General features: G+C 59.4%; 50 protein-coding genes, 2 pseudogenes and 1 other annotated feature (2 of these 53 running past the window's edge). Of the genes and pseudogenes, 30 read left to right on the top strand and 22 right to left on the bottom strand.

Annotated elements, in window-relative coordinates; translation table 11 throughout:
* The 7 genes and pseudogenes from ehuC to doeB all read left to right on the top strand — a co-directional run.
* A pseudogene (gene ehuC / locus R6X40_RS19950) lies at positions 1 to 550 on the top strand (ectoine/hydroxyectoine ABC transporter permease subunit EhuC); it begins 110 nt to the left of the window's first position.
* 2 nt (positions 551 to 552) lie between these two features.
* A pseudogene (gene ehuD / locus R6X40_RS19945) lies at positions 553 to 1,209 on the top strand (ectoine/hydroxyectoine ABC transporter permease subunit EhuD); the annotation flags it as partial.
* 30 nt (positions 1,210 to 1,239) lie between these two features.
* Positions 1,240 to 1,995 carry an ectoine utilization protein EutA gene (gene eutA, locus R6X40_RS19940; protein ID WP_318415600.1) on the top strand — a complete coding sequence of 252 codons (756 nt, stop codon included), beginning with the start codon at positions 1,240 to 1,242 and terminating at the stop codon, positions 1,993 to 1,995.
* 4 nt (positions 1,996 to 1,999) lie between these two features.
* Positions 2,000 to 3,004, top strand: a complete 1,005-nt coding sequence (eutB, locus tag R6X40_RS19935) for a hydroxyectoine utilization dehydratase EutB (RefSeq protein ID WP_318415553.1) — start codon at positions 2,000 to 2,002, stop codon at positions 3,002 to 3,004.
* On the top strand, positions 3,001 to 3,993 hold the full coding sequence (gene eutC / locus R6X40_RS19930; protein ID WP_318415552.1) for an ectoine utilization protein EutC: 993 nt from the start codon (positions 3,001 to 3,003) through the stop codon (positions 3,991 to 3,993). The genes eutB and eutC overlap by 4 nt, the downstream gene beginning before the upstream one ends.
* A gap of 31 nt (positions 3,994 to 4,024) precedes the next feature.
* Positions 4,025 to 5,206, top strand: a complete 1,182-nt coding sequence (gene doeA / locus R6X40_RS19925; protein WP_318415551.1) for an ectoine hydrolase DoeA — start codon at positions 4,025 to 4,027, stop codon at positions 5,204 to 5,206.
* 6 nt (positions 5,207 to 5,212) lie between these two features.
* A complete protein-coding gene (gene doeB / locus R6X40_RS19920; protein WP_318415550.1) occupies positions 5,213 to 6,217 on the top strand; it encodes a N(2)-acetyl-L-2,4-diaminobutanoate deacetylase DoeB in 1,005 nt (334 codons plus the stop codon).
* Between the two features lie 46 nt (positions 6,218 to 6,263).
* On the opposite strand, the gene R6X40_RS19915 is transcribed toward doeB, so the two are convergent.
* The 8 genes from R6X40_RS19915 to R6X40_RS19880 form a co-directional block, all read right to left on the bottom strand.
* The gene (locus R6X40_RS19915) at positions 6,264 to 7,142 is read right to left on the bottom strand and encodes a LysR substrate-binding domain-containing protein (RefSeq protein ID WP_318415549.1); all 879 of its coding nucleotides are present in this window, start codon (positions 7,140 to 7,142) and stop codon (positions 6,264 to 6,266) included.
* Positions 7,143 to 7,218: 76 nt separating this feature from the next.
* Positions 7,219 to 8,244, bottom strand: coding sequence for a YeiH family protein (locus R6X40_RS19910; protein WP_318415548.1), 1,026 nt, complete (start codon positions 8,242 to 8,244; stop codon positions 7,219 to 7,221).
* A 269-nt stretch (positions 8,245 to 8,513) separates the two neighbouring features.
* Complete coding sequence (locus tag R6X40_RS19905) at positions 8,514 to 9,653, bottom strand: Gfo/Idh/MocA family oxidoreductase (RefSeq protein WP_318415547.1); 1,140 nt, start codon at positions 9,651 to 9,653, stop codon at positions 8,514 to 8,516.
* Between the two features lie 33 nt (positions 9,654 to 9,686).
* Complete coding sequence (locus tag R6X40_RS19900; protein WP_318415546.1) at positions 9,687 to 10,706, bottom strand: ABC transporter permease; 1,020 nt, start codon at positions 10,704 to 10,706, stop codon at positions 9,687 to 9,689.
* Between the two features lie 38 nt (positions 10,707 to 10,744).
* Positions 10,745 to 12,283, bottom strand: a complete 1,539-nt coding sequence (locus R6X40_RS19895) for a sugar ABC transporter ATP-binding protein (protein ID WP_318415545.1) — start codon at positions 12,281 to 12,283, stop codon at positions 10,745 to 10,747.
* Between the two features lie 148 nt (positions 12,284 to 12,431).
* Positions 12,432 to 13,361 (bottom strand): sugar ABC transporter substrate-binding protein, encoded by a 930-nt coding sequence (locus R6X40_RS19890; protein WP_318415544.1) that lies wholly within the window; start codon positions 13,359 to 13,361, stop codon positions 12,432 to 12,434.
* A gap of 237 nt (positions 13,362 to 13,598) precedes the next feature.
* Positions 13,599 to 14,411, bottom strand: a complete 813-nt coding sequence (locus R6X40_RS19885; RefSeq protein WP_318415543.1) for a TIM barrel protein — start codon at positions 14,409 to 14,411, stop codon at positions 13,599 to 13,601.
* 206 nt (positions 14,412 to 14,617) lie between these two features.
* A complete protein-coding gene (locus R6X40_RS19880) occupies positions 14,618 to 15,649 on the bottom strand; it encodes a LacI family DNA-binding transcriptional regulator (protein WP_318415541.1) in 1,032 nt (343 codons plus the stop codon).
* 142 nt (positions 15,650 to 15,791) lie between these two features.
* On the opposite strand from R6X40_RS19880, the gene R6X40_RS19875 reads away from it, so the two are divergent.
* The 5 genes from R6X40_RS19875 (at position 15,792) to purU (ending at position 20,398) form a co-directional block, all read left to right on the top strand.
* Complete coding sequence (locus R6X40_RS19875; protein WP_318415540.1) at positions 15,792 to 16,877, top strand: fatty acid desaturase family protein; 1,086 nt, start codon at positions 15,792 to 15,794, stop codon at positions 16,875 to 16,877.
* Positions 16,878 to 16,912: 35 nt separating this feature from the next.
* Complete coding sequence (locus tag R6X40_RS19870) at positions 16,913 to 17,227, top strand: MocE family 2Fe-2S type ferredoxin (RefSeq protein WP_318415539.1); 315 nt, start codon at positions 16,913 to 16,915, stop codon at positions 17,225 to 17,227.
* Between the two features lie 11 nt (positions 17,228 to 17,238).
* A complete protein-coding gene (locus tag R6X40_RS19865) occupies positions 17,239 to 18,465 on the top strand; it encodes an NAD(P)/FAD-dependent oxidoreductase (protein ID WP_318415538.1) in 1,227 nt (408 codons plus the stop codon).
* A gap of 71 nt (positions 18,466 to 18,536) precedes the next feature.
* On the top strand, positions 18,537 to 19,328 hold the full coding sequence (locus R6X40_RS19860; protein ID WP_318415537.1) for a 3-methyl-2-oxobutanoate hydroxymethyltransferase: 792 nt from the start codon (positions 18,537 to 18,539) through the stop codon (positions 19,326 to 19,328).
* Positions 19,329 to 19,513: 185 nt separating this feature from the next.
* Positions 19,514 to 20,398: a formyltetrahydrofolate deformylase gene (purU, locus tag R6X40_RS19855; protein ID WP_318415536.1), complete on the top strand. Its 885-nt coding sequence runs from the start codon at positions 19,514 to 19,516 to the stop codon at positions 20,396 to 20,398.
* 54 nt (positions 20,399 to 20,452) lie between these two features.
* On the opposite strand, the gene R6X40_RS19850 is transcribed toward purU, so the two are convergent.
* The 7 genes from R6X40_RS19850 to R6X40_RS19820 form a co-directional block, all read right to left on the bottom strand.
* Positions 20,453 to 22,309, bottom strand: a complete 1,857-nt coding sequence (locus tag R6X40_RS19850; protein WP_318415535.1) for a hypothetical protein — start codon at positions 22,307 to 22,309, stop codon at positions 20,453 to 20,455.
* Entirely contained in the window at positions 22,306 to 23,340 is a 1,035-nt protein-coding gene (locus R6X40_RS19845) for a Gfo/Idh/MocA family oxidoreductase (RefSeq protein WP_318415534.1), read from the bottom strand. Before R6X40_RS19845 ends, R6X40_RS19850 begins: the two co-directional genes overlap by 4 nt.
* Before the next feature lie 74 nt (positions 23,341 to 23,414).
* A complete protein-coding gene (locus R6X40_RS19840; RefSeq protein WP_318415533.1) occupies positions 23,415 to 24,479 on the bottom strand; it encodes an ABC transporter permease in 1,065 nt (354 codons plus the stop codon).
* Positions 24,479 to 26,035 carry a sugar ABC transporter ATP-binding protein gene (locus tag R6X40_RS19835; protein ID WP_318415532.1) on the bottom strand — a complete coding sequence of 519 codons (1,557 nt, stop codon included), beginning with the start codon at positions 26,033 to 26,035 and terminating at the stop codon, positions 24,479 to 24,481. The genes R6X40_RS19840 and R6X40_RS19835 overlap by 1 nt, the downstream gene beginning before the upstream one ends.
* A 1-nt stretch (position 26,036) precedes the next feature.
* Positions 26,037 to 26,681, bottom strand: a complete 645-nt coding sequence (locus tag R6X40_RS19830) for a DUF2291 family protein (protein WP_318415531.1) — start codon at positions 26,679 to 26,681, stop codon at positions 26,037 to 26,039.
* A 73-nt stretch (positions 26,682 to 26,754) separates the two neighbouring features.
* The gene (locus tag R6X40_RS19825) at positions 26,755 to 27,696 is read right to left on the bottom strand and encodes a D-ribose ABC transporter substrate-binding protein (protein ID WP_318415530.1); all 942 of its coding nucleotides are present in this window, start codon (positions 27,694 to 27,696) and stop codon (positions 26,755 to 26,757) included.
* Positions 27,697 to 27,777: 81 nt separating this feature from the next.
* A complete protein-coding gene (locus R6X40_RS19820) occupies positions 27,778 to 28,605 on the bottom strand; it encodes a phosphogluconate dehydrogenase C-terminal domain-containing protein (RefSeq protein WP_318415529.1) in 828 nt (275 codons plus the stop codon).
* Positions 28,606 to 29,019: 414 nt separating this feature from the next.
* On the opposite strand from R6X40_RS19820, the gene R6X40_RS19815 reads away from it, so the two are divergent.
* Positions 29,020 to 30,015 carry an HD-GYP domain-containing protein gene (locus tag R6X40_RS19815; RefSeq protein WP_318415528.1) on the top strand — a complete coding sequence of 332 codons (996 nt, stop codon included), beginning with the start codon at positions 29,020 to 29,022 and terminating at the stop codon, positions 30,013 to 30,015.
* Positions 30,016 to 30,029: 14 nt separating this feature from the next.
* On the opposite strand, the gene R6X40_RS19810 is transcribed toward R6X40_RS19815, so the two are convergent.
* Both R6X40_RS19810 and oiaX read right to left on the bottom strand, forming a co-directional pair.
* Positions 30,030 to 31,373 carry a four-carbon acid sugar kinase family protein gene (locus R6X40_RS19810; RefSeq protein WP_318415527.1) on the bottom strand — a complete coding sequence of 448 codons (1,344 nt, stop codon included), beginning with the start codon at positions 31,371 to 31,373 and terminating at the stop codon, positions 30,030 to 30,032.
* Positions 31,374 to 31,378: 5 nt separating this feature from the next.
* The gene (gene oiaX, locus R6X40_RS19805) at positions 31,379 to 32,632 is read right to left on the bottom strand and encodes a 3-oxo-isoapionate-4-phosphate decarboxylase OiaX (RefSeq protein ID WP_318415599.1); all 1,254 of its coding nucleotides are present in this window, start codon (positions 32,630 to 32,632) and stop codon (positions 31,379 to 31,381) included.
* 210 nt (positions 32,633 to 32,842) lie between these two features.
* Here oiaX and R6X40_RS19800 point away from each other — a divergent pair, with 210 nt between their 5' ends.
* The 8 genes from R6X40_RS19800 to R6X40_RS19765 all read left to right on the top strand — a co-directional run bounded on the left by R6X40_RS19800 (position 32,843) and on the right by R6X40_RS19765 (position 41,411).
* On the top strand, positions 32,843 to 33,550 hold the full coding sequence (locus tag R6X40_RS19800; RefSeq protein ID WP_318415526.1) for a transcriptional regulator NanR: 708 nt from the start codon (positions 32,843 to 32,845) through the stop codon (positions 33,548 to 33,550).
* A 164-nt stretch (positions 33,551 to 33,714) separates the two neighbouring features.
* Positions 33,715 to 34,716, top strand: coding sequence for a LacI family DNA-binding transcriptional regulator (locus R6X40_RS19795; protein WP_318415525.1), 1,002 nt, complete (start codon positions 33,715 to 33,717; stop codon positions 34,714 to 34,716).
* Positions 34,717 to 34,885: 169 nt separating this feature from the next.
* The gene (locus R6X40_RS19790; RefSeq protein WP_318415524.1) at positions 34,886 to 35,920 is read left to right on the top strand and encodes a sterol desaturase family protein; all 1,035 of its coding nucleotides are present in this window, start codon (positions 34,886 to 34,888) and stop codon (positions 35,918 to 35,920) included.
* Positions 35,917 to 36,228 carry a MocE family 2Fe-2S type ferredoxin gene (locus tag R6X40_RS19785; protein WP_318415523.1) on the top strand — a complete coding sequence of 104 codons (312 nt, stop codon included), beginning with the start codon at positions 35,917 to 35,919 and terminating at the stop codon, positions 36,226 to 36,228. The genes R6X40_RS19790 and R6X40_RS19785 overlap by 4 nt, the downstream gene beginning before the upstream one ends.
* Before the next feature lie 425 nt (positions 36,229 to 36,653).
* Entirely contained in the window at positions 36,654 to 37,670 is a 1,017-nt protein-coding gene (locus R6X40_RS19780; RefSeq protein ID WP_318415522.1) for an amino acid ABC transporter substrate-binding protein, read from the top strand.
* A gap of 66 nt (positions 37,671 to 37,736) precedes the next feature.
* A complete protein-coding gene (locus tag R6X40_RS19775; protein ID WP_318415521.1) occupies positions 37,737 to 38,885 on the top strand; it encodes an ABC transporter permease subunit in 1,149 nt (382 codons plus the stop codon).
* Positions 38,885 to 39,979, top strand: a complete 1,095-nt coding sequence (locus tag R6X40_RS19770; RefSeq protein WP_318415520.1) for an amino acid ABC transporter permease — start codon at positions 38,885 to 38,887, stop codon at positions 39,977 to 39,979. Before R6X40_RS19775 ends, R6X40_RS19770 begins: the two co-directional genes overlap by 1 nt.
* Positions 39,972 to 41,411 carry an amidohydrolase family protein gene (locus R6X40_RS19765; protein ID WP_318415519.1) on the top strand — a complete coding sequence of 480 codons (1,440 nt, stop codon included), beginning with the start codon at positions 39,972 to 39,974 and terminating at the stop codon, positions 41,409 to 41,411. Before R6X40_RS19770 ends, R6X40_RS19765 begins: the two co-directional genes overlap by 8 nt.
* A 59-nt stretch (positions 41,412 to 41,470) precedes the next feature.
* Here the strand turns inward: R6X40_RS19765 and R6X40_RS19760 are convergent, their stop codons facing one another.
* The 3 genes from R6X40_RS19760 to R6X40_RS19750 all read right to left on the bottom strand — a co-directional run bounded on the left by R6X40_RS19760 (position 41,471) and on the right by R6X40_RS19750 (position 42,190).
* Positions 41,471 to 41,638 (bottom strand): hypothetical protein, encoded by a 168-nt coding sequence (locus R6X40_RS19760; RefSeq protein WP_318415518.1) that lies wholly within the window; start codon positions 41,636 to 41,638, stop codon positions 41,471 to 41,473.
* Between the two features lie 38 nt (positions 41,639 to 41,676).
* Entirely contained in the window at positions 41,677 to 41,856 is a 180-nt protein-coding gene (locus R6X40_RS19755) for a hypothetical protein (protein ID WP_318415517.1), read from the bottom strand.
* A gap of 187 nt (positions 41,857 to 42,043) precedes the next feature.
* Positions 42,044 to 42,190 (bottom strand): hypothetical protein, encoded by a 147-nt coding sequence (locus R6X40_RS19750; RefSeq protein WP_318415516.1) that lies wholly within the window; start codon positions 42,188 to 42,190, stop codon positions 42,044 to 42,046.
* A gap of 314 nt (positions 42,191 to 42,504) precedes the next feature.
* Here R6X40_RS19750 and R6X40_RS19745 point away from each other — a divergent pair, with 314 nt between their 5' ends.
* The 7 genes from R6X40_RS19745 (at position 42,505) to R6X40_RS19715 (ending at position 51,333) form a co-directional block, all read left to right on the top strand.
* Entirely contained in the window at positions 42,505 to 43,551 is a 1,047-nt protein-coding gene (locus tag R6X40_RS19745; protein WP_318415515.1) for a LacI family DNA-binding transcriptional regulator, read from the top strand.
* Positions 43,552 to 43,610: 59 nt separating this feature from the next.
* Entirely contained in the window at positions 43,611 to 44,531 is a 921-nt protein-coding gene (locus R6X40_RS19740) for an ABC transporter permease (RefSeq protein WP_318415514.1), read from the top strand.
* Positions 44,531 to 45,427 (top strand): carbohydrate ABC transporter permease, encoded by an 897-nt coding sequence (locus tag R6X40_RS19735; protein WP_318415513.1) that lies wholly within the window; start codon positions 44,531 to 44,533, stop codon positions 45,425 to 45,427. The genes R6X40_RS19740 and R6X40_RS19735 overlap by 1 nt, the downstream gene beginning before the upstream one ends.
* Positions 45,428 to 45,475: 48 nt before the next feature.
* Complete coding sequence (locus R6X40_RS19730) at positions 45,476 to 46,900, top strand: extracellular solute-binding protein (protein WP_318415512.1); 1,425 nt, start codon at positions 45,476 to 45,478, stop codon at positions 46,898 to 46,900.
* Entirely contained in the window at positions 46,887 to 48,071 is a 1,185-nt protein-coding gene (locus R6X40_RS19725; protein WP_318415511.1) for an ADP-ribosylglycohydrolase family protein, read from the top strand. Before R6X40_RS19730 ends, R6X40_RS19725 begins: the two co-directional genes overlap by 14 nt.
* A gap of 18 nt (positions 48,072 to 48,089) precedes the next feature.
* Entirely contained in the window at positions 48,090 to 50,198 is a 2,109-nt protein-coding gene (locus tag R6X40_RS19720) for an ADP-ribosylglycohydrolase family protein (protein WP_318415510.1), read from the top strand.
* Between the two features lie 79 nt (positions 50,199 to 50,277).
* Positions 50,278 to 51,333 (top strand): sn-glycerol-3-phosphate ABC transporter ATP-binding protein UgpC, encoded by a 1,056-nt coding sequence (locus R6X40_RS19715; RefSeq protein ID WP_318415509.1) that lies wholly within the window; start codon positions 50,278 to 50,280, stop codon positions 51,331 to 51,333.
* Between the two features lie 60 nt (positions 51,334 to 51,393).
* Here the strand turns inward: R6X40_RS19715 and R6X40_RS19710 are convergent, their stop codons facing one another.
* The gene (locus tag R6X40_RS19710) at positions 51,394 to 52,860 is read right to left on the bottom strand and encodes a SulP family inorganic anion transporter (RefSeq protein ID WP_318415508.1); all 1,467 of its coding nucleotides are present in this window, start codon (positions 52,858 to 52,860) and stop codon (positions 51,394 to 51,396) included.
* Between the two features lie 69 nt (positions 52,861 to 52,929).
* Positions 52,930 to 52,985, bottom strand: a sequence feature (sul1 is cis-regulatory element that is thought to sense ions involved in sulfur or methionine metabolism; They are found in Alphaproteobacteria).
* 154 nt (positions 52,986 to 53,139) lie between these two features.
* Positions 53,140 to 54,474, bottom strand: a complete 1,335-nt coding sequence (locus tag R6X40_RS19705) for a dicarboxylate/amino acid:cation symporter (protein WP_318415507.1) — start codon at positions 54,472 to 54,474, stop codon at positions 53,140 to 53,142.
* Positions 54,475 to 54,700: 226 nt separating this feature from the next.
* Here R6X40_RS19705 and R6X40_RS19700 point away from each other — a divergent pair, with 226 nt between their 5' ends.
* Positions 54,701 to 56,572 (top strand): sensor histidine kinase, encoded by a 1,872-nt coding sequence (locus R6X40_RS19700; RefSeq protein ID WP_412178422.1) that lies wholly within the window; start codon positions 54,701 to 54,703, stop codon positions 56,570 to 56,572.
* Between the two features lie 4 nt (positions 56,573 to 56,576).
* Positions 56,577 to 57,671: the 5' portion of a sigma-54 dependent transcriptional regulator gene (locus R6X40_RS19695; protein WP_318415505.1), read on the top strand. 252 nt of this gene lie beyond the right edge of the window; 1,095 of the gene's 1,347 nt are visible here — the first part of the coding sequence; its start codon is at positions 56,577 to 56,579; its stop codon lies beyond the right edge, outside the window.

Below are 57,671 nucleotides of genomic sequence, written 5' to 3'. Positions count from 1 at the left end.
TCTTGGCCGGATGTCGCGCTTTGTACTCCTCCGCACGCTTGCCACGGTCTACATCGAGTTCTTTCGCGGTACCTCGATTTTCGTCCAGTTGTTCTGGGCTTATTTCGTCCTGCCTTTCGCCGGCATCACGCTGACACCGTTGCAGGCGGGTGTTCTGGCGCTGGGTCTGAATGTCGGTGCCTATGGCGCAGAGGTGGTGCGGGGTGCCGTCAGGGCCATAGGCCGCGAACAGCATGAGGCCTGAGTCGCCCTCAATCTTGGCCGTTATCACAGGATGAGATACGTGATCTTGCCCCAGGCGTTGCCACTGATGTTACCGACGTTCGGCAATAATGCCATCGAACTTTTGAAAGGCACAGCGGTCGTTTCGCTGATCTCGCTGACGGACCTGACTTTCCAGGCACAGGTGGTGCGGGCGCAGACGGGCAGCACGCTGATCCCGTTCGCGACGATCCTCGTCCTCTATTTCGCCATGGCCATGGCCATTTCTGCTGGTGTCCGCTGGCTAGAGCGACGCGCGGTGCGCGGCCTTGATGGGGTAAGGGTTTGATCATGGAATGGGATTGGGCATTCGTCTGGCAGATCATGCCAACCCTTCTCGAAGGGCTGAAAATTACCATCCTTGCGACCGTGCTTGGAGCTATCGTTGCTGCGGTTTTTGGTCTGGTTTTGGCAATTGCGAGACGTTCGACGAATCCGGTGATCGCCCGCCTGGTTGGTTTTTTTGCCGATTTCATTCGTGGCACGCCGCTTCTGGTGCAGCTCTATTTCATTTTCTACGTGCTGCCGGATATCGGCATCCGGCTGTCGCCGCTGGTCGCTGGCGTTATCGGACTTGGTATCCATTACGGCACCTATGCGGCGGAGGTCTACCGCGCCGGTATCGACAATGTGCCGCGCGGCCAATGGGAAGCGGCGCGGGCAACCAATCTCAGTGTCAGGCAAGCATGGATTCATGTGGTGCTGCCGCAGGCGATCCCGCCGATGATCCCCGCGCTCGCCAATTATTTCATCGCCATGTTCAAGGAGACGCCGCTGCTCTCAGCCATCACTGTGCTGGAGTTGATGAACCAGGCTAAGAGCGTCGCCAATAGCAGCTATCGTTATATAGAGCCGATCACCATGGTCGGCGTGTTCTTCCTGGTGATCAGCCTGATCTCGGTGGTTGCGCTGCGCCTGCTGGAAGAGCGTTATGCCCGGGTGGATGAACGATGCCTAACCACGGATATCAGAATTGAAATGGCAAGCCGCGCGCCCGGCCTCGACGATCGCCCGCTGGCAAAACGCATTGGCTTGATCATTCTGGCGACAGATCACACGACCGAAGTCGACTTTCAGCGGATGGTGGCGAATGAAAGGATCGGCGTCTATGTCACCCGCATTCCCTACGCCAATCCGGTGACGCCGGAAAACCTGATGAAGATGCGGCCGTCACTGACTGCAGGTGCTGCGTTGATCCTGCCGAACGAGCCGCTCGATGTAGTGATGTACTCCTGCACCTCGGCTTCCGTCGTTATTGGGGATTTGCAAATCGAGGCGGCCGTACAGGCCGCAAAGCCGGACGTTCCCGTCGTCACGCCGACGGCTGCGGCTGTCAGGGGGCTAAAGGCTGTCGGCGCAAAAAGGATTTCGGTGCTGACGCCCTACACAGTCGAGACCAGCCGGCCGATGGCTGCTTATTTCGCCAGTCTCGGTTTCGAGATCGATCGCTTCACCTGCCTCGGCCTGACCGATGACCGGGACATGGCGCGCATTTCCCATGACGAGATAACCGTCTTTGCCAACGAAGCAATGGCACCGGAATCGGAGGCGCTGTTCATCTCCTGCACTGCCGTTCGCGCGGCAGAGGTCGTTCCCCGCATCGAAAAGGCGCTCGGAAAACCGGTGGTCAGCAGCAATCTTGCAACGGCGTGGGCGTGTCTCAGGATTTGCGGCGACACGGCGTCGCGGCCGGAGCTCGGCAATCTCCTGACCAAGCCATATCCGGAAGGCTGACGGCATGAGCACGCAACAATCATTCGTTTCACTCGAAGATATCCGGGCGGCCGCCGCTCGGATTACCGGGCGCGTCCTGCGCACGCCGATTGTGGAATCCGCGACGCTAGAGGAATTGCTTGGATCCCCGGTTTATCTCAAGCTTGAACATCACCAGATCACCGGCAGTTTCAAGCTGCGCGGCGCAACCAATGCCGTTTTGGCGCTCTCATCGGCGGCGCGCGCCTACGGCGTCGTTGCTGCCTCCACTGGCAATCATGGTCGGGCGCTTGCCCATGCGGCAAAGGCGGAGGGTATGGTCGCGACGATCTGCATGTCGCGCTTGGTGCCTGAAAACAAGGTTTCGGAAATCCGCCGCCTCGGTGCCGGGGTCCACATTGCCGGAAACTCGCAGGACGAGGCGCAGGACGAGGTCGACCGGCTGGTTGCGCAAAAGGGCATGGTCATGGTGCCGCCCTTTGATCACGCGGCTGTCATCGCCGGGCAGGGAACGCTTGGGCTCGAGATCATCGAACAATTACTTGATGTGGAAACGGTGCTTGTGCCGCTGTCCGGGGGGGGGCTGGCTGCCGGCGTTGCCGCTGCGATCAATGGACTGAGGCCAAGAACAAGGATCATCGGGCTGACGATGGAGCGAGGAGCCGCGATGAAGGCGAGCCTTGACGTGGGGCATCCGGTTCAAGTTGAGGAACTGCCGAGCTTGGCGGATTCGCTTGGCGGCGGCATCGGGCTCGGCAATGCCTTGACGTTTGCCATGTGCCGGGACTTGCTAGATGACGTGATCCTGCTTTCCGAAGAGGAGATCGCCGCCGGCATGCGCCATGCTTATGCGGCTGAGCGCGAGATTGTTGAAGGCGCCGGTGCTGTCGGTATTGCTGCACTTCTCTCCGGGAAGATTAAATCCACCGGCCCCATCGCCGTCATTTTGTCCGGCCGAAACGTGGACATGGGCCTGCACCGCCAGATCGTTAACGGCGCGTCCTCCTTGCCTGCCGGAGTGGCGGCATGAGCCGGATGATCATTCTGACAGAGGCGGACCTGCGATCCGTCGTGAGACTGGACCCGGATGCCGTTGCCTGCGTGGAAGATGCCTTTCGGGCGCTCGCCACCAAGGCCGTTGCCATGCCGCCGATCCTCAGGCTCGACATTCCCGAGCATCGCGGCGAGGTTGATGTGAAGACTGCCCATGTGCCGGGCCTTGACGGGTTTGCCATCAAGATCAGCCCAGGCTTCTTCGATAATCCGGCGCTCGGTCTCCCGAGCACCAATGGCCTCATGGTTCTATTGTCGACAACGACCGGCCTTGTTCAGGCACTGCTTCTCGACAACGGATATCTGACGGATGTGCGCACTGCCGCAGCGGGCGCTGTCGCCGCAAAGCATCTGTCGAGACCGGATGCGCGTGTCAGCGCAATTTTCGGGGCTGGCATGCAGGCACGGCTGCAATTGCAGGCGCTGACATTGGTGCGGCCCATCCACGAAGCACGCATTTGGGCGCGGGATGCTGCAAAGGCTGAGAAGACGGCAACCGATCTATCCCGGACCCTGGGTATCCGTGCGGTCGCCATGGCCGATCCGCACACGGCCGTTGCCGGTGCCGATATCGTCGTAACAACGACGCCCTCGGAAACGCCGATCGTCAAAGCCGAATGGCTGGAGCCGGGGCAGCATATCACCGCAATGGGTTCCGATGCCGAGCACAAGAACGAAATCGAACCGGCAGCGATTGCCAAGGCCGACCTCTATGTCGCCGATCGTCTGGCACAGACCCGGCTGCTCGGCGAATTGCATCACGCAATCAAAACCGGCGTCATCTCCCCAAATGCAGATTTCCCTGAACTTGGACAGATCGTCGCCAGTCAGAAGCAGGGGCGCACCGATCCCAACCAAATCACAATCGCCGACCTTACCGGGACGGGCATTCAGGACACTGCCATCGCGACGCTCGCGTTCGCCCGTGCTGGCTTCGCTGGCGTCGGCACGCCATTTGAAAATTGAACCGGCAAAAGCCGGAGAATGAGGGAGATACATGACCCAACCGAACCTCAAATTTTCCCTTGGGGAATACGAGACGCGTCTCGCCAAAACCCGCCAAGCCATGGAGCAAAAGGGTATTGATCTGCTGATCTGCAGCGATCCTTCCAACATGGCTTGGCTGACCGGTTACGATGGTTGGTCTTTTTACGTGCACCAGGCCGTCATCGTGCCGCCGAGCGGAGAACCAATCTGGTATGGCCGCGGGCAAGATGCCAACGGTGCCAAGCTGACGGCTTATCTGAGGCACGCAAACATCGTCGGCTATCCCGATCACTATGTGCAGTCGACCGAACGTCATCCGATGGACTATCTGTCTGCCAAGCTGGTGGAACGCGGCTACGACAAGCTGACCATCGGCGTCGAGATGGACAATTACTGGTTTTCGGCGGCCGCTTTCGCAGCCTTGGTCAAGCACTTGCCGAATGCCCGGTTCGTCGATGCAACTGCGCTGGTCAACTGGCAGCGTGCTGTAAAGAGTGAAACCGAGATCAAGTACATGCGCAATGCCGCTCGCATCGTTGAAGGCATGCATCAGCGCATTTTCGACAAGATCGAAGTTGGCATGCGCAAATGCGATCTGGTCGCTGAAATTTATGATGCCGGTACCCGCGGGGTCGATGGCATCGGCGGCGACTATCCAGCCATCGTGCCGCTGCTCCCGTCAGGGGTGGATGCCTCCGCCCCCCACCTGACCTGGGACGACAGGCCGATGAAGAGGGGTGAGGGCACCTTCTTCGAGATTGCCGGGGCCTATAATCGTTACCACTGCCCGCTGTCGCGCACCGTCTTCCTCGGTAAGCCGACCAAGGAGTTTCTTGACGCGGAAGAGGCAACGCTCGAAGGCATGGATGCCGGGCTTGCTGCGGCCAAGCCCGGGAACACCTGCGAGGACATCGCCAACGGCTTCTTCGCGGTGCTGAAAAAATACGGCATCGTCAAGGATAACCGCACCGGCTACGGCATTGGCATCTCCTATCCGCCGGATTGGGGCGAACGCACCATGAGCCTGCGCCCCGGCGACCGCACGGAACTGAAGCCCGGCATGACCTTCCATTTCATGACGGGGCTGTGGCTGGAGACCATGGGGCTCGAGATCACCGAGAGCATTCTCATTACTGAAACCGGCGTCGAATGCCTCGCCAATGTGCCGCGCAAGCTGTTCGTCAAGGATTGAGTTGTCATGAACGATGTCCAACCGCGCCGATCCCCCATAACGCCCACGGTCGATTTTTCGGCTAAAGGCATCCAGCATGGTTTCCTGCGGCTTCCCCATAGCCGCGACGATTCTGCCTGGGGCTCGGTGATGATCCCGATCACGGTCATCAAGAATGGGGAGGGGCCAACGGCCCTTCTCACCGGCGGCAATCATGGCGACGAATATGAGGGTCCGATTGCGCTTTTCGATCTCGCCCGGACAGTGCGGACAGCAGATGTGTCCGGACGGATTATCATCGTTCCGGCGATGAACTATCCCGCATTTCTGGCAGGCACGCGGACATCTCCGATCGACAAGGGCAATCTCAACCGGAGCTTTCCCGGCAGGGCCGATGGTACAGTGACACAGAAGATCGCCGATTATTTCCAGCGTGAACTTCTGCCTCTTGCCGATATTGCTCTCGATTTTCACTCTGGAGGCAAGACGCTGGACTTTTTGCCTTTCTGCGCCGCACACGTCCTGTCCGACAAAGCGCAAGAAGCCCGCTCGTTCGACCTCGTCGAGGCATTCTCGGCGCCCTATTCAATGAAGATGCTGGAGATCGATTCTATTGGAATGTACGACACCGCCGCAGAAGAGATGGGCAAGGTCTTCATCACCACCGAACTTGGAGGCGGTGGTACAGCGACGGCAAAAAGTACCGGTATTGCCAAGCGCGGCACGAGGAACGTCCTTGTTAAAGCCGGCATCCTCAATGGCGTCGCTGACGTGGCGCAGACGCAGTGGCTCGACATGCCGGATGGCGATTGTTTCTGTTTCGCCGAGGAAGCCGGGCTCATCGAGCCGCTCTTTGATTTGGGCGACGTTGTCAAAAGAGGTCAGGCGGTCGCACGCATCCATCCGGTCGGGCGTGCCGGCCAAGCGCCGGCCGAAATCTCTGCCAGAATGAACGGCGTTCTGTGTGCGCGGCATTTCCCCGGTCTTGTCAAAGCAGGGGATTGCGTCGCGGTCTTTGCAGTAACAGTCTGACGGCGATTTCGACTAAGGTTCCGTTGATCTCCGATCTGCGCGCTGTTTAGCTCATGACAAGCTCGCGAAAGGCGTCGCTGGCGCGTGTGCGATGCCTTTCGCGATGGCGGATGAGGCTGAATTCGCGCGACGGCAATTCGAGCGGCATGATGTGGAGCCTTCCGGCGCTGACACCCGCCTGAGCAACCGATTCCGAGACTGCGGTGGCCAGCTGTCCGGCCTCGACCGCTGCGCAGATTGCCTCGTTTGAGGGGAGCTCGATTGGGATACGCAGGCTCTCGGGGCTCAGCCCCAGATGGGTCACGGCCTGCTCGAAGGAGGATCGCGTTCCGGAACCTGGTTCGCGCAGGACCCATTCCGTTCTGTCTAGGTCTTGCGGCAGGACCGGAGGCCGGCTGATCCACGGATGGTCGTGACCGACGATGACGACGAGACGATCGTTGGCAATTTTCTCGACGGAGACGGCCGGTTCGTCAATCGTCCCCTCGATGAAACCGAGATCGGCATCTCCAACCAGAACTGCCTGCGTGCACTGGGCCGTATTCCCGACTTGCAGCCGCAGCTCTATCTGCGGGAAGCGTTCGTAGAAGCGGACCAAGCGTCGCGGCAGCCAGTAGCTGGCAATGGTCTGGCTCGCAAAGATGCTCAGTGTTCCACGCCGGGTGCCGCTGAGATCGGCCATCGCAGCCTCGGCCGCATTGACGCGCGCGACGATTGCCTTTGCCTCCTCGGCAAGGATTTTGCCGGCTTCAGTCAGTTCTATCCGGCGTCCGATACGATGAAACAGCTTGACGTCATGCCGGTTCTCCAGGGCGTTGATCGCACCGCTTACGGTGGATTGCGTCAAGTTCAGCGCTTCTGCCGCACGGGTTACATGCTCCCGCTCCGCGACAGCGAGGAATATCCGCAACTGTTCGAGTGTCACGTCACGCCTTTCAAATCATACATTTCCCTGCAGCCGGCGCTCTTGGCCAAACAGCTATGCAGGATCATTGGCAACCTCACGGAGCCAGGTTGACCAGGAGAAGGCCAGCTGTTGCAATATACACTGAGGCGAGAAAGGAAAGAAGCAAGGGCCGGAAGCCCCGCTGCTTCAATTTGGTGAAACTCGTCCCCAGACCCAGCGCTGCCATGGCGGCGGTGAGGAGAGCGGGCGTCACTGCCACGATCGGCGCCCGCACCTGTTCGGGCACGTAACCCGCGCTGTTGAGGATCACCAGCACGACGAAGCCGACGATAAAGAAGGGGACGACCTGCGTCATAGCAGGGCGGCCCCCAGAATTGCGTTCGGACCGCGCTACGTAAAGGGCAAGGGCAATCACCACCGGCGCCAACATCATCACGCGGGCAAGCTTCGACACGATGGCAACCTGTCCGGCCGCCTCGCCCCCCTGAAATCCTGCACCGACAACCTGGGCGACCTCATGGACCGTCAGCCCAACCCACAGGCCGTAGGATTGCGGGTCGTTGCCCAAAAGGATGTTCAGGAATGGATAGAGGAACATCGCAATGGTGCCGAACAGCGTGATGCAAGCAACAGCATAGGACACGTCTTCGTCTTTGGCACGTGTGACGGCATTGGCACCGGCGATGGCCGAGGCGCCGCAAATCGCGGTGCCGGCGCCCAAAAGCAGGCTAAGTTTCCGGTCGACGCCAAGCAATCGGCCTGTCCAGACTGTGAAAAGTAGTGTTGAGACAACGACCACCGCCGCAAGTGCCAGGCCGGTGATGCCGATGCCAGTCAACTGGGCGAAAGTCAGTTGCAGGCCGAGCATGGCAACCGCCAGGCGCAGCAATTTCTTCCCTGCAATGGCGATGCCCGCCTCGGCGGACGAAGAAAAGCCGACGATATTGGCAAAAACCATCCCTAGAAAGATCGCTGTGATCATTGGGCTGAGAGACGACACAAAAGGCAGGTTGCGCAGCCCATAGGCGGACGCGGTGATCACGGCCACCAGAACGATCCCGGGGATACAGCCGGCCAAGGCAGCGGGCTTTGAAGATGAAACGGCGGGAAAATGGGTCATGCGATCCGGTCTCGAAAATATCACTCAGGATGAGTCTAGAATGAGAAATATATTCGAGAAAATCCAATTGTATTGGAAGATCGTTCCAATCGCTATTGACGATCAGTGAAGGCAGCTTGGCAGATCGCGCGCGATGAGCCGCCGCTGGTTGGCTCATCGCGCCATTAAAACAGGGACGCCGGGACGCCCACCTTGATTTGCAGCTGCACCCCGCCCGCGCATGGCAGAATTCTACAGCCCATCTTTGCCTGCGCCGTAATGTCTGTTGTCTACAGCGAAGCGCCGCTTTCAACCTCGTCGATCTCGATCCAGGTCTTTTCATCAAACGATCGGGCCATGGCATGGACGGTCCGCTCGATGCGCAAGCCCTGTTTGAAATCGATTGCCGAAAAAGGCTTCCTTTCGATGGCGCGGATCAGTTCGTGGCACTCGATGATTTTCAGGTCATTGAAGCCGAGGCCATGGCCGGGTGCAGGGATGAATTGGCCATAGGGCGCATGAGCGGGAGCCGTCAGCACCCGGCGAAAGCCTTGTTCGGTGCTGTTTCCATCGGCCTGATAGAGTTCGAACTCGTTCATGCGTTCCTGATCGTACAGGATCGAGCCCTTGGATCCGTAAATCTGTAGCGCGATGCGGCCTTTTCGGCCCCAGGCGGCGCGGTTTGCCATGAGCACGGCGGAGATGCCGTTGTCGAGCCGTATCAGGATATTGGCGCCATCATAGTTTTCGACCGCCCGGCGGCCACCATCCTTCAAGGGGCGGTCGGCATAGGGCTTGGCCATGTCGGCAATGACTGAGCGGGCATGGCCGAAAAGATACCAGAGCAGTGATAGCGGATGCACCGCGAAATCATCCAGTGCGCCATAGCCTGCCGAACGTTCGCTCTTCCAGTAGAAGGCCGCCTCGGGATCCGCCATGAAGTCCTCGTCCATCTCGACGCGGACGTGATTGACCGTACCGATCGCGCCATCATCGATCAGCATCTTCATGTGGCGCAGGATCGGGTTCTGAATATAGTTGTAACCCATGATGGCGACCGTGCCGGAAGCCTCGACGGCTTTCAGCATGCGCTGCGCGTCGGAGAATGCAGGCGACATCGGCTTTTCGCACCAGACGTGTTTTCCCGCCTCCAGAGCCGCAATGGCCATCTCGGCGTGGAACTGGTTGGGCGTGGTGACCGAGACGACATCGACATCGGGATCGTCGATGAGCTGGCGCCAGTCAGACGTTGCCTTTTCGAAGCCGAATTCATCGGCGCGCGCGGCGGCAAGTTCTGCATTGGCTTCCGCCAGATGCACCAGCCTTGGGCGGGCAACGTCGCCGAAGACCGTCTTTACCGCGTTCCACGCCAGTGCATGGCACTTGCCCATATACCCCGTGCCGATCAAGCCGACGCCCAATGGTTTCATAACAATGATCCTCGTCACCTGTCCTGCAGCCGGTCAGACTGTCTTGCGCTTCTTCTGTCTGTAAACATCGACCACAACAGCGGCGATGATGATCAGGCCCTTCACAATCTGCTGATAATAGGCATCAACGCGAAGGAAGGTGAACCCGGAGGTCATAACGCCGAGGATCACCGTGCCAATCACCGTGCCGGTGATGCGACCGACGCCGCCGGTGAGTGACGTGCCGCCGATGACGGTGGCTGCGATCGCATCGAGTTCGTACATGACGCCCATGCCGGCTTGCGCCGTCTGGGCGCGAGCCGCCGTGACGACGCCTGCAAGGCCAGCCAGCATGCCGGCAATGGCGTAAACCTTGACCAGATGCGCTTCGACATTGATGCCGGACACGCGCGCGGCCTGCACATTGGCACCGATCGCATAGGTGAACTTGCCGTAGCGGGTATAACGAAGAGCTATGTGGAAGATCAGCGCGACGACAAGGAAAATCACGACCGGCCAGATACCTGTCCCGATGAAGTTGAACTGATCGGTGAGGCCGGAAACCGGTTGCCCCTTCGTATACCAACTGGCGACGCCGCGAGCGGAAACCATCATGCCCAACGTCGCTATGAACGGTGGTATTTTGGTCCGCGCGATCAGTTGGCCGTTGATGAAGCCCGTCAGCAGGCCTATTCCGAGGCCAAGGCTGATCGGCACGATCGCCGGCAGATCGGTAAGGGAGGGATAGAGCGCGCGCGCCCATGTCGATGACTGGGCAACGCTGGCCGCGATCATCGCCGTCATGCCTACGACGGACCCCGAAGAGAGATCAATGCCGCCGGTGATGATGACCTGCGTGACGCCAACGGCGATAATGCCGATCACCGACACCTGCAGGATCATGATCGTCAGGCGCTGAGGATTCATCAGGAAGCTCTGGCCGATGAAGATCCAGCCAAGCACCTCGTAAACCAGCGCGATGCCGATCAGCACGAGGAAAATGTTGAGTTCCGGCGGGATGCGCCGCTTGCTCGCGCTCGGCACCGCTGCCGCAGCTTCAATCTTGGTGCTCATGTTATGTCCTCCCTGATGGTATTTCTAAAAGCGCGCCATCACTGCGCTGCAAGTTCCATGACCTTGACCTGGGTCGCTTCCGCCCGGTCTAGGAAGCCCGTGACCCGGCCTTCGTGCATCACCATGACGCGGTCGCTCATGCCGAGAACTTCGGGCATTTCCGACGAAATCATGATGACGGCAACGCCGTCGCGGGCGAGTTCGGTGACCAGCCGGTGAATTTCTGCCTTCGCGCCGACATCGATGCCGCGCGTCGGCTCGTCGAGAATGAGGATGCGCGGGTCGGTCAAAAGCCAGCGCCCGATCAGTGCCTTCTGCTGGTTGCCGCCGGAGAGATTTTCAATACGCTCCTGCAGGTTCGGGGTCTTCACCCGAAGCTTGCGGGCCATCTCTTCGCATTTTGCCGAAACGGCTTTTTGATCGACGAAGCCCATGTTGACGAACTTGTCCTGCAGCACCGCGATCTGCATGTTTTCCAGGACGTCGAGGATCAGCAGGCAGCCGGTGTCCTTACGGTCTTCGGTAAGGAAGGCCATGCGATTGCGGATCGCTTCCGTCGGAGACGAGATGCTGACTGCCTTGCCGTTGATCGCGATTGAGCCAGAGCTTGCAGGCGTCACGCCGAACAGCGTTTCAGCCACATTCGAGCGGCCGGAGCCGACAAGGCCGGCAACACCAAGGATTTCGCCGGCGCGCACATCGAACGACACGTCGTGGAAGACGTCTTTCAGACAGAGGTCTTTCACTGACAGAACGACATCGCCGATCGGAACTTCCTCTTTCGGGAACATCTGGGTGATTTCGCGGCCAACCATCATCTTGATGATGTCGTCTCGGGTCACGTCCGTGGAGGCATGCGTGCCGATATATTTGCCGTCACGAAACACCGAAAATTCATCGGCGATCTCGAACAGCTCGTTCATCTTGTGGGTGATGTAGACGATGCCGATGCCCTGGCTGCGCAGGTCGCGAATGATGGTGAAGAGGTGGGCGACTTCACGCTCGGTCAGCGCCGATGTCGGCTCATCCATGATCAAAACGTCGGATTCGTAGGAGACCGCCTTGGCGATCTCGACCATCTGCCGGTTGGCGATCGACAGGTCACGAACCTCTGACTCCGGATCGAGCGCGATGTTCAATCGCTTGAACAGGTCGGCGGTCTTGCGGTTCATCTCGCCGTGATCGACGAAGCCGAATCGAGTGAGGGGTTCGCGGCGGATCCAGATGTTTTCTGCGACCGTCATGAACGGCATCAGGTTGAGCTCCTGATGGATCATGGCAATACCGTTTTCGAGCGCATCCAGCGGGGACTTCAGCTGGATATCGACGCCCTTGAATTTTATCTCGCCTTTGTCCGGCGTATAGATGCCGGCAAGGATTTTCATGAGGGTGGATTTGCCGGCGCCGTTTTCGCCCATCAGTGCATGCACGGTTCCGCGCTTCAGCCGGAACGACACGTCATCGAGCGCAACGACCCCCGGGAACTCCTTGCGCACGCCTTCGACGGCGAGCAGATATTCGGCATTCGGTATAGCGCCGCTGGCGCGAACCGCTGCGATCGTTGTCGGACTGACCATGTTCTGATGCCTCCCTGTCGCCTGTATGGCCGGACCTGCGCCTTCAGGCAGCAAAGGTCTCTTCATGGTTTCGTTGGTGGCGCGCAGCGCCAGTCATCAACGAAACGGGGCAATCCGGGGCGCGGTTAGCGCGCCCCGGAGTTCAGGTTCAGTTCTTAGCCTGATAGTCCTTGAGGTTGGCCGGGGTGACCAGTTCGAACGGAACGTAGACCTTCTTTTCGATCTTTTCGCCCTTGGCGAGCTTCAGCGCCGCATCGAGCGAGCCCTTGCCCTGACCGGCGGCGTTCTGGAACACGGTGACGTCGAGATCGCCGGCTGCCATGGCGGCCAGAGCGTCCTGCGTTGCGTCGATACCGCCGATGACGACCTTGTCCATCGGCTTGCCGGCAGCCTTCAGCGCCTGGATTGCACCAATGGCCATTTCGTCATTGTTGGCGATAACGGCGTCGAATTCCGTGCCAGCCGAAAGCCAGTTGGTCAGGAGGTCTGAACCTTCAGTCCGCGACCAGTTTGCAGTCTGCTCTTCAACGATCTCAATGCCCTTGCATTCGTCGGTCGCCAGAACATCATGGACGTCCTTGGTGCGCATGCGGGCGGCCTGGTTGGAGAGTTCGCCCATCATCACGACGGCCTTGCCCTTGCCACCGAGCAGCTTGCAGATTTCCTTGGTCTGCAGCGTGCCGGAATCGGCTTCGTTGGAAGCAACGAAAGCCTGGCTGTCCGGCAGCGTGTCGATATTGACCGGCTCGCGGTTGACGTAGACGAGTGGGATCTTGGCTTCTGCGGCGATCTTCGACAATGCGGCCGTCGCATCGGTGTCGACCGGGTTGACGATGATCGCATCGACACCGGCAGCAATGAAGTTCTGGATCTGGCTCTGCTGCTTGGCAACATCGTTCTGGGCATCTTCAACCTGCAGCGTGACGCCGTCGAGGGTCTTTGCATAATCCTGCATGCCGTTGCGCAGAACGGTCAGGAAGTTGTCGTCGAACTTTGCCATCGACACGCCGACGGTTTCGGCTTGCGCTGCAGTCGACATCATCACAGCCAGAGCTGCGCCAATGATCAGTTTCTTCATGATGTATTTCCTCCACAAAACGGTGTCCGGCGGCCACCCTCCACAAGCCGGAGGCACCCCGTTGCCCGGTGATGCCCAATTCCCGTATTCCGTCTCTCCCGGACGGCCTTGCATCAAAACAGAATAAACAAACCGATAGTTTGTTAATACGGAATAACTATTCCATTTTATAATTCCAGCGTCAAGGGCGTTCCAGCGGACATTCGTGCAAAAACACCCGATGGAACGTCCTTTCTGTCACGCTTTTGCTGTTAGAAACTGCATGCTCTTGCGGATCGCCGTTTTGATGTCGGTGGATTGATGCACTTCGGGTGAGAAGGGTTCGAACGAGAACGGGCCGGTGTAGCCGTTTTCCCGCAGCTTTCGGATCTGACCGGCATTGTCCAGCCGATCAGCGGCATCGACGAGGATGCGGTACGGATCGCGCATCGCGCGCACGGTGACGTCCGGATCAGCGACGCCGGATATATGGACCAAACCCGTCATTTCCGGATGGAATTTTTCTTCTCCTGCAAGATGATGGTGGAACGTATCATGCACGATCTTAAAAGTATTCTCTCCTGAAATGGCTCGAATGCCCTCGACGGCCTCGGTTTTGGAACGCAGCGAGCAGATTTCGAAGCCGAGGGGCTCTACCAGGCCAATGATACCGGCCTCTTCCAGCATCGGCTTTAGCGCCGTGAGCGCTTCGCTAAGATTGGCCTGCCGCTTGCCCTCTTCTTGGCCACTGCCATCATTGACCGGAACAAGAACCAGCGCTTTGGCGCCACAGTCGCGCGCATAGGTGATAAGATCCTGTGCCTCGCGGGCGCGATCGTCGTTCCACTGGTTGAACCGCTGCAACGCATTGATCGAGATGATGGTCAGTCCGTGTTTCTCCGCCAGTGCCTTGACCTCGGCAGCCGGCGTGCCGTCGACAATAGCGTTGCCCTCAAGATCGTTGCGGATTTCAACTGCGGTCATACCGAGCGATTTCGCCAGAGCGAAAAATGCGTCCGGCGAAAGGGCCGGAGCAGTCATATGATTAAGCGCGAATGTAAGGGTCGTCATGGGTGTTCCTCCTGCAAATAACCACCCGGAGAGAAGCTGCCGACACGGTCTTCGCGCGTCTGGGCCAATGCAAAGCTCTCTCCCTGAGACGTGAGGATCATCAGCTTATTGCGGAACAGTCAAAGCGGAAGGCAGCATTGCCCTGTCATTCATGAAAGAATGCAAAAAGCCCCTGAGGGAATTCCATCATTTTCAGAACATCTCGATCAGATGTTTTCCGGCGTGAAAATGTCGAATGGCAAAAATGTCTGGCCGGGGACACCGCCGACACCTCGATCGATGGCGGCGACCATCTGACCGATTAGTTCCCGTGCAATCGGGGCGGCGGGCGTGGATATCGCCATGGTCACCAGATCCTCGGCAAGGGCTGAACGGGACTCCGGCGTCAGCTCGTTGACGACAACGAGCAGTTTCCCGGCTCGCTTTTCTTCGGCTAGCGCCGTGATCGCTCCCTCCATGCCGCCACCGCAGACATAGAAACCGATGAGATCGGGATGGCGTTGCAGGAGATTGACGGTTGCCTCGTGGGTTATCTCGGCAGTGTCCAGATTGACCACCGTATCCAGCACCTCGAATTCGGGGGCATTTTCGCGGAAATAGGAGCGGAAACCGATCTCACGCAGCTCATGGCCGTGAAAGCGGTGACTGCCGATGAAGGTTGCGACCTTGCCCGGCTTTCGTGCTGCCTTGGCGATCATCCAGGCAGCCGTGCGTCCGACGGTGCGGTTATTCAGGCCGACATAACCTTCCCGAACACCGGCGGCAAAATCGGAAAGAAGCGAGAAGACGGGGACTCCCTTTTCCCTTAGCTCCTCTACTGCCGCTGTGACCGCCGGATAATCCGGGCAGACAAGAGCAACAGCCTGATTGCGGGCTGCAACGGTCTTGAGTTTTTCGGTCAGCGCGGTTGGCGTTGCGCTCATGTTGTAGTCGATCTGCGGAATGATCCGAACGCCGGGCGTTGACAGTGCCGCAGCCTCGATTTCCTTGGTCATCGACTGATAGAAATACTGGTTTGGTTTCTGCAGGATAAAGCCCAGCCGGTACTGCGGCAGATCCTCGAAAACGCGCTGACGCAGGAGGCTGACGGCGTGGTAGCCGATAGCCTTGGCCGCGTCATAGACCCGGCGTGCAGTTTCTTCCCGGACTTTGTGGCGCCCGTTCAGAACTCGGTCAACAGTGGCCACGCTCACGCCTGCGGCCTTGGCTAGATCTGTAATGGTGGGGCGTCCGCTCATCGTGTCCTCTGATGTAAACTGTCATTTCATCATGCAAGGTATGATTGGTTTTGATAGAATACATCAAGGCTGCATTGAGCTGCAATGAAAGTCAACCTATCCTTCCCTGCACAAGCCAACAACCGGACGGCGGGAGGATCCAATGGACAAGGTTGCCACGAAACGCGACTACAGCCTACTCGGGCTTGATGCCCAGGCCGCCGTCGACAGCGGACTTGCCGCCGCAGAATGGTATCACACGGATATCCCGCGCAAGCAGATGAAAGAACTGATGAAGCGTGAGGATGGCCCGGCTATCCGGGATACCGCGCTCTGGCTCGGCAGCATGGTCGTCACCGGCGCGCTTGGCATCTATTTCTGGGGCTCCTGGTGGTGCGTGCCGTTCTTCCTGATCTATGGTGTCATGTATGGATCGGCGTCGGATTCGCGCTGGCATGAATGCGGCCATGGCACGGCCTTCAAGACACGGTGGATGAACGATGCGGTCTATCAGATCGCCTGTTTCATGATCATGCGCAATCCGGTGACCTGGCGCTGGAGCCATACACGGCATCACACGGATACCGTCATCGTCGGCCGCGATCCGGAAATTGCCGTCATGCGGCCCCCGGACCTGTTTCGGCTGGTCCTCAATTTCTTCGGCCTGCTCGATGCCGGCTACGCGATGCTCGACATGGTCCGCAATGCCGCCGGTATCATCAGTACAGCCGAACGGACGTTCATTCCGGAACAGGAACAGCCGCGCGTTATCCGCGTCGCCCGCATCTGGCTGCTGATCTATGCCGCCACCATCGCCCTGGCAATTTACCTTGGCTCCATATTGCCACTGATGCTTGTCGGCCTGCCGCGGCTTTATGGCGCGTGGCATCATGTGCTGACCGGTCTTCTGCAGCATGGTGGCCTTGCCGACAACGTTATCGATCATCGCCTCAATAGCCGCAGCGTTTACATGAACCCGTTTAGCCGGTTCGTGTACTGGAATATGAATTATCACGTCGAACATCACATGTTCCCGATGGTGCCCTATCACGCGTTGCCGCACCTGCACGACATGATCAAGCACGACCTGCCGGCTCCGAACGCATCGATGCTCGAAGGTTACCGCGAGATGATCCCGGCCTTCCTGCGCCAGCTGAAGAACGAGGATTATTTCCTCAAGCGCGCGCTGCCGCCCACGGCCAAACCTTATCGCGAGGAATTTCACGCCGAGCCAATCGCCGCCGAATAGGGCGGTGTCCAGAACGAAACTGAACGGAGGAAACGATGAGCAACTGGGTGGAAGTCTGTGCAACTGGCGAAATCGATGAAGAGGATGTCATCCGCTTCGATCACGACGGCAAAACATTTGCGGTGTACCGCAGTCCTGACGACAGGTTCTTTGCGACAGACGGTCTGTGCACGCATGAAAAGATACATCTGGCCGATGGGCTGGTGATGGACGACATCATCGAGTGTCCAAAACACAACGGCCGCTTCAGCTACATGACCGGCGAAGCCAAGGGTGCCCCCGTGTGCGTCGATCTCAAGACCTACCCGGTCAAGGTCGAAGCCGGCAGCGTCTTCATCTCTGTTGGTTGAAGGATCCCGCCATGTCGCACATTGTCATCATCGGGGCAGGGGAGTGCGGCGCGCGCGCCGCGTTCGCCTTGCGGGAAAAGGGCTTTGACGGGGAGATCACCCTTGTCGGGGCCGAGGAACATCTGCCCTACGAGCGTCCGCCACTATCGAAAGATGCCCTGTTGCATGGCCACGCGCCGAAGCTGGTCTCGGATGCCCAGCGCTATGGCGAAGCCGGCATCACCATCTTGACCAGCATCAGTGCCGAAAACATCAACACGATGGCCAAGACCGTCCGGTTATCCGACGGCAGCAATCTGGCCTATGACCAATTGCTTCTGACAACAGGCTCCCGTCCGCGCCCTTTTCCCGGCCTGTCTGATACCCACCAGCGTATCCGCACACTGCGAACCCACGGCGATGCCGTTTCCATCCGTGCCGCGCTGCAGCCAGGCAGTCATCTTGTCATCATCGGCGGCGGATTTATCGGGCTGGAGCTTGCGGCGACCGCACGCAAACTCGGCGCTCGCGTGACAGTGATTGAGGGCCTTTCCCGTATTCTGAGCCGCGGCGTTCCGGAAGAATTGGCCGCTGTGATTGCCGAGCGGCACACATCGGAGGGTGTGGAGATCCTGTGCGGCGTCAAGATCCGGAGCCTGGAAGAGAGCCGGAACGGTGCGAAAATCCTGCTTGAGGATAACAGCACGATTGCCGCCGACCTGATCGTCGTCGGCATCGGCGCCGTCCCGAACGTCGAGCTTGCCCGGGACGCTGGACTTGAGATCGACAACGGCATTGCTGTCGATGCGTATCTGAGGACATCTGCACCGGACATTTTTGCCGCCGGCGATTGCTGCTCGTTTCCGCTCTCGCATTATGGTGGGCGCCGGTTGCGACTGGAAGCCTGGCGCAATGCGCAGGAGCAGGGCCTGTTGGCCGCCGCCAATCTTCTCGGGGCAGGCGAGACGACAACAGCCATTCCCTGGTTCTGGTCGGATCAGTACGACCTGACGCTGCAGATTGCCGGCCTTGCGGATGGTGCGGTGCAGACCGTGCGTCGCGAGATGGCTGATGGCGCCTTCATTCTGTTCCATCTCGATGGCGGCGGTCGCTTGATCGCTGCCAGTGGTATCGGCCACGGCAACACGATCGCCCGCGATATCCGCCTTGCCGAGATGATGATTGCAGCCGGTGTCCACCCCGATCCCGCGGCCCTCGCAGCGCCTGCGACCAAATTGAAGAGTTTGCTGGCGGCCTGAGCCTCGCAATATCAAACAAGGAACGAACCGCGACGACGCTTCCGCCGTCCGCGGCAACGGAGAAACATGCCATGAGACACCGCCGCCCGACCGTCGCCGATCTGCTTTCGATGAAAGGCAAACGCCAGCTCAGCATGCTGCGCGTCGAGACATTGGAGGAGGCAGATGCTGCCGAGCGGGCAGGGATAGACCTTGTCTCCGTGCCGCCATCCCTCCTCAGCCCCGCCTTCCGTGAGGCCGCACCCTCGGTCTTTGCCTTCCCCGGCCTCGAATACGGTGATCTGGTAACGGCCGAGGAGTATATGCGGGCGGCTTTCCAGGCTTTGAAAGCGGGCGGTGACGCAGTTTACTGCGCCGCCGGGCTGCAGACTGTGCGTCGCATGCGAGATGAAGGGATTCCAGTCTGCGGGCATGTCGGGCTGATCCCGTCAAAGGCCACCTGGACCGGCGGTTTTCGCGCGGTCGGCAAGACGTCGATCAGTGCACTTGAGGTGTGGCGGCAGACCAAAGCGCTCGAAGAGGCAGGAGCTTTTGCGGCAGAGATCGAAGTCGTTCCGGGCGAAGTTGCAGCGGCGATCAGCGAACGCACCTCCATGCTGATGCTGTCAATGGGCGCGGGTACGGGGTGTGATGCGCAATATCTCTTTGCCGACGATGTGCTCGGCGCCAACAAGGGCCATGTTCCCCGCCACGCCAAGACCTACCGCAATTTCGCCGCGGAATATGACCGGCTGCAACAGGAGCGGATTGCTGCGTTCTCCGAATATGTGGCCGATGTAAAATCTGGCGTCTATCCCGCCAAAGCCCATCTGGTGGGTATCGACCCAATCGAGCTGGAAGCGTTCCTAAAGTCGGTGACGTAACACCGCGCTTGCCGGTGTCGCGGGGCGGATCACCACCCCTGATCTTACCATCTTAGCCGCTGCCTCGCATGGCGGTTTTTCCCAGATATCTCAGAGTGAAAGGCGCCGACCGACAAGGGGGCGCTAAGCACGCCTATCCGCATCCCGGCCTAGCGTTAGGCGCAGCAACGAAAGCAAGACAGACAATGCAAAACCACGTTCTGACCGTATCGTGCAAATCCACCCGTGGCATCGTTGCGGCGATCTCTGGCTATCTTGCGGAGCAGGAGTGCAACATCGTCGACAGCGCACAGTTCGACGACCTGAATACTGACCAGTTCTTCATGCGCGTCAGCTTCATTTCTGAAAAGGGCGTTTCCGCAGCCGATATCCGCGCTGGGTTCGCCGCCGTCGCAGACAAGTTCAAGATGAACTACGGTTTCCATGACAGCGCTCACCGCATGAAGGTGCTCTTAATGGTGTCGCGCTTTGGCCATTGCCTGAACGACCTTCTCTACCGCTGGAAGATCGGCGCGCTGCCGATCGAGATCGTCGGCGTCGTTTCCAACCATTTCGAATACCAGAAGGTGGTCGTCAATCACGACATCCCGTTCCACCATATCCCGGTGACCAAGGCCAACAAGCCTCAAGCCGAAGCCCGGATCATGAACGTGGTCGAACAGACCGGCACCGAACTGATCGTGCTGGCCCGTTACATGCAGATCCTGTCGGACCAGATGTGCCAGAAAATGTCGGGCAAGATCATCAACATCCACCACTCGTTCCTGCCATCGTTCAAGGGGCCCAACCCGTACAAGCAGGCCTATGAGCGCGGCGTCAAACTGATCGGTGCGACGGCGCATTATGTCACCGCCGATCTCGACGAAGGCCCGATCATCGAGCAGGACATTGCCCGCATCACTCACGCGCAGTCGGCCGCGGATTATGTCTCGATCGGCCGCGATGTCGAAAGCCAGGTGCTGGCGCGTGCCGTGCACGCCCATATCCACCACCGCACCTTCATCAACGGCAATCGCACAGTGGTGTTTCCGGCTAGCCCGGGAAGCTATGCCTCGGAGCGCATGGGCTAAGTCCAACCTGCTGCCATATGAACATTTGGCACTCACGCCTCAAGGATCGGCTGCTCACATGGCGACGCAGGTTGTTTCGAATGGAGTGAGGTTCGCCCTGACGTGGTGGATGCCGAGCTGAGTTTCGACGGACTGTTCCTGAGCCGTCAGATTGACAATCCAGGCGGTTCGCCCTGTCGCTGTCTCTACCGTGAACGCCAGGACCTTTCCCGGAGCAGAGGAGGTGACGGCTTGCCATCTTTGCCCGGCAAGGTCCGCCAGCCCGTTGACGATGGTATGCAGAGGACGCTTGCCGCCCTCTTCGACTGGTTCATCCTGTCCGGCATCAAGCCCGAACGGGCCAGTGAGAGCTGACAGCGTCAATGTTTCGAGCCCGGCATCTAGCACCGAAGCAACATACCCTGTGGCGAACGCCGCGGCGAATTGGCCGGTGTGACGGGGGTCGCGGTTAGCCATCGGTATGCGACCGCCATTCGGGTTGTCCATCGTGCGGCTGCCGTAGGGGTTTTGGCGCATGGGGATGGTTGAGGGGCCGAGGCGGTAGGGCTTGTCGCCGTAGATCGCGCGGACGGACCGGGTGATGAAGGGCAGCGCTTCGAGCGTCTGCATGATGCTGACATCGTCGGCGGCGTGGACGATCGGGTTGGTGCAGTGGCTGATGAAGGCGAGGTTTTCACCCGGCACGCGCTTGCGGTTGAGCTCTGTGAAGTAAGATAGCATGCCGCCGCCGAGGCGAATTCCGGGAAAGGCTTTGGAAGCCGCTGCGTAGACGGTCTCAAGTGGCGGGCAGTCCGGCCATTGGCTGCCAGGTGGTGTTGATTGCCGGTCGACAGCGGGACAGACCATGACGGCGTCAGGCGCGAAACCTGCAGCGGACATCCAGGCGGCGATTTCCTGCATTTCCTCATCCGGTGGGCGCTGGCACGGGACGGCGATTTCGAGCGTCGTGGTGCCGGCGTGGATGGCGGCGATCGCGGCGAAATCATTGAATGCAGGCCCGCCATGCCCAGCTGTAGGATCGAAATGAAAGAGCAGGTCCTGAACCTTCGGGGCGTCCGGTTGCTGGAGGGCGATGAGGCTGGCCTTGGCTTCTTCTGGGGTGATCAACACTCCGATGGCGGGCATGGTGCCGGTGGCGGTATCCTGGGTGAGGTGGATGACACCGGCGTTTTCGGTGGATGAGGATGGAGTAGCCGAGGTGCGGCTGTCGGTGATCGTCAGGGTGATCTGCTGGGCAACGGGTTCGTTTGCCGGGATCCGGTAGGGCCAAGGCAAAGCGAGCGGGCGGACATAGGTCTTGTAGGAGGCATCTGACCAGTTGCGTTGATCTTCCATTTCGAACGTATCACCGTCCATCCGGCATTCGATGGTGATCCCGGGGAGCGCGGTGTGGGTGATGGCGCGCATGTCCTTGAAGGGCTGCCAGGGTTCGATCAGGTCAGGCAGTTTCGTCTCTTCGATGGCGCCATCGACATGCTCGACGGTGACGGCTGTGCCGGCGACACCGACGATCGGATGGAGAATGCAGAAGCCGCAACGGTTGGTCTCGAAACCAGTCGCGGATTGAGCCGTGCCTTCGAATGTCAGACTGCCGTTGGCGGTGCCTTCGATTACGGCAGAGATGTTCAGAAGGGTGCCATCCGCGCCGTTGCAGCGGGCGGTGTAGGCAACGGTGAAACCGGTCTTCGTTTCGGCGACGTTGACGTCCGCTAGTTTCGGATCGTAGGTGCCCCAGTCGCGGTCACGGACCAGATAAGAGATGGCACGGAGCACCTCGACGCCGTCATAAGCGATGGCCCTCACATTGCCGCCGGCAAGATGTGCCGTCAGCTTTCCGGCTTTCAGCACTCGCGGAGCGGGCTCAGTCTGCATGGTGCCGTAGAGCCGGAAAGCGAGGTCCGCGTCGGTCATTTCAGCAGGGTTCCGATATCGATGGTGGCTTTGCTGGCGGCACTTTCATAGGCTGCCTCAACCAGCGCAAAAGTCTTCAGATTGTCGGTGCCGGATGTCGATGTTTCCGTACCCGCGATCAGGCTGTCGGCCCAGTGCTGCTGGATGGCGAAAACGCTTTCCTGGATATTGTGCCATGGACGCGATGCCCACGGCAACAGCGTCGGGGCAACGTCAGTGTTGACCGTGCCCTCGGCGTTGGTAACCTGTAGCTCATAGCCTTGCGACAGGCGGATCGAGCCTTCGGTTCCATCGATTTCGATCAGCGTTTCGGGGAAGGGCTCGATGGATTGTTTCGTCGCGTAGCTGACGTCGACGATGGAGGTGGCACCATTGTCGTGGTCGAGCAGGATGGTTGCCACATCCTCGCCGTTGATCTTCGGGTTGACGCGTTTGGTGCGGGCCGTCAGCGACGTGACGTCGCCGAGAATGTAGCGGGCGATATCCAGCGTGTGGATGCCGAGATCCTCGATGATGAAGCGCTTGCCTTCAGCGAGATAGGGCTGGCCGGAAAACACGTCGTAACCGGAGCGGAACGAGAAGCGGCCCCAGAAAGGCGTGCCGATCGCGCCGCTGTCCAGCGCCTTGCGGACGGCCTGGATCGGCGTCTGCCAGCGGAAGTTTTCATGGATCATCAGCGGAATACCAGCCGCCTTGCAGGCCGCGACCATCGCTTTGGCGTCGGCAAGCGTAGGAGCGAATGGCTTTTGGCAGATGGCCGGCACCTTGTAAGCGGCGGCCATTTCGACAAGCGCGCGGTGGCTGTTGACGGTCGTGGCGATATCGACGAAATCGAAGCCGCTATCGGCAAACATCTGCCGAGCATCCGTATAGCGCCGCTCGATACCGAACTGGTCGCCGACGATCTTCAGGCGCTCGGGATCACGGTCACAGATGGCGGCGATGGTGGCTCCCTTGACGTTGTTCCAGCCGTGCATCTGGTTGACAGCGAAGAAGCCGCAGCCGATCAGGGCGCCTTTGAGATCCGACATCTGTTTTTCCCTTGAAGTCAAAAGAGAACGCCTCCCCACAAGGGGGGAGGAGTTGCGGAAGGCTTTTTAAAACCTTAGCCCTTCTTAGCCAGCTGCATCAATGTCACCTGCTGCTGCAATCGGCGTTGGGCCTGGTCTACCACCACGGCGACGATGATGACGATGCCCTTGATGACCATTTGCCAGAATGAGGAAACACCCATCATCACCAGACCGTCGGACAGGATGCCGATGACGAAGGCGCCAATGATTGTGCCGCCGATCGTGCCGCGTCCGCCGGACATCGAGGTTCCGCCGAGAACCGCCGCGGCAATGGCGTTGAGCTCGAAGGAGTTGCCGGTTGCTGGATGCGAGGCCATCAGTTCCGATGAGATGACGATGCCGACGATAGCTGCGCAAAAACCGGAGAACATGTAGACGAACATCTTGACGCGATCGACGCGGATGCCGGACATGCGGGCGGCGCGCTCGTTGCCGCCGACGGCAAAAATCTGGCGGCCGATCGGCACGTATTTGGCGACATAGGCGGCGGCCAGCGCCACGACGATCAGGATCCAGATCGACACCGGCAGGCCGATGATACGGCCAGACCCCAGAAAGCCGAAGCCGGTCGTTGCCAGTTCGGGCTTTCCGATCAGGTTCGGGAAGGTCTGCCCGTCGGAGGAGAGAAGCGCAAAGCCGCGGGCGACGTAGAGCGTGCCGAGCGTGGCGATGAACGGGGCGACGTTGAGCTTGGTGATCAGAAGCCCGTTGACCGCGCCGATGACGACGCCGACGAACAGCGTAATCAGGCAAACTTCGACGACGTTGAAATACATCGTATAGCCGATCTGAAGGTCGATCCCGTTGAGGATCAGGCCGCCGGCCACCATGCCGCAAAGGCCGACGATCGAGCCGACAGAAAGATCGATGCCGCCGGTGATGATGACGAAGGTCATGCCCATGGCGAGAAAGGCGTTCAGCGCCACATGCTTCGACATCAGGATGATGTTGGCCGTCGACAGGAAATTCGGGGCAAAGACCGAGAAGAAGGCGATGACGGCGAACAGCGCGATGAAGGTCCGAAGCTTCATCAGCGTCAGGAGGACGGAGCCGCTATCGGCCGCCGGGATTTTTTCGGTCGAGGTTGCAGTCGTCATCACGCAATTTCCCTTGTCGATGTGTGGCCGGCCGATTTGTGTCCCTCGGACGCAGCCTTGACGATGAGTTCTTCGGTGGCCTCGGCCCGGTCGAGAATGGTCGTGACGCGGCCGTTGCTCATGACAGCGATACGGTCGGAAAGCGCCATGACCTCTTCCAGGTCGGAGGTCGAAAACAGGATGGCGAGGCCTTCGCCGGCCAGCCTGCGCATGGTGCGAAAGACATCGGCCTTGGCGCCGACATCGATGCCGCGGCTTGGCTCGTCCATCAAAAGCACCTTCGGATTTGTCATCAGTGCCTTGCCGATAACGACTTTCTGCTGATTGCCGCCCGACATGGAGGTAACGTCGAAATCCGGGTTCGGCGCCTTGATCGAGAGGTTTCGGATCGATTCCTTGATCGCCGATTGCTCGCGGTCCCCAGCGATGTGGAAACCGAATTTCACGAATTTTTCCAGGCTAGCCAAGGTCAGGTTCGAGGCGATCGACAGGACCTGCACCAGGCCTTCGCGCTGGCGATCTTCCGGGATGAGGGCAAGGCCCTTGCGGATGCGGGTCGAGGTATCCTTGGCCACGATCTCTTCACCGGCGACGAAGATCTTGCCGGTCGAATGGGCGTGCTGGCCGATGACGCATTCGAAGAATTCGCTGCGGCCGGCGCCCATCAGGCCGTAAATGCCAAGAACCTCGCCGGCACGGACCGAGATCGACAGGTGATCGACGGCAAAGCCGCCGGTCTTGCGCGGCAGGCAGATGTCTTCGGCGCGGAAAGCTTCAGGCCCAAGCTTGTGATCGAGCGACTTGGCAAAATCCTTGGCGTCGGAGCCGATCATCGAGCGGACGATCCACTTGGTGTCGATATCCTTGACCATCGCCTGGCCGGTGATCTGGCCGTCGCGCAGAACCGTGATGTAATCGCCGATGCGCATCAGCTCTTCCAGGCGATGCGAGATGTAGACGATGGCGACGCCTTGAGCTTTCAGCTCGCCGATGACCTTGAACAGGATATCGACTTCGGCGGCAGACAGAGCCGAGGTCGGCTCGTCGAGAATAAGAATGCGGGTATCGAGCGAGATCGCCTTGGCGATTTCCACGAGCTGCTGCTGGCCGATCGGCAAATCCTCGACCATCGTCTCGGCGCTGATGCCGGCATCGAGCTTGTCGAGGAAGTGATTGGCCTTCTCAACCTGAGCCTTGTGGTCGATGCCGCGCAGGCCACGGGTAATCTCGCGGGTGGCGAAGATGTTTTCGGCAACGGAGAGATTACCGAACAGGTTGAGTTCCTGGAACACCATGCCGATGCCATGCTTCTGGGCATCTGCGGGCGAATTGAACTCGACTTCCTTGCCTTCGAGCAGAATGCGGCCGAGCGAGGGCTTTTCGACACCCGCGATCATGCGCATGAGAGTCGATTTGCCGGCGCCGTTTTCGCCAACGAGAACGTTGACCGCGCCGCGCTTCAGCTCGAGGCTCGCATGTTTGACGGCGACGATACCGGAATAGACCTTGGTCACGTCGTCAAGTTTCAGGATCGTGTTGTTGATATCAGCGGCCATGTCAGCCGCCGATCGTGATGGTGGCGGGCGTCAATAGCGCCGGCTGGCCGGTGGAGGGCAAGGGATAGGCGCCGAGCGCCTCGACCTTTTTACCTTCGAGGCCTTCGCGCGGCAATTTTGCAAGTGTCAGGCCGTTGACATGGGTGTTGAACGCCTTGCCGAATTCGGCCCACTGGATCTGGTTCTTGAATTCGTTGAAATTGACGAAATCCAGGCTGTCGCGGATCGCCGTGCCCTTGATGACCGGGCCGATCTGAATACGCACGTCTGCCTTGCCGTCGCCATCGACGTCTGTGTCGAGATAGCCGGCGCGTGATGTGGTTTCCGCCTTGATGATCGTTCCGGAGACTTTGGCCGCGAAGGTCCAGGGCGCGCTGCCCTCTTTTTCCTTGTGACCGTATTTTGCTGCTGCGGCGTCGAGATCGGACTTCGACAGGGCGGCAACCTCCTGAAAGGTGCCAGCGCGCTTTTCGAGGAACGGGATAACCTTGGCATCCCAGATCTCGGCGACCTGCTTGTCCGGCGCGAACCCGCCGCTTGCTTCGGCGGCCGCCTCTTCGGCTGTCGGTGTCTTGATGATCTTGCAGCCGGGCAAGGCTAGCACGATGGCAAGCGAAATTGCGGCAGCGGCCCGGAAATTCGGCATGAAAGTCACTCCGTATATGGCAAAAAACGCACAGGACAGAGATGCTCCGCCCTGTGCGCATCCTTTGGGAGGATTAGTTCTTCAGCGCGAAGGTTTCGAGCTTGGTGGCGTTGTCGGCATTGATCAGCACGCAATCCATCAGCTGCTTTTCTTCAGCCGGACCCTTGCCGGTCTTGATGAACGTGTCTGCCTGCTCAACCGCCATCTGGGCCTGGGCGTAAGCCGGCTGCAGCACGGTCGCCTTGATGCCGCCTGCGGTGATCGAGTCGCGCACATCGTTGGAACCGTCGAAGCCAACGACAATCACGTCCTTGCGGCCGGCGGCCTGGAGGGCTGCAATTGCGCCCATGGCCATCGTGTCGTTACCGGAGATAACGCCCTTGATATCAGGGTTGGCCTGCAGGATGGTTTCCATCTTGGAGTAACCTTCCGTCTGGCTCCAGTTGGCCGACTGCTGGGCAACCATTTTCAACTCGGGATATTCATCGATGATGTCGTGATAGCCCTTGGAGCGGATGCCGGCATTCAGATCGGCTTCGCGGCCGAGAAGCTCGACATAGTTGCCCTTCTCGCCCATCAGCTTGACGAACTCTTCAGCGCCGAGCTGCGCGCCCTGGTAGTTGTTGGAAACGATCTGCGAGACGGCAACACCGGTGGCGTTGATTTCGCGGTCGATCAGGAAGGAGGGGACGCCTGCGTCCTTGGCCTTCTGGACGGCCGCGATCGAGGCTTCCGAGCCTGCGTTATCGAGAATGATCGCCTTGGCGCCGCGGCCGATAGCGGTATCGATCAGCTGGCTCTGTTTGTTGGCATCGTCGTCATGAACGAGAACGAGGGTCTCGTAACCAAGTTCCTTGGCTTTCGCCTCGGCGCCGACAGCTTCCGCCTTGAAGAACGGGTTGTCGTGGCTCGGCGTGATGATGGCGATGAGATCGGCGGCGAATGCCGGCATGGCAACGCCAAGCGAAAGGGCGCCGGCGAAGGCGGCAAGCGTCAGTCTGCGTGTCAGTTTCATGTGGTTCCTCCCGGTTGAGTTAAAGGTGCAGCCCCGTTCCCGGCGGAGCTGCAATGGCATAAGGCGAAGGCCCTATATCGATCAGGTGATGCGCCGGATGCTTTCGGCGATCTCCTTGGGTTCAAAGACGTTCTTCCAGTCGTCGCGCATCAGCGCGGGGATGCCGAATTCGATCGCCTTGTTGCAGGCATCGGAAAATACGCCCTGGACTTCGCCGAAAATGACGGCGCCGAGTACGTTGAGATGGCCGAGCAGGAAGTCGCGGGCGGCCTCTTCCGGGACGCCGCGCTTTACGCACTCATCCATGGCCTGCTTCATGACGACCAGCAGCGAGGCCGCGACGGTTTCCGACAGTCCCGGTTCCAGCATTGCCATTTGATCGACGGTGACGCGGTGCGAGCGCATGACCGGCGCCCAGATGGTCTTGGCGATCTCTTCGCCGAGGCCGTACGCTTCTTCCGGTCCCTGCATCAGGGCAGAGACGATGTGCTGCTTGGCAAACAGGCCGCCGAAATGATCCCTCTTCGCCTGCATATCCGTCTCGTCGTTGAAGATCGGCGGATGGCAGGGATGGGTGACGAAATAGGTGAGGTCAGCGCGCTCGGGGAAATGACCGGCAAACGGCGCGGCCGCATCGAGCGCCACGACCATGGTGTCGGCTTTCAGCTTGTCGGCAATGCCGGCCGCAACCTTGCCGATGGCCGTATCCGGCACGGCGAGAATAACGACATCAACGCCGGACAATGCTGCATCGACATCGAGGCAGGACAGGCCGAGATCGTTTTGAAGGCGCGCCTTGCCGGCGTCGCTTACTTCCACGTGGCGCACGTCGAAACGTGAGCCCTTGAGGTTCTTGGCAAGCCGGTAGCCCATTTTGCCGCCAGCACCGAAGAGTGCGATCGAAGTCATGTTTCCTCACCTGCGTGTTTGTTTCGCGATGGTTTATGGCAACTGGTATGATGAGTCAATCAGTATGTCACGCGGTGAGGTGATTTTACCATGGACTGTCGTTGCCTCCTGCCGCCATGGAAGGATGAACTCCATATTGGCAATCACAGGGAGGTTTGATCTGTCAGGTAACAATCTGCGGTAGTCTCTTGTTAAGTCATATTATTTTCGGGTTGCGATGAGATTTTAACGTCGATTAAAGGGTTATATCCAAAGATCGGGCGCGGGAGATCTATTGTGTCTATAGTGTTTCTGAGCGAACACTTGAGTTTACGTGCGCCTTGGTCGGTGCATTGAAATTTATACTCTGTATCGATTAGACTGATGGTGAGGATGCCGCTGGAGGGCGCCTGTGATTAGAAAAGAGCGATAGCAATGCTCAAGCGCATCAAGAGGCATCAGGTTCGCGTGGGCATGTACGTCACCGACATTGAAGACCCTTTGCGCGATGAAGCGACGCCTGTTCGCAGTTTCATGATCAAGGACGAAGCTGCCGCCGCGAAAGTGAGGGCAAGCAATATCATCAGTCTTGTCATCGATATCCGCCGAGGCGTCGATATCGGAGCCGGTGCTGTTCAAGCTCCAGCAAAGGATGCATCATCCACCCTTTCCCGCGACTTTTCCCAGAGTGAAATAAAGCAGGCATTACAGACGATCGAGGAGACGAGACCGCTGCTCGACGCGCTGTTTTCCGATGTCCGCCTGAGTGGTACGGCAACATTCGAGCCCGCCGACCGTGCGGTCGGGCAGATCGCCAAGGCGATGGAAAGCAATCCGGCGGCCCTGATCGGGATTACCCGTCTGAAGACCAAGGATGAATATACATTTCTGCATTCGATCGCCGTCAGTGCGTTGATGGTACATTTCGGCCGGTTTCTGAAATTCGATGAACAGACGGTACGCGTACTCGGCGTCAGCGGCCTGCTGCATGACATCGGCAAAATGGTCATGCCTGACGCTCTGTTGTCGAAAAAGAGCGCATTGACGGATGAGGAAATGGCGGAGATCCGCACCCATCCGGTCCGTGGTTACGAATTGTTGTCGCGCCAGGACGACATGCCGCAGATCGTTCTGGATGTCTGCCTTCACCATCACGAGCGAATAGACGGCAAAGGCTATCCCTTCGGCCTATCGGACAAGCAGATCAGTCCTTCGGCGCGGATCGCCGCCATTTGCGATGTCTATGATGCGATGACCTCGGCACGATCCTACAAACGCGCGTGGACGCCCGCTGAAACACTCAGGATGATGCAGAAATCGGAAGGCCATTTCGATCGGCACCTGCTGACGCAGTTCAATGCCAGTCTGCGCGCATCGTTTTCACCTGTCCCACCGAACCGCCGGAGCAACAGCGCTCGTGCTGTCCAGTAGGTTGCGAGTGGCCACTACTCTTGAAGCCCATCCCGGATCTGCGCGAAATAGCCATCCGACCCGACCTGTCCACCCTTGAGCGCAATCTGCAGGCCGTTGGTGGCGGCGTAGGTTCCATGCGCGGTACAAAGCGGTGATCCGGGCGTCTGCGGCAGTGGCAGCAGCGTGGTCAGCGCCTGCACGTGCAGTTCCTTCAGCGCGTGGCTGGACGTGTCGCCACCAGCGATGACGGCGCGGCTCAACTGCTGTTCCTCGACGAGGCGACGCAAGATCGTGCCCAGCAGGCGGCCGAGGCGATGACGGCTACCGGGGATGCGGTCGATATCACCACCGCGATCGGCGGATGGACCAAGCGCCGTATTGAGGATGACGCTGTCGCCGTTTTTGAGACTGTCGAGGCCGCTCGTGATGGCTCGGTCCAGAGCGGTGCTGCCGTTTTCGCCAAGCAGTTCCAGCGGATCAAGATTGATGCCTGTAAAACCGTTCTGTGTTGCATGCCGAATCTGCCGTTCCGTGGTCGGTGAGACGCTGCCGGAAACGACAGCAATGCGGTCGGATTTGCCGGGCAGCGGGAAGCTTTTCTTGCCTTCCGTCAGACCGGCGGCACGCCAGGCGGTCAGCAGCGCATATTCGACGCCGGAGGAGCCGGTGGCGAACCAGCCGCCCCAGCGCTTCAGGCGCCAAAGCTGGCGGCCGGCATGGGACTGGCTTTCCGGGCCGTCGACATCGAACAGAACCATGCCGTCGGCATCTCTGCAAAGATCATCGATTTGGCCATCCGCGTCGATAGCGGCAAGCATGGAGAGATCTGCCAGTCTGGTTTTCAGCGCCGTCTGCGCGCCGAGATGCAAGCGCAGGTCAGCTTCGGCCATTGGGGTGACGGGGTGACGGCTCATCACCGGGTGGCGATCGATGCGGTAAACCTCGCCCTGATAGGCGGCAAAGAGATGGCCGAAGGCGGTGTAGCGCTTGAGCTGCGGAGCACCGACCAGAACGGGGACATAAGGCTGCTCAAACAACGCCTTGCCGATTTCAACAGCCTTGCCGATGTTGCCGGTCTTGGGGCTGGAATCGAAGGTCGAGCAAACCTTGTAGTGGCAGATATCGGCGCCGAGACCTTGCAGCCAGCGGAAAGCCGGCGTTAGATTTTCGTCCATCCAGCCCGGCGTCTCGCTGCGGCTGGTGCCGGCAAGGCCGATGGCGCGGCAATGGCCGAAACGCTTCAGAAGTGCCGTGTCCGGCACGTCCATGAACAGCACGGTCTCGACGCCGTTGGAGGCGAGCGCCTCCATGACATCGGTGGAGCCCGTCAGGTCATCGCCGTAATAGGAGAGAAGAAGGTTGGTCTGTGCGGTCATGAATTCTACTCGCCTGCGCTGCCGAATTTCTGGATGGAAGCGGCGAGCTCGGGATGGTCCTTGGCGTAGGTCTCCAACGGGATATCGGCAACGGCTGCTTGCCAGGCCTGCTGTACCGCGCGCACACCAGCTGCCGGACCGCCGGGATGGCTAACGATGCCGCCGCCGCAGAGGTAGAGCAGATCGGTTGTGCGCCCGGTGCGGCGATAGGTTTCCGGCGCCTGTCCGCCCCACTGGCCTGACCCGGCGACCGGCATTGCGCAGTCCGAGGCGTCGAATAGCGGTGTCGTAACCGCCTTGAAGCTCTCGACGAAACTGTTGTCCGGCTCCCAGTATTTTACGGCGATGCCGTTGATCTGGAATTGATCGACGCCGAGAAGCCGCCAGAACTGCTGCCAGACCTTGAAATCGAAGCCGATACCGGGATGACGTGTCAGCACATCCCAACCGTTGCGATGGGCATGCAGGACAAGGCCGGAGCGCTTGCGCAGAAACGCCATGCCGCCCATGCCGATGGAATTGATGTTGACCACGGCGCAATTGCCGCCAGCCGCAAGCACGAGATCATGGTTGCGCATCATCTCATCGGGGTCTGTCGCCGAAATGCCGAAGGCGTACATGACCTTTTTTCCGGTCTTTTGCTCGTGATCGAGGATTCTGGGCATGATGGCGGCGACACGTTCGCTTAAAGGCGAATAGGCTGGGCTCATCAGCTTCTCGTCATCCTTGATGAAGTCGACGCCTGAGCCGATCAGTTCGCCGACAAGCTCAGCCGTTTCATGCGGACGCAAGCCCAGCGCCGGCTTGACGATGGTGCCGATGATCGGGCGATCATAAACGCCCGTGAGTTTGCGGCTGCCAGGCAGGCCGAATTGCGGGCCGGGATAGGCCGACTTGTATTCCTGCGGCAGTTTCAGATCGACGACGCGCAGTCCGGTCATGCCGCGGATGGAGAAAATACCGCCAACCGCGATGGTCATCAGGGCGGAAAGGTCAGTTCCGATGGCATCGAGCGGAAAGGCAATATCGACGTCAGCGCGCCGGATCGGCCCCTGGTCTGCTGGCGCTTCGGGCCAACTTGGGGCTTCGGCGTCAGCGAGCGGGCGAATGGCGAGAACACGGGCGGCGACCCTGGCCTTCAACTCCGGCGTTTCGCCTGGTACGGGCACGAATGTCCCAGTTGACTGGTCACTGGCGATCTTTTCCGCCATGGCCTCAACGCTGCCCGGCGTTTCAATTCTGTAGGTGACGACGATCATGATGGTGCAAAAGCCTCCCGGTATGGTCATCCCTGCCAGTTCCAGCTGGCGTGTTTTCGGCAACTGGTATAATGAGTATATCAATTAAGCAAGAGGAAGCATGCATCCGCGACAATCAATGTGGACTGTGACGCTTACAAGCGGATGGGTGCATTTCATTCGCGAGGGGAGCGGTGCATAACGGTGGCGAATGTAAACCAGCGAGACATTATGGGCCAGCAGACCGAACAGATCGTCCGCCGCAAACTGTCCGACGAAGTTTTCGCGCGGCTGAAAGCGATGATCACCTCCGGAGAGCTTCAGACCGGCGACGAAATGCCGTCCGAGCGCGAGCTGATGGAGCGCTTCGGCGTCGGCCGTCCGGCGATCCGCGAGGCGATGCAGGCGCTGGCTGGTATGGGGCTGGTGGTGATCTCGCATGGCGAGCGGGCCAAGGTTTTGGAACTGACGGCACAATCGATTTTCCGCCAGATGGACATGACGGCGAAGATCATGCTGGCCAAATCTTCGGATACGCTGGAACACCTGAAAAGTGCACGTATCTTTTTCGAGCGCGGTATGGCGCGTGAGGCGGCGCTGAAGGGCGATGCCAGCGACATGGGAAGCCTGCGTGAAATCCTCGATCGGCAGCGCGCATCGCTGGGTGACGCCGAAGCCTTTATCGCTGCCGATATGGAATTCCACACGCGGATCGCCCGGATTTCGCGCAACCCGATCTATGTCGCCGTCAGCGAGGCGATGCTGGCCTGGCTGAAGGAATATCACACCGAGATGCTGATCTGGACCGGCAAGGAAAAGTTCACGCTGGCCGAACACGAAGAGATCATTGCCTGTCTGGAAGCCGGTGATCCCGATTCAGCCGAGCAGGCTGTGCTGAAACATCTGGAACGTTCGCGGGCGCTATACGCTGCGAAGTGATCGCCAACCAAGGCTGTCAACGTGCCAGGCGTGTGCAGCGCGTCTTTCCCCCGCCGTCCACCCAAGATAGGTTTGGCTATAGGTTCGTGAATGCTCGAAAATGCGAAGACATTTTTTCGCCAGCAGAACCTATCGATCCCTGGAATTGGAGCGGTAGATTACGCATGAGCAGACCGAATTATCGGGATATCGCCCGCCTTGCCGGCGTCGGGACCGCGACAGTCGAGCGCGTTTTGAACGGGCGAGGGGGCGTTCGTCCGGAATTGGTGGAAAAAGTAATGCTTGCCGCCCGTACGTTGAAATATCCGCGTACGATACCGGATGCACACCACAAGTTGCTGCGTATTGAAGTCCTGATGGTCCGCCCGGAAACAACGTTTTACCGGAGGCTTTCCCACGAGTTTGAGAGCATCGCGTCAACGTTAGATCCCTTGGTTGTGGTTCAACGCAGCTTTACCGACGAAAAAAACCCAGACGAAATCGCAAAGCGAATACAATCAACGGACCTTCCACGGGCGGGCCTGATCTTGGCTGTACCCAACAGTCCCTCCATTAGTGCTGCCGTCGAAGCCGTTGTTCAGCGGGGAACGCCGGTCGTCCATGTGGTGACACGGGCATCGGAAACGAAAGGAGAATTTGTAGGGATAGACAACTATGCGGCCGGGCGAACCGCAGCGCACTTTATTGCCCGGATGACGACCCTGGCGGGGCCGGTGATTGGGCTCTGTCATCCGATCTATCAGGTGCACCGTGAGCGCATGCGCGGTTTTTCCGATTATTTTGCCGAGCATCCTGGTTCTGTCAGTTTCGAGTGGATCGGATTCAGCCGCGACGAAGAACAATACAGCCGGGAACTGCTATCCTATGCCCTTGAGAGATATACCGGTCTTGTTGGCCTCTACAACGCAGGGGGTGCAAACTCCGCCTTAATCGAGGTGTTGAGGCGCAATAAACGCGGGCGCGAAATCTTGTTCGTGGCACACGAACTTACGGATTACACCCGCGCGGCCCTCCGCAATGGCATCGTCGACGTGGTCCTAGACCAGGCGCCCGAAGCGCAGGCACAACGGGCGCTGGACTGGATCTTGTATCGGATCGGCCTGACGAAGATCGAACCGGACACCAATCCCATACGGTTCATCACCATTACGGCTGAAGCCATCTGATCTAATCTGATCATTGAAGTCTTCGGTGTTTCGCCATCCCCCTGATAATGAAGCCGTGGGAGGAGGCCCGGAGGTTCGCCCGGAGCAGCCGGGAAAGGCGTCATCCGCTCTCCTTCAATCGAAGCTTTGTGCGGACACGTCAGACGTGATCCACCTCAAGGAGAACGCAATGGACGATCTTAAATATGGGACGCGCAACAAGCGTGGCGACTGGTCGCCGACACAGCCGGTTCAGTATGCGCCGCTCTTCCAGTTTCCGACGCGGGTTTTGGCAATCCTGAAATGGTTGCCGCACTATTTCTTCCCCTGGAACATGATCTTTGCCGCCTCGGCATTAGCCTACTGGGCTTGGGTCATCCCACCAGTGGAAACCATGAAGACGCTCAGCTTTGGATGGGTCGCGTGGCTTTATGCCGTCAACGCCGCCTGCGTGTTCCTGTTCTACGGAGCGTTCGAGCTTCATCTTTACGTTCTGAAGCGCCAGCAAAACCGGTTCAAATACAACGGCAAATTCCCCGCCGAGCAGAAAAGTCAGGCATTTTGGTTCGAAAACCAGAACAAGGACAACATTCTGCGCACATTCCTGTCAGGTGTCGTCATCTGGACGGCGATTGAAGCCGGTATGCTCTTTGCCTATGCCAATGGTTACGCGCCCTGGCTTGCCTTTGCGGAAAACCCCTGGACGCTGGTTCTTGTTGCGCTCGTCGTCCCGATCATCCACGAGTTTCACTTTTTTTGCGTACACCGGCTGATCCACACACCGCTGCTCTATAAATGGGTCCATTCGGTCCACCATAATTCGGTCAATCCGTCGCCGTGGTCGTCGCTGTCGATGCACCCGGTCGAGCACCTGCTCTATTTCGGCACGGCGTTTTACCATCTGATCCTGCCGTCCAACCCCATTTTGATGCTGTATCAGCTTCATTACGCGGGCTTTGGCGCCATTCCTGGTCATGTCGGCTTCGATAAGGTCGAAGTCGGTGAAGACAAGCTGATCGATAGCCATGCCTATGCGCATTACCTGCATCACAAGTACTTCGAGGTGAACTACGGGGACGCCTTGATCCCGCTCGATAAGTGGTTTGGCACTTGGCATGACGGCTCGCCTGAAGGTGAGGCTCAAATGCAGGAGCGCTACCGAAGGCGGAAGGAGAAGCTGGCGTCCCGGAAGGCTGGGGCTGCGGTTGGGGAGAATGTAGAATGACTTGGGTTCCCGCCTGCCACCTCGATGACATTGAACAGGAAGGCGCCATTCGCTTCGATCACGGTGGACGCACCTATGCGATCTACCGTGGGCCGGATGACAGCGTCTATTGCACTTCCGGTCTCTGCACTCACGAGGCTGTCCACCTTGCCGAGGGCCTGGTGATGGATTTCGAGGTGGAATGTCCGAAGCACTCCGGCGCCTTCGATTATCGCACTGGCGAGGCCATTCGGTTGCCTGCCTGCGAAAATTTGAAAACGTATCGGGCTGAGGTGGTCGATGGAGAGGTTCGCGTGGCCCTGAACTAGGGCCATCTGAACAATGGGTCCACTCGCCTGCAGAATGCACCGTTAAGTCCTCTTTGAAACGCACAATTGCGGCAACACCTACATATTGTGTACTATCTCATTCGATATTGGATTTTACGTCTCGTCGTCATTTTTGGATTTGGACGGGCGGAATCTTCCTAATGGGTGCACTAAGAGACGGTGTAATGCTGTTCTGCAAGGCCTCCACACTCTGCCGCAAGAAGAGTTCACATTGACCCTCGGCGGCGTCAATATCCGGCGTGCATTAATCCTGCCGTTATTGTGTTCGATTTTGTTGCCAAATGATTTTCAATATTGTACACAATATTTGCGATCGGGAGGGTCGCCGATTGCGGAGTTTCTGCTGGAGGGCGGAAGCATTCTTCGATCGCGAGGAGCAGAGAAAAAACAACGAGGAGGGGACTATGAAACATGGATTTCTGGCGATCTGCGCCGCGGCCACAGCGCTTCTGGCAGCCAGCGTCGCGCAGGCAGGAACGCTCGATACCGTAAAGGCGCGCGGGAAACTGGTGTGCGGCGTGTCGCTCGCCACTCCAGGGTTCGCTGCGCCGGACGACAAGGGCCGGATGCAGGGCTTCGATGCTGACGTCTGCCGCTCGGTTGCTGCCGCTGTTTTCGGCGATGGCGACAAGATCGAATTCGTTCCGACCAATATCAACACCCGATTCCAGGCGCTGCAATCCGGCGAAATCGACATGCTGTCGCGCCAGACCACGCAGACCTTTTCACGCGACGCCTCGCTCGGGCTCGATTTCGGTCCGACCGTTTTTTATGATGGCCAGGGTCTGATGGTGGCAAAGTCGCTGGGTGTTTCCAGCGCCAAGGAGCTGACGGACGCTGCCATCTGCACATTGCCCGGCACGACCACAGCCCAGAACCTCAGCGATTTCTTCCGCACGATCGGCGGCAAGTTCGAGCTGGTTGTTTTCGAAAGCCCGGATGAAAACCGGGCGGCCTTCTTCGCCGGCCGTTGCGAAGCGATTTCATCGGATCGCTCCGATCTGGCATCGATCCGTGCGGTAGCGAACAATCCGGACGATTATATCGTCTTGCCAGAAACGATCTCCAAGGAGCCGCTCGCACCGGCGGTTCGTCAGAACGATTCCAACTGGCGCGATGTCATGTCCTGGTCCGTCTGGCTGCTGATGGCGGCAGAGGAAAAAGGCGTTACCCAGGCCAATGTCGATGAGATGCTGAAAAGCCAGGATCCGGACATTCAGCGCATGCTCGGCGTGACTGATGAGCTTGGCGCCATGCTCGGCCTCGACAACAAGTGGGGCTATAACGTCATCAAGGCCGTCGGCAATTATGGCGAAATCTTCGAGCGCAATCTGGGTGAGGGCACCCGGCTTGGACTGACGCGTGGACCGAACGCGCAGTGGAATGCCGGTGGTCTGGTCTACGCACCGCCGTTCCGTTGAGCCCATCGCTCGCGCGCATAAAGCGCGCGAGCTTTCTCCCGTTCGGCAAAACAGCGGCGAGTTGTCATGAATTTCCTCAATGATATGCGTTTTCGCGCGTTCTGCTATCAGATCGGCGCGATCGGTCTGGTCGCCGCTGCAGCATGGACCATGTTTGCAACGGCGAGCGACAATCTTGCCAAGCAGAATATCGCCACCGGTTTCGGATTTTTGACGCGTCAAGCCGGTTTCGTGATCAGCGAAACGGCGATTGCCTACCAGCCGACCGACAGCTTCGCCAGGGCGATCCTGGTGGGTATCGTCAATACGGTAAAGGTCTCGCTGCTTGCGGCGATCCTCGGAACGGTTCTGGGGCTTTTCGTCGGCGTGGCGCGCATGTCGCGCAACCCGCTTTTGGCGCGTTTGGCACTCGCCTATGTCGAGGTGTTGCGAAATGTCCCGCTGCTGCTCTATCTCTTTCTCTGGTATTCGCTGATCATCATGGTGTTCCCGCCGGTCAAGCAGGCGCTCAACATCCTGCCGGGCGTCTACCTTTCCAACAGCGGGTTGGCTCTTCCGGCCGTGTTTGTGGAAAGCGGCGCGACGCTCTTCGCATTGTTCATTGGCGCCGGTATCGCCGCCGCGATCCTGATCAGGAGCATCAGCCAGAGGCGGCGGGTCGCGACCGGGAAGTCCAATCACGGTACGGCCATTGCGTGTCTCGCGTTGCTTGTGCCGCCGCTCCTTCTCTGGATGCTGGGCCTGGTTTCCTTCGGTTGGGATATTCCGCAGGCCGGCCGGTTCCGGTTGACCGGCGGTCTGCATGTGCGGCCCGAGTTTGTGGCTCTGCTGTTCGGGCTACTTCTCAGCGTGTCCGCCAGTGTCGCCGAAATCGTCCGTGCCGGCATCCAGGCGATCGGACCGGGACAATGGGAGGCTGCGGCCGCCCTGGGGCTTCAGCGTTCCCGCGTGATGCGGCTGGTTGTGCTGCCGCAGGCCTTGCGCCTGATCATTCCGCCTCTGACCAATACATACCTGACCGTTTTCAAGAACAGTTCGCTGGCGATTGCTATCGGCTATCCGGATCTGGTGATGGTGTCCAACACTGTGATGAACCAGACGGGTCAGGCAATCGAGACCATTGCGATCTTCATGGGTGTCTATTTGTGCCTGTCGATCACCATTTCACTGACGATGAACTGGTACAACGCGCGCGTCGCGCTGAAGGAGCGCTGATGGCCGAAACCCAAGCTCTGTCATTACCGGTCGGCGCTGCCAAGCCGCCCGTGCGGCGTTCCGGATGGGTCAAGGCCTATTTCGGCACGCCGCTGAATTCGGTCATCAGCCTGGTTTCGGTTGCGGCGATCTTCTTTCTGGGCAAGCTGGCGTTTGGTTGGCTGGTCGTCAATGCCGTCTTCTCCGGTGATGCTGCAGCCTGCAAGATCAGCAGTGGTGCCTGCTGGCCGTTTCTGGCCGAAAAACTCCGCTACATGATTTTCGGCTTCTATCCATTCGAGGAGCAATGGCGGCCGCTGCTGGCGTTGATGCTGTTTCTGGCGAGTTGCCTGGTCTCGATGATGCCCCGTTTCTGGAGCCGGGCATTGCTGTATGTGTGGCTGCTTCTGGTTCTGCCGGTTCTCTATGTCCTGATGGCTGGCGGGATCTTCGGTCTATCTCCGGTACCGACATCGAGCTGGGGCGGCCTGCCGCTGTCGTTCATGCTTTCGTTTATCGGTCTCGTTTGCGCGCTGCCGCTCGGTATCGGACTTGCGCTTGCCCGCGCATCGAGCCTGCCGGCCATCCGCATTCTTGCCGTCGGTTTCATCGAGATCGTCCGTGGCGTGCCTTTGATCAGCATTCTGTTCATGGCGACGGTGATGCTGCCGCTGTTCGTGCCGGAGGGCGTGACGATCGACAAGCTCCTGCGTGCGCAAGTCGCCATCATCATCTTTGCAGCCGCCTATATCGCCGAAATCGTTCGTGGTGGCCTGCAGGATGTTCCTGAAGGCCAGTTCGAGGCGGGTAAATCTCTCGGCCTGTCCTACTGGCAGGTCATGCGCAAGATCGTCCTGCCGCAGGCACTGAAAAAGGTCATACCGCCGATGGTCGGGCTTTTCATCGGCTTTTTCCAGGACACGACGCTGGTCACCATCGTCGGCCTGCTCGATTTTCTCGACACCGTACGATCCGCTCTGCGCGATCCCGAATGGCAGGGCATTGCCGTCCTTGAAGGGTATGTCTTCGCGGCGGCCGTCTATTTCACATTCAGCGCCCTGATGGGCCTGTACAGCCGCTTTCTCGAACAGCATTTCAGGGTCACCCATGGCTAACGATATACATGTCATCCGCAATGCCAGCACGATCGTCGGCTATGACGAAAACCGGCAGGGGCATGCCTATCTTTCCGATGGCGACATCGCCTTTGATGCCAGTCGGTTCATCCATGTCGGCGGCCGGTATGACGGTACCTTCGCGCAGGAGACGTCTGGCAAAGACAGGATGGTCTTGCCCGGTTTCGTCAACGTGCATTGCCACTCCGGAGAGGAGCCGATCTCTAAAGGCTTGTTCGAAGATGAAGGCACGGCAGCCCTCTGGGGCAATGCAATGTATGAATATTCCAACCTGATCGAGATCAGCGACAGCGCGGTCGAGGCATCCTTGACGGTGATGTTGGGGGATTTGATGCGCAGCGGCGTCACCACCCTTGTCGACATTGCCGGTCCGCATGACAGCTGGTTGCCGACCCTGACAAAGAGCGGCGCACGTGCCTATGTCGCCCCCGGCTTTCGGGAGGCCGCATGGCATGTCGAAGACAGCCGCCGTCTCGATCTCATCTGGGACAAGGGCAGGGGGAATGAGGCCTTCGCCCGGGCGCTTGAGGTGGTCGATACAGCACGCGCGCATCCATCCGGCAGGCTGGGCGGCATTGTGTCTCCCTCGCAGGTCGAGACCTGCTCTGCCGAGCTATTACAGGCGGCGGCCGAGGCGGCGCGGACAAGAAAAGTGCCCATCACCATACATGCGGCCCAGACGATGGCGGAACATGAGGAGCTGATGCGGCGGACCGGGCTGACGGCTGTCCAGTATCTCGAAGAACTGGGCGTGCTCGGCGAGGACCTGATCATCGGGCACTGCATCTTTGTCGATGGACATTCCTGGACACGGCAGCGAACCGATATCGATCTCGGTCTGCTTGCCGACCGTGGCACGACAGTCGCGCACTGCCCCGTTACCTTTTCGCGCAGCGGTATGGTGTTGCAATCGCTCGGCCGTTACCGCCGCCGCGGGGTCAACGTGGCGCTGGGAACCGACAGCTATCCTTTCAACATGCTGGAAGAAATGCGCCAAGCGATGATCTGCGCCCGCATTGCCGGCCGGTCCGTTTTCGATGTCAGCACGGCCGATATATTCGAGGCGGCGACACTTTCCGGTGCACACGCGCTTGGCCGGCGCGACATCGGCCGGATAGTGACGGGTGCCAAGGCTGATTTCCTGCTGGTCGATCTGAACCATGCTGCAATGCAGCCGGTCTACGATCCCCTGCGCAACCTTTTAAATTGCGCGGCGGAACGTGCCGTCGATGCGGTTTATGTGGATGGACGACCGGTGGTCGAGCGCGGCAAGGTGCTCAATCTTGATTATGAGGGGGCATTGGCCGAACTGCAGACGGCACAGGATTTTGCGGTCAGGCGGCTTCAAGCCAATGATCCAGCTGGTCGTCCCAGCAGTCTTCTGGCAAGGCGATCGCTTCCGGCCATGTGAGATCCTGCTAGACAGCCCTTACTGGAGGTCTGAGCATGTCCTCCTGAAAGCCCGTGAGTTTACTGGTCAAGCAGGTTTTCACGCCAGGACATTTCATCGATCCGGTCTTGCTGTGTGGGGTTCATTTTAGAGTTGAACCGCCGTTGACTGACGATGCCGTAGACGATGGCTATGCCGCAGACTGTGAGCGCAGCCACCAATGCTATGATCCAAGTTACGCTGGCCATGTTCTCTCTCCTCCAAGAGAGATAACGGGGCAGCCTGCTCAAAGTTCCAAAGCGCCGGGATGCACACGTCGCCCGTAAGGCTGCATTTGGCTATCAGCCGTGGCAGGCGGTTCGATGGCGCTGGTTGAAACGGGCCGGTAAAATGAATTGTGTATGAGCAGCAGGGCGGTCAAAAAGAACGCCGTGACCAACAGCAGCAAAACATCCCGGGCCGTCATGGCCGGTCACCGGCATTGCCGATCGTTGTAAGCCTTGATGATAACAAGGCACCATTCCCTAGGCGGGGCATTCTATTGTCGTCCATCGCAATTCTCCTCATCGGCGAAACACGGCGGATCGACAAAAGTTCCCAGGACCTCGACATCACGGAAGCCGTGGGTCGTGGGGCACGTCAGAAGCGACAGATTATTTGGGTATCGAAGAGGTGATTTCGCCAGAAACGCCGTCATTGTTGGCCGGCGTACCGTAATGGGTCATCGCAAAATTCAGCGTGAACATCGCAATGACCGTGAATGCGATGACGGCGAGCGTAATTCCTTTGTCCGTGGTCATATCCCAAATCCCTTCTCGAGCAACAACAACGCATTGAAGGCCGGGATGGGGCGATTGTGCGGCGCGGAAACTACTATTCCACCAGTGACGCTCATCATGGTAAATGCCAGGTTAAGGCGGCGGTGGCGGCAGCAAAAAAATGGCTGTTGCCGTAGCTTCGAAGCGCTCCGCCAGGCTTTTCATTGCGGCAGCTCGTCGCGGCCTTTCAGTTGTCAGCGAAGGTCTTCCCGTAGTTTCTCAAACTTGCCCCTTGATGCTTAAAGTAAAGGCGTGGTAACGTTCCCACGAAATCATGCTGAGGAGGGCGTGCTTGGATGCAGAGGCGGCGGCCGACCATTATCGATGTTGCACGAAAGGCCGGCGTGTCGAAGAGCACCGCCGGGCGTGCGCTGTCGGGTGCCTCCAACGTGACCGACGAAGCGCGCGAGCGCGTGCTGGATGCTGCGAGAGCTGTTGGCTACGAGCGCAATGATCTTGCGGTCGGCATGCGGTCCGGGCGAACCGGACTGCTCGGCCTCGTCATTCCGGACATTACCAACCCGTTCTGGGCGGAAGTTGCCCGCGGCGCACAGGATCGCGCTGCCGAGAATGGTATGTCACTCCTGGTTTTTTCGTCCGACTGGGATCACAGCCGTGAAGCCAGCCATTTGCGGGCCTTGCGGCAGGCGCGCGTCGATGGCGCGATCATCAATCCGGTCGCTGATAATTTTGACGATCTTGACCGGTTCGGGCTGCCATTCGTGCTGATTGGCTCAAGTGCCGAGCGTTTCCCCGCCGCCTCCAGCGTCGGCTCCGATATTGCTCAGGCGGTGCGGATCGGTATGGATCATCTTGTCTCCAAGGGACATCACGCTCCGGCGCTTATCCTCGGCCCTAAGTCGCGTATTGCGCGGGCACGCTTCCTGCGGACGTTCCACGAACATTGTGTCGAGCGCGATATCGATCCCGCAGTCCTGCCAATGGAAGACGGAGAATATACTGTCGAAGGTGGGCACGCCGCGATGAAGCGGTTGTTGGCGCGCGAGCGCACCGGGCATCTGGCAGTCTTTGCCGCCAATGACTTGATGGCGCTCGGAGCTATGGTCGCTGTGCGTGAAGCCGGACTTCGGTGCCCGGAGGACGTTTCGATCCTCGGGTTCGACGGTGTGCCGGCCGGCGCGTTTTCGTGGCCGGGGCTGACCACTGTCGCAAAGCCGGGCCGCGAGATCGGCATGCGCGCGGTCGATTGTCTGTTCGATGAGATCGCCGGCCGCCCCGAGCATGGCCGGGTGTTCATGCCGTGCCGGTTGATCGAGCGCGGCTCGCTGGCCGACCTGTCGTTACACCAGCCCAAGCTGACAGCCGGGGCCGGGAGGGGATAATCATGACTGACCGCCAACACGTTTTGACTTCGTCAAATTCTGGGAACGTTCCCATAGATATGAACCGCCGGAAGCCGGGACGGACATCTGCTTTTGCCGATGGCTGGCGCCGCTGGTGGCCGTATTACGTCATGATGGCACCGGGAATCCTGTTCTTTTTCGTGTTTCATTACCTGCCGATCTGGGAAACCCGCATTGCCTTCGAGCAGGTCCGCATCGTACCGCCGAATGTCTGGGTCGGGCTGAAGCATTTCCAGGTGCTGTTTTCCTCTTCGGTCTTCTGGCAGGTGCTCGCGAACACGCTGATCATCTCGACGATGAAGATGGTGTTCTTCCTGCCGGTCCCCATCATCGTGGCGCTGCTCCTCAACGAAGTGCGCGGCGGCTCGCTGCGCAAGTTCATCCAGTCGGCGATCTACCTGCCGCATTTCCTCTCCTGGGTCGTCATCGCCGGTATCTTTATTGCCGCCCTGTCGCCGACAGATGGTGCGGTCAACAATCTGCTTGGCATGGCGGGTATCGCGCCGCGATCGTTCATGACTGATACGGGTGCCATTCGCTGGGTGCTGGTCTTTACGGAAATCTGGCGCTCGGCCGGTTGGGACAGCCTGCTCTATCTGGCTGCGATCATTGCCATCGACCAGCAACTCTATGATGCGGCCGAGGTCGATGGGGCCAATCGCTGGCAGAAGATCTGGCATGTCACGCTGCCCGGTATCGTTCCGACGATTGCCACCCTGTTCATCCTCAATGCCGGGATGTTCCTCAATGCCGACCTCAATCAGGTCATCAACCTGTCCAACGACGTGGTCCGCAGCAAGATCGATATCGTCGATACCTATGTCTACCGGATCGGCCTGCAGACCGGCGAATATTCGCTTGCGACGGCGGCCGGCCTGTTCAAGGCGGTGCTCGGGACAATGATGATCGTCATCGCGCATTTCGTCTCCAAACGCCTGACCGGAAAGGGAGTCTGGTAATGGCCCTGTCACGCAAGACCCCGATAGAACGCATCGAATACGCGATCATCGTTTCAACGCTGCTGCTGCTTGTTGTGGTGACCGTCCAGCCGATTCTCAACCTTCTGGCGGTATCGCTGTCGGCGCCGGGCAAGGTGCCGGGCATGAGTGGGCTGGCCATCCTGCCGGATGGCCTGTCGTTCGAGGTCTGGAGCGTCCTGCTTCAGCATCCCAACGTACAACGCGGCATTATCAACTCGATCTTCATCACCGGCGTCAGCACCCTGATCGGCGTTGTCGGTACGGCGCTGATGGCCTGGGGGCTATCGCGGCCGAACCTGCCGGGGCGCAAGGCGCTGTTCATCCTCGTGCTCGTCACCATCGTCTTCGAGCCGGGCATCATTCCGGATTACTTCGTCAACAAGCGGCTTGGGCTGCTCGATAGCTACTGGTCGGTGATCCTCTACAAGGCGGTCAACGCCTGGTACCTGATCATCCTCATCCGCTTCTTCGAGGAGATCCCGAAGGAGCTTCTGGAAGCAGCCGAACTCGATGGCGCCAACCCTTTCCAGGTCTTCTGGCATCTGGTTTTACCGCTCGCCAAGCCGGCGCTGGCAACGATCACACTCTTTTATCTGGTCTTTCATTGGAACGAGTTTTTCCGCGCGATGATCTACCTGAATGACCAGGGGAAGTGGCCGCTGCAGGTGGTGCTGCGCCAGTTCGTCATCGATGGCGACAAGATCGCGATCGTCGGGGCCGACAGCGCCAACAACAATACCGGTGCGAGCCAGCTCAACCTGCGAGCGCTGAAGGCCGGGATGATCCTGCTGACCATCGTCCCGATCCTCGCGATCTACCCGCTGATCCTGAAATTCTTCACCAAAGGCACCATGAGCGGCGCGCTCAAGGGCTAACCGTGACGACGCAATAACCAAAAAAGCAAATCTAACGGAGGAGATGAAATGCTTAGAAAATTGGTCCTGACGACCTCGACCGCCTTGGCACTGTGCCTCGGCATTACCGTGCCGGCAATGGCCGACCCGATCAAGATCCGGATTGTGTCCAAGGATTTTGGTCCGACCAACCCGGACGATGTCAAGCACCTTCAGCGCATTGAGGAAGCGCTGAAGGCGCAGGGCACCGATCTGGATATTGAACTCGTCGATCTGCCATCATCGGGTTATGCCGACAAGCTGTCGGTGATGTTGCTGTCGGGCGATATCCCGGACCTGATCTATTTCCAGGGTGGCGATGCCAAGATGGTCGAGCAGGGGGTGCTTGAAGATCTTGGACCGATGATTGCCGAAACGACCTATCTCAAGGATGCACTCTGGCCGCACAATGTCGAGCGCCTGAAAAACTATCCGTATCTGCTCTATGTCTACCCGGTCCGCGGTCCGCAGCCGGTGATCCGCAAGGATTGGTTGGAAAAGACCGGTCTCAAGCCGCCCGAAACCGTCGATGACTACGTGACCCTGTTCAAAGCGATCAAGGATGGTGATCTCGACGGCAATGGTGTCGCCGATACCTATGGCGTGACCACGGCGGACAACACCAACGAACTGGATTCGATCTTCAACCAGGCATTCGGGATCACCGGCACGTGGATGAAGAACCCGGCCGGCGAATGGGTCAGTGCCCGCATCACCAGCCAGGAGAAGGACAAGATCGCCTTCTACGCCTCGCTGCGCGAGCAGGGGCTCTACGATCCGGAATACATCACCACCAAGTTCGATGTGAAGGAAGACAAGTTCTACACCGGCAAGGCCGGCGTGATCTTCGGCTCCTCCGGCGAGGTGCTCGACATCTATGGCGGCAAGATGCGTCAGGTCCATCCGGGTACCGAACTCGTGCTGCTGTCTCCGCCAAAGGGGCCGGGCGGCCAGGGTCTTTCCGCAGTCGATGTCTCCAAGGAATCGCGAGGCTTTGCCATCTCGACAACCTCCGAGCACAAAGCGGAAGTGATGAAGCTTTTGGACTTTATGGCCAGCCCAGAGGGTCAAATGTTTGATCGGTTGGGTTTCGAAGGCCAGGAGTTCACCAAGGAGGGCGATGCCTACAAAGTGACCGACAAGATGGCCACGTGGTACGCCCGCTTCATGGTGGCGGCCAACTGGAAGCCACCGGTTGTCTGGCAGTCGGAAGCGGCGCAAATGTCGCTGGCGACGATCCAGAAAGATTTCAAACCGGACAACACATTTGTCTGGCCAGCCGATTATGCCGCCGATCTCGATGCCACTGAAAATGTCTACCGCGCCTGGGTCTACAAGTTCATCTCTGGCGCTGCGAAAATGGACCAGTGGGATCAATATGTCGCCGAATGGGAAGCCGCCGGCGGCACGCGTCTCAATGACTATGCAAGGACCGTTCTCGATGCAAAAAACTAGTGCTTCCGGGCTCTCTCTGAAGGGGAGGGTCCGCGCGCTCATCCATGGCGTCGCGCTAGGCGACGCCATGGGGGCGCCGGTCGAAAAATTGCCGGCAGCCGATATCGCGGCGCGGTATGGGCGGGTCTCCTCGCTCGACACACAGTGGCACAAGATGGCGCTCGACGCGACGGCGCGCAACGGCAGGGTGCGCGGCAACGGCATCGTCACCGACGATACGCTGATGACGCTCTGCCTGATGGATATCTATGCCGAGGTCGGCAGGCATCTGGACGCCTGGGACATGGCCGACGGCATGGTGCGCCAGATCGCCTGGATTCCGCGCTACGTGCCGGAATTGCAGCGTGAGGCGATGCTGATCGAGCGGCTATTCTATCCGGAAAAATGGATTTTCCAGCGCCACCAACTGACCTCCTGCGATCCCCGGCAGGGCGGCATCGGTAACATGGTCAATTGCGGCGCCGCCATGTATGTGGCGCCGATTGGCGTGGTCAATGCCTGCGATCCGAAGGCAGCCTATGACGAGGCGATCGCCTTTGCCTCCGGCCATCAGGAAAGCTATGGCCTCGAAGCGGCGGGCGTGTTTGCAGCCGCGATCGCGGCGACCTTCGTCCCCGGAACGACCATCGATGCAATCGTCGAGACGGTGCTGGCACTGGCTAAGGACGGCACCCGCAACGCCATCGCCGATATCGCGCAGAGTGCCCGCAAGCTGAAAACACAGGGCGCTGATCATTCCAGTGTCGTTGCCGAATTCCACAGGGTTATCGCGCCCTATTCCCCGATGGGCGACGACGTCAATCACACGGCTGTAAAAGCTGGCCGTTTGACGGGCGCCTATCAGCCGAACCGCCTTGGTTCGATCGAGGAACTGCCGCTGGCGTTGGGCTTTTGCCTCGTCAATGACGGCGATTTCCGCCGGTCGATCGAGGATGGGATCAATTCCGGCCGCGATACCGACTCGATCGGCGTGATGGCCGGTGCCATTCTCGGCGCCCTGCATGGTGAAGATGTGATCAGCGACGCCGATTGCCAATTGCTCGACCAGGCAAACCGCCTCGACCTCATCGCATCGGCGGATGCGTTTACTGAAACCGCCAAAGCCATCCTCGCAGCCGATCAGGCTGCCGCCAACAGCCGGGCCAACAGCCGCGCTGCTCTCCTGATTTAGATTTGCAAAGAAAGACGCATGATGTCCAAACTGACCAAAGAGATGATTTACGAGAAGATCTATGCCGGGTTTATCGGCAAGGCCATTGGCGTTCGTCTCGGCGCACCGGTCGAACCGACGATCTGGAGCTATGAGCGGATCCAGAAGACCTATGGCGAAGTCACCCGGTATCTGCGCGATTTCAAGAATTTTGCGGCCGACGACGATACCAACGGCCCGGTCTATTTCATCCGCGCGCTGCGCGACTACGGCCTGAAGGCAAGTGCCGCCGATGTCGGCCGCACCTGGGTGAACTATGCCGCCGAAGAGCATGGCATGTACTGGTGGGGCGGTTTTGGCGTTTCCACCGAACACACGGCCTATCGCAACCTGCGCGCCGGTATCCCTGCGCCACAGTCTGGCTCCATTGCCCAGAACGGCGCGTCCGTCGCCGAGCAGATCGGCGGGCAGATCTTCATCGACAGCTGGGGCTGGGTGCATCCGGGTGATCCGCAGAAGGCCGCCGATGCCTCTGCCCGTGCCGCCAGCGTCGCCCATGACGGCGAGGGGTTAAATGGTGCGCGTTTCTGCGCTGCCGCGATCGCCAAGGCATTCGAGGCAACATCGATCGCCGAAATCATCGAGGCCGCTATGGCGACCATCGATGCGAAATCCGCCTATGCCCGCGTCGCTCAAGCCGTGATCGATTTCCACAAGGCCGATCCTGTCAATTGGCGTGCCTGCCGCGACATGCTGACGGCGGAATGGGGCTATGACCGTTATCCCGGCGTCTGCCACATCATCCCGAATGCCGGCGTCACTGTGATGGCGATCCTCTACGGCGAGGGCGATCTGCCACGCACCGCCGAGATCGCAACAATGGCCGGCTGGGACACCGACTGCAATGCCGGCAATGCTGGCGCTATCGTCGGCACGTTCCAGGGGGTACAGCCGGGGTGGGATCGATACAGAACCCCGATTAACGATTTCGTCGTCGCATCCGGCGTCGTCGGCTCGATCAACATCGTCGACATTCCGTCCTTTGCACGGGAACTGACGGTGTTGGCGCTTCAGCTTCGTGATGACGACGTGCCAGCACTCTGGCTTGAAGACTTTACCCGCCGTGGTGTCCGTTTCGACTTCGATCTGCCTGGTTCTACCCATGGCTTCCGGACGGCTGGCTTCAATCAGATCAGCGTCAGGGCATCGACCGAAAAACACGTGGAAGGCTCACGCGGTTCGCTTGAAATCCAGCTCGACCGGTTGGAGCGCGGGCACGGTGGCCGCATCTTCTGGAAGCCGTTTTATCGCCGCGAAGATTTTGACGACGAGCGCTATCGCCCGATGTTCACGCCGCTGGTCGATGCCGGTCAGAAGGTCTCGTTCAAGCTGTTGCTCGATCCGTGGAACGGCGACGGCAATCTGCGCGTGGTTCCCTATGTTCGCCGTGCCATGTCCGGAACCATCGAGGAAATCGGCGGCTGGCATGTGCCCGATCATCAGGGTTGGCAGGATTATGCGTTCACCGTCCCGGCCGGTCTCGAAGCCATCGACGAGATCGGTATTCAGGTCGAATATTTCGGCAGGCTGAAATTCCTTGGCCGCCTCTTCCTCGCCGACTTCAAGGTCGAGGGCGCCGGTCACACCGTCATCGATCCGCGAACAGAAGTGCAGGAATGGGGTGCGATTTCGCGCTTCACCTGGAACCGCGGCCACTGGACGCTGCAGAACGGCCGCATCCACGCCCATACGGCCAGCGATGCCGATATCTGGACAGGGCACTACTATGCCCGCAACGTCACCGTGCAAGCTGATATCCAGCCGCTGGCAGGCGCGTCACAGCTGGTCACCGCTCGTGTTCAAGGCACCAGCCAGTTCTACGCCGCCGGGTTCGATGGCGACGACGTGGTGATCCTGAAGGAGGATTTCGGCACCACCGTTCTGGCAAGAGCTCCGTTCAAGCGCGAGTTCGGCCGCAGCTATGCGTTCGCATTCTCGGTTGATGGCACTGCCCTGTCGTTCTCGGTCGATGGCAGGACGTTGATCGAGGCAAAGGACGATCAGTATGCCTATGGCATGGCCGGTCTCCGCCTCGGTGCGCTGGGGCGCATGAGCGTTGGCACTGTCGAGATCGTCGAAGCCGTCTGAGTAGCCACGCCCCGCCCTTCTCAACACAGCGAAGGTCGGGGTGACGGCAGCCTTGGCGGATCAAATGGGAGGAACATGCATGTCTGAGATCGAACTCAGGAACGTGGGCAAGAGCTATGGCAGCCTGTCCGTGCTCAACGATATATCGCTCGACATGAGCAGCGGCGAGTTTGTGGTGCTGGTCGGTCCATCGGGCTGCGGCAAATCCACGCTTTTGCGGATGATTGCCGGGCTGGAGGATATCAGCGCTGGCGAGATCACCATCGGCGGCAAGATCGTCAACGACATGCCGGCAAAGGAACGCGACCTTGCGATGGTGTTCCAGAGCTATGCGCTCTACCCGCATATGAAGGTCGCCGACAATATGAGCTTCGCGCTGAAGCTCGCGGGCGTATCAAAGGTCGAGATCACCCGGCGTGTCAACGATGCCGCCGAGATCCTCGGCCTTGAGCACCTTCTCGGCCGGCTTCCGCGCGAGCTCTCCGGTGGGCAGCGCCAGCGCGTTGCCATGGGGCGCGCCATCGTGCGCGATCCGCGGGCCTTTCTGTTCGACGAGCCGCTGTCAAACCTTGATGCCAAGCTTCGCGTCAAGATGCGTGGCGAGATCAAGAAGCTGCACCAACGTCTGGGCAAGACCACGATCTATGTGACCCACGACCAGACCGAAGCCATGACCATGGCCGACACGATCGTGGTGCTGAACGGTGGCACGATCGAGCAGATGGGGCCGCCGCTGGAGCTCTACAGAAACCCGCGCAACCTCTTCGTTGCCGGGTTTATCGGGTCGCCGGAGATCAACCTGTTGAAGGGCGAGATCGAGGGAGCCATGTTGCGGCTTGCCGACGGCACGGCGCTGCCGCTACCGCCTGGCATCCGTCCCACGCAGGGGCGCAGCGTCTCCTACGGCATCCGCCCGCAGCATATTCGTCTCGGCGGCGACGGCGTCGCTGCCGAAGTCGCGTTGGTCGAGCCAACAGGCGACACACAAGAAGTCACGCTCCGGCTCGCAACCTGTGACATCACCATGGTGCTGGGTGACGACCCGCCACTGTTGCCGGGTGCGCAAGTCAAGATCGCCATCGATCCCGGCAATGTGCTCCTGTTCGATGACGCATCCGGCGAGCGCATTCAATGAAGGCAAGATGGCCATGATAGCGTGGGCGTCTCAAGAGGGGGGCCTTCGCCTTGGTTTGGCTTAGGCCTCCTTCGGATCTATCAATTCATCGAGGCTACCGATGAGCGACGAACTTGCCTGATTGAGGCCGGTAACCTCAACGGGGATGCTGTGTCCCTTGAACCGCTGCACTACCTTGTCGAGGGCCGCTGCAGCAGTGATATCCCAGAAATGGGCCTCCGATACGTCGATCAGAACTGTCTTGCCCTCGGCACCCGGAATATCAAACGCCTCAATGAAAATGTCAGCGGATGCAAAGAAGACCTGGCCGGAGACGCGATACGATACGCGGCCAGCCTGTTCATCGGTCCTTGTCTCCACGCGTAGCAGCCGCGCGACCTTGAACGTGAAGAACACGCCGCTGAGGAGCACGCCCACCGTGACGCCCAGCGCCAGGTTGGAACTGAACACCGTTACAAGCACGGTCGCCACCATCACGGCGCTCGACATCTTGGGATGAATGACGACCGAGCGCAGTGACGACCAGTCGAACGTATCGATCGACACCATCACCATGATGGCGACCAAAGCCGCCACTGGAACTTGCGAAACCCATGGCTTGAGCAGCACCATCAGGATTAGCAGGAAGGCACCAGCAAACAGGGTGGAGAGACGGCCGCGTCCACCGTATTTCACATTGCTGACAGTCTGGCCGATCATGCCGCATCCGGCGATGCCACCGAACAGGCTTGCCGCAGCATTGGCGATGCCAAGGCCGGTGCACTCCCTGTTCTTGGAACTCGCAGTCCCCGTCAGGTCGTCCACGAGGCTGGCCGTCATCATGGATTCGAGCAGGCCGACCATGGCGATGGCGAGTGCTGGCCCGGCGATGATTGTCAGCGTTTCCAAGGTCAGAGGTACTGCAGGCCAGCTGAAGATTGGCAGAGTGTCGGGCAGCTTGCCCAGATCGGCAACGGTCATGACCGGAAGCTGCAAGGCGATCGAGGCAACAGTCAGAACCAGGATGCAGATCAGCGGCGAAGGAATTGCCGTCGTGATCTTCGGAACAAGGTAGATGATCGCCAGCCCGGCGGCCAGCATGGCATAGGCGGTCCCGTCGCCGCCGATGATATGCGGAAGTTGAGTGGCAAAGATCAGGATGGCAAGAGCGTTGACGAAACCGGTGCGGACGGAATTCGAGACGAACCGCATGAGAACGCCAAGGCGCAATATCCCGAAGAGGATTTGAAAAACACCTGCGAGCAAACCTGCCGCAAACAGATAAGGCAGCCCGTGTGCATGGACGAGAGGTGCTGCAACAAGCGCGACCGAGCCTGCGGCAGCGGAAATCATCGCCGGACGCCCGCCGGTAAAAGCGATCACGATCCCGATGATGAACGAAGCAAATAGGCCGACCTGCGGATCAACACCTGCGACGAAGGAAAAAGCGATGACCTCCGGGATCAATGCAAAAGTCGCGACGGCTCCTGCAAGCATTTCGCGCGAGGGATTGGCGGACCAATCCCGGCGGATGGATGAAAATGGCATAGGATGGGTTCTCGCAAAGCATGGCCAATGCGCTTCTCGAAGCGGCTTGGGCTTGGCATGCAGGTTTTGCGTTGTCTGGCGGATCGGCGGCCAGAAGAGCCACCCGGAATTTCACCGGGTCCGTGGTGATTGCATAATGTATAGACCGCATTTTTGCGGCGATGCAACACGAAATCTCTCCTCATCGCCGCGCGGCAAACGGGGAGAAAAGTGCCGATCTGATCGCGGTCCCTAGAAGAACGGCCCGCGATCAATTTTTGGCGTGGCGCTTTTCGGCCTTTACTCGGCCGGTTGAAGGTTTCCAATAGGCGCTGTCTGCCCCCGATTGCCTTGCAGCGCTTTTGCCAGTTGCTCCGTATCCAGTTCATTTTCCCAGCGGGCAACCACGATGGTCGCAACGGCGTTGCCGACGAGATTGGTCAGCGCCCGGCATTCAGACATGAAGCGGTCGATACCGAGGATGAGCGCCATGCCGGCGACAGGAACGGCGGGCACGACCGAGAGTGTTGCGGCAAGCGTGATGAAGCCCGCGCCGGTGATCCCGGCGGCACCCTTCGAGCTGAGCATCGCCACGAGCAGCAGCAGGATCTGATCGGCAAAGGACAGCTGGATATCGGTTGCCTGCGCAATGAACAGGGCCGCAAGCGTCATGTAGATGTTCGTGCCGTCGAGATTAAAGGAGTATCCCGTCGGAATGACCAGGCCGACGACCGAGCGTTTGCAGCCGGCCTTTTCCATCTTGTCCATCAGGCCCGGCAGCGCGGCCTCCGAAGAGGAGGTGCCGAGAACGAGCAGCAATTCCTCCTTGATGTAGCGCAGCAGGGCAATAATCGAAAACCCGTTATAGCGGGCAACTGCGCCGAGGACCACGAGGACGAAGATCAGCGCCGTGATATAGAACGTACCGATCAGCATGGCGAGGTTGGCGATCGAGCCGACGCCGTATTTACCGATGGTAAAGGCCATGGCGCCAAAGGCGCCGATCGGGGCTGCCTTCATCAGGATGGCGACAAGCTTGAAGACGGGAGCTGTCAGCGCATTGAGAAAATTGACGACCGGCTGGCCTTTTTCACCGACCATGGCAAGCGCGATACCGAACAGGACCGAGAAGAACAGCACCTGCAGGATATCGCCATCGGCAAAGGCGCCGACGATCGTCGTGGGAATGATGTTGGTCAGGAAGCCGGTAATCGTCTGCTCATGCGCTTTTGCGGCATAGCTCGCGACCGCAGTCGGATCAAGCGAAGCCGGATTGATATGCATGCCGGCGCCGGGCTGCACGACATTGGCGACGATTAGGCCGATGACGAGGGCGAGCGTCGAGAAGGTCAGGAAGTACAGCATTGCCTTTCCGGCGACCCGGCCGACCTTCTGCAGGTCGCTCATGCCGGCAATGCCCGTTGCCACGGTCAGGAAGATGACCGGCGCGATGATCATCTTGACGAGCTTGATAAAGGCATCACCGAGTGGCTTCAGCTGCGTGCCAAGCTCAGGATAGAAGTGGCCGAGAAGAATGCCTGCCGCAATGGCGGCCAGCACCTGAATGTACAAATGCCGGTAGAACGGTGTTTTGATCACGGGCTTGGGCGCAGCGTCGAATGGCACTGAAATCATGATATCCTCCTCTTCGGCCCGCCCGGAACGAATTCCGGCCTCCCGGGCCTGTGATTGATGGTGAAACGGCCTCGCCGTTCTCCGGATATCTTCGCAAACGCCATGCCAGTTTTTTGGTTGATGGTTAAGCTGTTGATTTTGTAAGTTTAATAACTTCAAATCGCTATTTCGATGAGATAAAATGTGCGAATATCCGCGCATTTACGATTGTGCTTTGTGCGGAATTATGCACACTCCGCTCATGGACGCGCTTCCTGTTTTGGATGTCAATCACCCGGTGAAGCTGGCGCAGCGCATGCGGCGCGCGTGGCTGCTCTATTGCGTGTTTTCGGCTGTGCTGGCGATCATGGCTCTGTGGGCGAGCGGCGAGGTAGCGCGCCGGTTCGCGACGGCCTCGCTTGAAGTGCAGGCCCGCACCGATGCCGATCTCAACGCCGCACTGCTGCGGGCCGTTCTTGAGAAACAACGGGCGCTTCCGCTGGTCCTGGCGCAGGATACGGCGCTGGGCGAAGCGTTGGCGACAGGCAATGGTGCTGCGCTTGACCAGTTGAATCGCAAGCTTGAAGGCTTGGCCGCTGGCACCCAGGCCGCCGTCATTTACGTCATCGGCAAGGACGGAGTTGCGGTTTCCGCCAGTAATTGGCGCGAACCGACGAGCTTCGTGGGAAACGACTACCGGTTTCGCGAATATTATCAAAAGGCGATAAGCGACGGTAAGGCAGAGCACTTTGCTCTTGGCAGCGTCAGCAAAAAGCCGGGTCTTTACATCTCGCAGCGGATCGATCGTGCCGGCGGGCCGCTGGGAGTGGTCGTCGTCAAGCTGGAGTTCGATCAGGTTGAGGCAGCCTGGGCCGCGTCATCGAAACCCACCTATGTCACGGATAGCCGCGGTATTGTGCTGATCACCAGCATTCCATCCTGGCGGTTCATGTCCATTGGAGACATTCCCTCCGATGCACTTGTGGCGATCCGCGAGAGCCTTCAATTCGGTGAGGCGCCGCTACGGCCCCTGCCTTTCCGAAAGACTGGAGAGCTGGACGGAGGCAGCCTTGTCGAGGTGGTGATGCCTGGAAGCACCGGAGCCACCGAATTCCTCGATCTGCAAACGGTGGTGCCCACGACGGCCTGGACCTTGCAGCATCTGGTGCAGACGGCGCCTTCATTTGATGCCGCTATACGCGAAGGGCGCCTGCTGGCTTTGCTTGGGTTGCTTCCGGTTCTGGCCGCCGGAGCGCTACTGCTTCGCCGCCGGCATGCCGCATCAATGCGTATGTCCGAGGCCCTTCAAGCCCGCGAAGAACTGGAGCGGCGGGTATCGGAAAGAACGGCGGACCTCAGCCAGGCGCGCGACCGGTTGCAGCTGGAGATCACCGATCATCGCACTACAGGGCAGACCCTGCAGGCGGTGCAGCAGGATCTGGTTCAGGCCAACAGGCTGGCAATCCTTGGTCAGGTGGCGGCAGGCGTCGCTCACGAAATCAACCAACCGGTCGCAACCATCCGCGCCTATGCCGACAATGCCCGGGTGTTCCTTGAGCGCGGTCAGGGTGCGTCTGCGGCGGACAACATGGCCAATATTGCTGCACTGACCGAGCGAATCGGCACGATTACCGACGAGCTGCGGGCACTGTCCCGCAAAGGGCGCCGTGAAGCCGAACCGACGCCGCTTCGCCAAGTGATCGAAGGCGCCGTGCAATTGCTTCGCAGCCGTTTTGCCGGGCGCATGGAGACGCTCGATATTGCGCTTCCGCCGCCCGACCTCCTGGTCATGGGCATGCGCATTCGGCTGGAACAGGTGCTGATCAACCTCCTGCAAAATGCGTTCGAAGCGATTGGCGACGGCAAAGCCGATGGCCGCGTAGAGGTTCGTTTCGAGGTTATCGGCGAGACCGTCGCCATCAGTGTCACCGACAATGGCCCGGGTATTTCGCCAGAAATCTTGCAGAACCTGTTCACGCCTTTCAACACCAGCAAGGAGAGCGGGCTTGGGCTTGGACTGGTCATTTCAAAAGACATTGCCGCCGATTATGGCGGCCGGATCGAGGTTTCGAGCAGCGATGCTGGAACCCGTTTCACGGTCCATCTGAAGAAGGCATGACGATATGGCAGACGGTGGAACCATTGTCCTGATCGACGACGACAGGGATTTGCGGCTGGCGACGACCCAGACGCTTGAGCTTGCGGGTTTCTCCGTCTCGGCGTTCAGCGGCGCGCGGGCAGCGCTTGCCGAACTCTCGGCGGATTTTGCCGGTGCCGTCATCTCCGACATTCGTATGCCGGATATCGATGGGCTCGAATTGTTTGCCCGGCTGTCGCGTTTGGATGCTGATCTTCCAGTGATCCTGGTGACGGGACATGGCGACATTCCTATGGCCGTTCAGGCCATCCAGAGCGGTGCCTATGACTTTATTGCCAAGCCCTTTGCCGCCGACCGGCTGGTGCAAAGTGTGCGGCGCGCCGTGGAAAAGCGCCGGCTCGTCATGGAAAACCGGGCCTTGCGCCGGTCCGCCGAGACGGCCAGCGACAGCCTGCCGTTGATTGGCCAGACGGCTGCGATGGAACACCTCAGGCAGACGCTGCGCTATATCGCCGACACGGATGTCGATGTGCTGGTTGCCGGCGAAACCGGCAGCGGCAAAGAGGTCGTCGCGCAACTTTTGCACAACTGGAGCCGGCGGCGGTCGGGAAATTTCGTTGCGCTGAATTGCGGGGCTCTGCCCGAAGCGGTGCTGGAAAGCGAACTGTTCGGCCATGAGGTGGGCGCATTTACCGGTGCCCAGAAACGCAGGATCGGGCGCATCGAGCATGCCAGCGGCGGCACTCTGTTTCTTGACGAGATCGAGAGCATGCTGCCGGCCACACAGGTGAAGATGCTGAGGGTGCTCGAGACGCGCGAGGTCAACCCGCTCGGTACGAACGAGGTGAGGCCGGTCGATCTTAGGGTGGTTGCCGCCGCCAAGGTCGACCTTGGAGATCCGGCCATGCGCGGTGATTTTCGGGAGGATCTGTACTACCGGCTGAACGTCGTCACACTCTCCATTCCACCGCTTCGCGAGCGCCGGGAGGATATCCCGTTATTGTTCTCCCATTTCGCCGCCCGTGCCTCCGAACGATTCAAACGGGACATTCCCGTCCTGTCGGCCCGTGTTCAGCAGCATCTCTCCGACCATGCCTGGCCAGGCAATGTTCGCGAGCTG

It is taken from the genome of Rhizobium sp. PL01 (assembly GCF_033447125.1).
Lineage (GTDB): Bacteria > Pseudomonadota > Alphaproteobacteria > Rhizobiales > Rhizobiaceae > Pararhizobium.
This window is presented reverse-complemented; position numbering and strand designations above follow the sequence as displayed.

Coding starts and splice junctions, on each gene's coding strand:
- R6X40_RS19775 (WP_318415521.1), top strand. CDS start 37,737: ATGAATTTCCTCAATGATATGCGTTTTCGCGCGTTCTGCTATCAGATC.
- R6X40_RS19880 (WP_318415541.1), bottom strand. CDS start 15,649: ATGAGCGGACGCCCCACCATTACAGATCTAGCCAAGGCCGCAGGCGTG.
- R6X40_RS19845 (WP_318415534.1), bottom strand. CDS start 23,340: ATGTCGGATCTCAAAGGCGCCCTGATCGGCTGCGGCTTCTTCGCTGTC.
- doeA (WP_318415551.1), top strand. CDS start 4,025: ATGACCCAACCGAACCTCAAATTTTCCCTTGGGGAATACGAGACGCGT.
- R6X40_RS19890 (WP_318415544.1), bottom strand. CDS start 13,361: ATGAAGAAACTGATCATTGGCGCAGCTCTGGCTGTGATGATGTCGACT.
- R6X40_RS19760 (WP_318415518.1), bottom strand. CDS start 41,638: ATGGCCAGCGTAACTTGGATCATAGCATTGGTGGCTGCGCTCACAGTC.
- R6X40_RS19885 (WP_318415543.1), bottom strand. CDS start 14,411: ATGACGACCCTTACATTCGCGCTTAATCATATGACTGCTCCGGCCCTT.
- R6X40_RS19820 (WP_318415529.1), bottom strand. CDS start 28,605: ATGACTTCGATCGCACTCTTCGGTGCTGGCGGCAAAATGGGCTACCGG.
- R6X40_RS19905 (WP_318415547.1), bottom strand. CDS start 9,653: ATGAAACCATTGGGCGTCGGCTTGATCGGCACGGGGTATATGGGCAAG.
- R6X40_RS19860 (WP_318415537.1), top strand. CDS start 18,537: ATGAGACACCGCCGCCCGACCGTCGCCGATCTGCTTTCGATGAAAGGC.
- R6X40_RS19795 (WP_318415525.1), top strand. CDS start 33,715: ATGAGCAGACCGAATTATCGGGATATCGCCCGCCTTGCCGGCGTCGGG.
- R6X40_RS19895 (WP_318415545.1), bottom strand. CDS start 12,283: ATGGTCAGTCCGACAACGATCGCAGCGGTTCGCGCCAGCGGCGCTATA.
- R6X40_RS19740 (WP_318415514.1), top strand. CDS start 43,611: ATGAACCGCCGGAAGCCGGGACGGACATCTGCTTTTGCCGATGGCTGG.
- R6X40_RS19705 (WP_318415507.1), bottom strand. CDS start 54,474: ATGATTTCAGTGCCATTCGACGCTGCGCCCAAGCCCGTGATCAAAACA.
- oiaX (WP_318415599.1), bottom strand. CDS start 32,632: ATGATCGTCGTCACCTACAGAATTGAAACGCCGGGCAGCGTTGAGGCC.
- R6X40_RS19800 (WP_318415526.1), top strand. CDS start 32,843: ATGGGCCAGCAGACCGAACAGATCGTCCGCCGCAAACTGTCCGACGAA.
- R6X40_RS19830 (WP_318415531.1), bottom strand. CDS start 26,681: ATGCCGAATTTCCGGGCCGCTGCCGCAATTTCGCTTGCCATCGTGCTA.
- R6X40_RS19790 (WP_318415524.1), top strand. CDS start 34,886: ATGGACGATCTTAAATATGGGACGCGCAACAAGCGTGGCGACTGGTCG.
- R6X40_RS19735 (WP_318415513.1), top strand. CDS start 44,531: ATGGCCCTGTCACGCAAGACCCCGATAGAACGCATCGAATACGCGATC.
- R6X40_RS19765 (WP_318415519.1), top strand. CDS start 39,972: ATGGCTAACGATATACATGTCATCCGCAATGCCAGCACGATCGTCGGC.
- R6X40_RS19755 (WP_318415517.1), bottom strand. CDS start 41,856: ATGACGGCCCGGGATGTTTTGCTGCTGTTGGTCACGGCGTTCTTTTTG.
- R6X40_RS19870 (WP_318415539.1), top strand. CDS start 16,913: ATGAGCAACTGGGTGGAAGTCTGTGCAACTGGCGAAATCGATGAAGAG.
- R6X40_RS19770 (WP_318415520.1), top strand. CDS start 38,885: ATGGCCGAAACCCAAGCTCTGTCATTACCGGTCGGCGCTGCCAAGCCG.
- R6X40_RS19745 (WP_318415515.1), top strand. CDS start 42,505: ATGCAGAGGCGGCGGCCGACCATTATCGATGTTGCACGAAAGGCCGGC.
- R6X40_RS19815 (WP_318415528.1), top strand. CDS start 29,020: ATGCTCAAGCGCATCAAGAGGCATCAGGTTCGCGTGGGCATGTACGTC.
- R6X40_RS19700 (WP_412178422.1), top strand. CDS start 54,701: ATGCACACTCCGCTCATGGACGCGCTTCCTGTTTTGGATGTCAATCAC.
- R6X40_RS19780 (WP_318415522.1), top strand. CDS start 36,654: ATGAAACATGGATTTCTGGCGATCTGCGCCGCGGCCACAGCGCTTCTG.
- R6X40_RS19865 (WP_318415538.1), top strand. CDS start 17,239: ATGTCGCACATTGTCATCATCGGGGCAGGGGAGTGCGGCGCGCGCGCC.
- purU (WP_318415536.1), top strand. CDS start 19,514: ATGCAAAACCACGTTCTGACCGTATCGTGCAAATCCACCCGTGGCATC.
- R6X40_RS19910 (WP_318415548.1), bottom strand. CDS start 8,244: ATGACCCATTTTCCCGCCGTTTCATCTTCAAAGCCCGCTGCCTTGGCC.
- eutC (WP_318415552.1), top strand. CDS start 3,001: ATGAGCCGGATGATCATTCTGACAGAGGCGGACCTGCGATCCGTCGTG.
- R6X40_RS19825 (WP_318415530.1), bottom strand. CDS start 27,696: ATGAAACTGACACGCAGACTGACGCTTGCCGCCTTCGCCGGCGCCCTT.
- R6X40_RS19900 (WP_318415546.1), bottom strand. CDS start 10,706: ATGAGCACCAAGATTGAAGCTGCGGCAGCGGTGCCGAGCGCGAGCAAG.
- R6X40_RS19785 (WP_318415523.1), top strand. CDS start 35,917: ATGACTTGGGTTCCCGCCTGCCACCTCGATGACATTGAACAGGAAGGC.
- eutA (WP_318415600.1), top strand. CDS start 1,240: ATGGCAAGCCGCGCGCCCGGCCTCGACGATCGCCCGCTGGCAAAACGC.
- R6X40_RS19715 (WP_318415509.1), top strand. CDS start 50,278: ATGTCTGAGATCGAACTCAGGAACGTGGGCAAGAGCTATGGCAGCCTG.
- R6X40_RS19725 (WP_318415511.1), top strand. CDS start 46,887: ATGCAAAAAACTAGTGCTTCCGGGCTCTCTCTGAAGGGGAGGGTCCGC.
- R6X40_RS19710 (WP_318415508.1), bottom strand. CDS start 52,860: ATGCCATTTTCATCCATCCGCCGGGATTGGTCCGCCAATCCCTCGCGC.
- R6X40_RS19750 (WP_318415516.1), bottom strand. CDS start 42,190: ATGACCACGGACAAAGGAATTACGCTCGCCGTCATCGCATTCACGGTC.
- R6X40_RS19875 (WP_318415540.1), top strand. CDS start 15,792: ATGGACAAGGTTGCCACGAAACGCGACTACAGCCTACTCGGGCTTGAT.
- eutB (WP_318415553.1), top strand. CDS start 2,000: ATGAGCACGCAACAATCATTCGTTTCACTCGAAGATATCCGGGCGGCC.
- R6X40_RS19850 (WP_318415535.1), bottom strand. CDS start 22,309: ATGACCGACGCGGACCTCGCTTTCCGGCTCTACGGCACCATGCAGACT.
- R6X40_RS19835 (WP_318415532.1), bottom strand. CDS start 26,035: ATGGCCGCTGATATCAACAACACGATCCTGAAACTTGACGACGTGACC.
- R6X40_RS19720 (WP_318415510.1), top strand. CDS start 48,090: ATGATGTCCAAACTGACCAAAGAGATGATTTACGAGAAGATCTATGCC.
- R6X40_RS19730 (WP_318415512.1), top strand. CDS start 45,476: ATGCTTAGAAAATTGGTCCTGACGACCTCGACCGCCTTGGCACTGTGC.
- R6X40_RS19810 (WP_318415527.1), bottom strand. CDS start 31,373: ATGACCGCACAGACCAACCTTCTTCTCTCCTATTACGGCGATGACCTG.
- doeB (WP_318415550.1), top strand. CDS start 5,213: ATGAACGATGTCCAACCGCGCCGATCCCCCATAACGCCCACGGTCGAT.
- R6X40_RS19840 (WP_318415533.1), bottom strand. CDS start 24,479: ATGACGACTGCAACCTCGACCGAAAAAATCCCGGCGGCCGATAGCGGC.